This is a genomic window from Bacteroides sp. HPS0048 (assembly GCF_964240755.1).
Taxonomy (GTDB): Bacteria; Bacteroidota; Bacteroidia; order Bacteroidales; family Bacteroidaceae; genus Bacteroides; species Bacteroides nordii.
Genome location: NZ_CAXSVC010000040.1, coordinates 1 through 43,020, shown reverse-complemented (window position 1 = coordinate 43,020; position 43,020 = coordinate 1). Strand labels below are relative to the sequence as shown.

Annotated in this window: 24 protein-coding genes and 1 pseudogene; 14 read left to right on the top strand and 11 right to left on the bottom strand. The window is 38.9% G+C overall.

The genetic code is table 11. The features are described 5' to 3' along the window. The first annotated feature begins 868 nt into the window (after positions 1-868). The 5 genes from ACESQI_RS21380 to ACESQI_RS21360 are packed head-to-tail and all read left to right on the top strand — an operon-like array spanning position 869 to position 9,204. The gene (locus ACESQI_RS21380; protein WP_234130035.1) at positions 869-3,178 is read left to right on the top strand and encodes a hypothetical protein; all 2,310 of its coding nucleotides are present in this window, start codon (positions 869-871) and stop codon (positions 3,176-3,178) included. Between the two features lie 11 nt (positions 3,179-3,189). Further along, positions 3,190-4,377 (top strand): DNA/RNA non-specific endonuclease, encoded by a 1,188-nt coding sequence (locus ACESQI_RS21375; protein ID WP_234130036.1) that lies wholly within the window; start codon positions 3,190-3,192, stop codon positions 4,375-4,377. 11 nt (positions 4,378-4,388) lie between these two features. Further along, on the top strand, positions 4,389-5,423 hold the full coding sequence (locus tag ACESQI_RS21370) for an endonuclease/exonuclease/phosphatase family protein (RefSeq protein WP_007483535.1): 1,035 nt from the start codon (positions 4,389-4,391) through the stop codon (positions 5,421-5,423). A gap of 15 nt (positions 5,424-5,438) precedes the next feature. Continuing rightward, positions 5,439-8,183, top strand: a complete 2,745-nt coding sequence (locus tag ACESQI_RS21365; RefSeq protein ID WP_195348727.1) for a carboxypeptidase regulatory-like domain-containing protein — start codon at positions 5,439-5,441, stop codon at positions 8,181-8,183. A 28-nt stretch (positions 8,184-8,211) separates the two neighbouring features. Then, positions 8,212-9,204, top strand: a complete 993-nt coding sequence (locus tag ACESQI_RS21360) for a DUF5689 domain-containing protein (RefSeq protein ID WP_195349695.1) — start codon at positions 8,212-8,214, stop codon at positions 9,202-9,204. A 181-nt stretch (positions 9,205-9,385) separates the two neighbouring features. On the opposite strand, the gene ACESQI_RS21355 is transcribed toward ACESQI_RS21360, so the two are convergent. The 5 genes from ACESQI_RS21355 to prfB form a co-directional block, all read right to left on the bottom strand. Continuing rightward, positions 9,386-10,681 carry a DUF4010 domain-containing protein gene (locus ACESQI_RS21355; protein ID WP_122201093.1) on the bottom strand — a complete coding sequence of 432 codons (1,296 nt, stop codon included), beginning with the start codon at positions 10,679-10,681 and terminating at the stop codon, positions 9,386-9,388. A gap of 50 nt (positions 10,682-10,731) precedes the next feature. Then, a complete protein-coding gene (locus ACESQI_RS21350) occupies positions 10,732-11,199 on the bottom strand; it encodes a CYTH domain-containing protein (protein WP_007483526.1) in 468 nt (155 codons plus the stop codon). A gap of 334 nt (positions 11,200-11,533) precedes the next feature. Beyond that, positions 11,534-12,592 carry a porin gene (locus ACESQI_RS21345; protein WP_007483524.1) on the bottom strand — a complete coding sequence of 353 codons (1,059 nt, stop codon included), beginning with the start codon at positions 12,590-12,592 and terminating at the stop codon, positions 11,534-11,536. A 141-nt stretch (positions 12,593-12,733) separates the two neighbouring features. Beyond that, positions 12,734-12,868, bottom strand: coding sequence for a hypothetical protein (locus tag ACESQI_RS21340; protein ID WP_002558839.1), 135 nt, complete (start codon positions 12,866-12,868; stop codon positions 12,734-12,736). A 72-nt stretch (positions 12,869-12,940) separates the two neighbouring features. Beyond that, positions 12,941-14,060 (bottom strand): peptide chain release factor 2 gene (gene prfB / locus ACESQI_RS21335; RefSeq protein ID WP_157457804.1). Its coding sequence is split into 2 segments (ribosomal slippage): positions 12,941-13,996 and positions 13,998-14,060, totalling 1,119 coding nucleotides; the frame shifts between segments, so codons are not numbered across the junction. 131 nt (positions 14,061-14,191) lie between these two features. Between prfB and ACESQI_RS21330 the strand changes: the two genes are divergently transcribed. Then, positions 14,192-17,113 (top strand): pitrilysin family protein, encoded by a 2,922-nt coding sequence (locus ACESQI_RS21330; RefSeq protein WP_195349696.1) that lies wholly within the window; start codon positions 14,192-14,194, stop codon positions 17,111-17,113. An 86-nt stretch (positions 17,114-17,199) separates the two neighbouring features. On the opposite strand, the gene ACESQI_RS21325 is transcribed toward ACESQI_RS21330, so the two are convergent. Genes ACESQI_RS21325 through ACESQI_RS21305 form a run of 5 tightly spaced genes read right to left on the bottom strand, consistent with a single transcriptional unit; the run spans position 17,200 to position 26,210 of the window. Continuing rightward, a complete protein-coding gene (locus ACESQI_RS21325) occupies positions 17,200-19,242 on the bottom strand; it encodes a hypothetical protein (protein WP_373127071.1) in 2,043 nt (680 codons plus the stop codon). Between the two features lie 3 nt (positions 19,243-19,245). Further along, positions 19,246-20,526, bottom strand: coding sequence for an MFS transporter (locus ACESQI_RS21320; RefSeq protein ID WP_320935905.1), 1,281 nt, complete (start codon positions 20,524-20,526; stop codon positions 19,246-19,248). A gap of 40 nt (positions 20,527-20,566) precedes the next feature. Beyond that, positions 20,567-21,295, bottom strand: coding sequence for a DUF3823 domain-containing protein (locus ACESQI_RS21315; protein ID WP_373127069.1), 729 nt, complete (start codon positions 21,293-21,295; stop codon positions 20,567-20,569). Positions 21,296-21,328: 33 nt separating this feature from the next. Further along, complete coding sequence (locus ACESQI_RS21310; protein WP_002558833.1) at positions 21,329-23,104, bottom strand: RagB/SusD family nutrient uptake outer membrane protein; 1,776 nt, start codon at positions 23,102-23,104, stop codon at positions 21,329-21,331. A 13-nt stretch (positions 23,105-23,117) separates the two neighbouring features. Then, entirely contained in the window at positions 23,118-26,210 is a 3,093-nt protein-coding gene (locus ACESQI_RS21305) for a SusC/RagA family TonB-linked outer membrane protein (RefSeq protein ID WP_373127067.1), read from the bottom strand. Positions 26,211-26,506: 296 nt separating this feature from the next. Here ACESQI_RS21305 and ACESQI_RS21300 point away from each other — a divergent pair, with 296 nt between their 5' ends. The 6 genes from ACESQI_RS21300 to ACESQI_RS21275 all read left to right on the top strand — a co-directional run bounded on the left by ACESQI_RS21300 (position 26,507) and on the right by ACESQI_RS21275 (position 38,905). Continuing rightward, positions 26,507-27,232 (top strand): T9SS type A sorting domain-containing protein, encoded by a 726-nt coding sequence (locus ACESQI_RS21300; protein ID WP_002558831.1) that lies wholly within the window; start codon positions 26,507-26,509, stop codon positions 27,230-27,232. A gap of 129 nt (positions 27,233-27,361) precedes the next feature. Next, the gene (locus ACESQI_RS21295) at positions 27,362-30,166 is read left to right on the top strand and encodes a hypothetical protein (RefSeq protein WP_373127065.1); all 2,805 of its coding nucleotides are present in this window, start codon (positions 27,362-27,364) and stop codon (positions 30,164-30,166) included. A 28-nt stretch (positions 30,167-30,194) separates the two neighbouring features. Then, positions 30,195-32,462 carry a GH92 family glycosyl hydrolase gene (locus ACESQI_RS21290; protein WP_373127063.1) on the top strand — a complete coding sequence of 756 codons (2,268 nt, stop codon included), beginning with the start codon at positions 30,195-30,197 and terminating at the stop codon, positions 32,460-32,462. 95 nt (positions 32,463-32,557) lie between these two features. Then, positions 32,558-36,607, top strand: coding sequence for a two-component regulator propeller domain-containing protein (locus ACESQI_RS21285; protein ID WP_373127061.1), 4,050 nt, complete (start codon positions 32,558-32,560; stop codon positions 36,605-36,607). 98 nt (positions 36,608-36,705) lie between these two features. Next, positions 36,706-37,764, top strand: a complete 1,059-nt coding sequence (locus tag ACESQI_RS21280; RefSeq protein WP_007483501.1) for a glycoside hydrolase family 130 protein — start codon at positions 36,706-36,708, stop codon at positions 37,762-37,764. 1 nt (position 37,765) lies between these two features. Further along, positions 37,766-38,905, top strand: a complete 1,140-nt coding sequence (locus ACESQI_RS21275; RefSeq protein ID WP_256142205.1) for an SGNH/GDSL hydrolase family protein — start codon at positions 37,766-37,768, stop codon at positions 38,903-38,905. A gap of 65 nt (positions 38,906-38,970) precedes the next feature. Here the strand turns inward: ACESQI_RS21275 and ACESQI_RS21270 are convergent, their stop codons facing one another. Next, positions 38,971-40,776: a long-chain fatty acid--CoA ligase gene (locus tag ACESQI_RS21270; protein ID WP_002558825.1), complete on the bottom strand. Its 1,806-nt coding sequence runs from the start codon at positions 40,774-40,776 to the stop codon at positions 38,971-38,973. 89 nt (positions 40,777-40,865) lie between these two features. Here ACESQI_RS21270 and ACESQI_RS21265 point away from each other — a divergent pair, with 89 nt between their 5' ends. Next, positions 40,866-41,933, top strand: a complete 1,068-nt coding sequence (locus tag ACESQI_RS21265; protein WP_373127058.1) for a M20 family metallo-hydrolase — start codon at positions 40,866-40,868, stop codon at positions 41,931-41,933. A 182-nt stretch (positions 41,934-42,115) separates the two neighbouring features. Then, positions 42,116-42,945: pseudogene (locus ACESQI_RS21260) on the top strand (ATP-binding protein); the annotation flags it as partial. Positions 42,946-43,020: the final 75 nt, after the last annotated feature.

Below are 43,020 nucleotides of genomic sequence, written 5' to 3'. Positions count from 1 at the left end.
GGAAGGGCAGGATTAGAGTTGCTAAGAATTAAGATGGTGATGGAACATGTCTTTTTCAACTAAATTGAAGAAGAACCTCAAGATTGTACACTCTTGCCATACAAAAATGTACAATCTTATACAGTAAAACTGTACTTAAAAAAAATCGACCTCATCCAAGCAATACTTTTTAATTACACAAAAAGACAACTTTCCCCCAACCCGGAGCGAGCAATGTAAAACATTACAAACATCCGATCTGTTTGTCGTAGAGAATCGCCCCGATCTCCGTAGAGTTTCGGACCGTTCCTCGTAGAGTTTCGAGTCGTTTCTCGTAGAGAAAAATACGCAGCTTTACCACACTGATTTTCAGCCATTTAAAAGCACCAGCATTTGTCCTATTTTTTTTATCAGCAAATAATATACATTCTCATACATTAATTCTTTTTCAAATTCTCAAATAACAACAAGCATGGATCAATTTCCGTATTAACATTACTTATATATCATCAATTTAGGGTACAAATTACAACTGATTATTGTAAGTTTTTTATCAAACATATACAGAATTCTGAAAACAATAAATAAAATCAATATAGGTCAAGCAAAATTAAAGCAATAAGTATTTTTAAAGTTTTTCTAAACAATTAAAACTGTAATTTGTTATTTAATTTAAAAATGAAAGTAATTAAAAGAGGTAAACAGCTATCAATTTGACATACTCATGTAAGTTTTTCCGCGGTTAGAGGCAAAAATTTAACCAAAATGTAATATAAAATAAGATAGCTAAGCTTTGTTTATTCATCTCAATAATATATCTTTGTTTGCTTTACGGCGAAAATTTAAATTAAAAACGCCTACAATATTAACTTTTATTTATTAAACATCAATGAAGAATCTAAATTTTCTGAAGTTGTTTTTTGGAACAATGCTCTTAATTGCCACAACGGCCTTTGTGAGCTGTGTTGACGATAATGACGACACCGAGGCTCCTTATCTGGAAGTCTCTCCAACAAATCTGATTTTTACTACAGACGGTACTCCTGCCGAAGGCAGCCAATCATCTTTTGAGATTTCGACCAATCGCCATTGGACAGCAACCGTAAAAGATGACAAATCCTGGGTAACTCTTTCTGCAACTGAAGGAGATGGTTCTGCAACGATTCAAGTTAGTATCCCGGAAAATATCAATGACGAAGCAAGCATTGAAATCCAGATTTCAAATAAAGTAGGTCCATTGATGACAGAAACGGTGAAAATTAAGAGTGGAACGATCGCACCAACTACTTTTATCTATACAGAAACCTTTGGAACAACAGCGCCAAAATCAAGCCCATATCCATTCGTTGATAGTTTCAATGATTGGGCAAAATCCGGAGATGGTTCTGCAAATGTTGACTACACAGGACCAGGAGCTTCTGTTCGTCAATCAGGTAAATTAAGTGCAGGATACGAAGGTGCATCTGGAGCAGACAAATTATTCTTTGGAAGTAATGCCAGCTTTACTATTAATAAAATAGCTTTAGCTACCGGACAAACCAACCTAAGATTAACTTTTGGAGGTAGCTACTCTAAAAATACCAGCGGTGTATACGACAACGAATTCAAACAGGATAAATTCCATTTCTACTTAAGTGCCGATGGTATTACCTGGAGTGATGCCGTTTCATACACATTCAAGCAAGCTGATGAATTCTGGGTATTTGCTACAGCAGATTTCACATTGAAGAATGCTACATCTACATTGTATATCAAATTTGTGGCCGATGAAGCGTCTGTGTTCGCTATTGACGACCCGACCTTAACAACTGGCAACGGTGGACAAATTGTTGATCTTGAAGGAGGCGATACCCCTCCTACGCCGACCAACGCGATCTATACAGAAACCTTTGGAACAACAGCGCCAAAATCAAGCCCATATCCATTCGTTGACAGTTTCAATGATTGGGTAAAATCCGGAGATGGTTCTGCAAATGTTGACTACACAGGACCAGGAGCTTCCGTTCGTCAGTCAGGTAAATTAAGTGCAGGATACGAAGGTGCATCTGGAGCAGACAAATTATTCTTTGGAAGTAATGCCAGCTTTACTATTAATAAAATAGCTTTAGCTACCGGACAAACCAATTTAAGATTAACTTTTGGGGGTAGCTACTCTAAAAATACCAGCGGTGTATACGACAATGAATTCAAACAGGATAAATTCCACTTCTACTTAAGTGCCGATGGTACTACCTGGAGTAATGCTATTTCATACACATTTAAACAAGCTAATGAATACTGGATATTTGCTACTGCAGATTTCACATTGAAGAATGCTACATCTACATTATATATTAAATTTATGGCCGATGAAGCTTCTGTATTCTCTATTGACGACCCTACTTTAACAACTGGCAATGGCGGGCAAATTGTTGATCTTGAAGGAGGAGGTACAAACACTCCAACTATTGTCTCAGTATCTCCAACATCTCTAACATTCCCTTCAACAGGTGGTTCCAAAGATATTCAGGTAAATGTCAGCAATGCAGGAAATAATACTCTCTCCGTCAGCGTTCCAAGTGGTATATTATCGGCTACAGTCGATAATACCAAGGTTACAGTACACGCTGATCCAAATACTACTCAAGGTGTAATCAACCAAAAATTGACAATTACCCTCACCAATGGTAACAGCGTTGAAGTTCCCATTACTGTTTTAGCTCCGGGAGACGGCTCTACTTTCGATGTTACATTGACTTCTGACGAAATAGCAACCATGTCTAACAGTGCCTATGCACCTTTTAGCTACAGTAACAGTTTCGGAGCTTGGAGTGGCAAATGCGCTATTACAGCTTCCGGAACAGATGCTCCGTTCCTGCAGATTAACTTTAACAGCGATGAAGCCAAAACAGCTTTCAACTCACACATTCAGGTTCCGCAACAAGCCGGTATCGTACAAAAAGTGGTTATTACAACATCTGCCAAGACATTCTTCCCACGTTATATTTTACTTTGTGAAACCGGATACTCATATGCTGCCGGAACTACTCAAACAAACTTAGATGGCGCCGCAAAAGCTAAGAGTAATGTTTCAACAGATAAAGGTGGTACTTTTACACTGGAAAATCTTGAGGGACTGAATCTGTCACAATTTAGTATTTTCCCTGGTGGTGGTGCAGTATATATCAGTTCTATTACTATTACCTATAAAAGACAATAGTATACTTATCCATGCTAAAAAACAATAGAATAATAATCAATATCCTCTTATTCACAATTTTACCATTGTGGATAGGAGGATGTAGCAGCGACGACCCGGAAATAGTACAACAATCCAATGAAGCTTATTGGAAAATATCTTCAACAGTTAGCTCTACCGAAGGTTCATCGGCAATCATCATAACAGGGACAACAGGCATTGAGTGGGACGCAGAAGTTGTCGAAGGAAATACCTGGTGTGCATTCAGTAGTAAAGACTATACGAATTCTACCAAGAGCGGTGTAGTAAACAGTGGACTTAATGTACTATATGTATACTACAAAAGCAATACCGGAAAAGAGCAACGTGAAGCCAAAATCTCTTTCCGCTTTGCGGGTGGAGAAGCACAGACTTTCACCTTGCTACAACTTGCCGAATCGCAACAAAACTTACCACCATTCGGAGCTTGGGCAGAACTTCCGGCACCTAAGGAGAATGCGAATTATCAATACGTCACACATTACGGTCCACTAAGCAACGATAAAAAGGTTCGTAATTACTCTATCTGCTTCGATAAGACAAAGAAAGCTGCGTTATGGGTTGCCTATCCGATACACAATGCCTATTTGACAGGATCCGGCAGCCGCACAGACGCATGGGCTTTTGATCCCATCATTCCTATGGCTTATCAAGCAAACTGTATTGATAAATCATACAGAGGTTCCTATGATCGTGGACACCAATTACCATCGGCAGATCGTTTGGCTACTGATGAATTGAATGCTCAAACTTTCTATATGTCAAATATGACTCCACAGTTGAATCGTCTTAATCAAGACATGTGGGCAAAGCTCGAAGCCAGGGTCCGTGGAAACAAATGCTCCGATACTTTATATGTAGTAACCGGTGCCATTTTTAATTCCAATGCAACCACATTTGACGGAGCCGGCAATGTAGTATCACTTCCAACGAACTACTATAAAGTTCTGTTGCGCACCAAAAGTGGTTCGACAGGTAAGGCTATCAAGGATTGCTCGGACAGTGAACTTATCTCTATCGGATTCTGGGTGGAACAAAAATCTTATGGTAATATTGAACCTCCCCGGTCTATTTGTACATCAGTAGCAGATATTGAAGCAAAAACAGGTTTTACGTTTTTCCCACAAGTATCAGCAACTGTAAAACAACAAAACAACCCTACACAGTGGGGAATCAACTAATATTCTGACGTATGAAAAAACTATTAATTCCTTCAATTTTCTTTGTGTTACTGATCTCGTTCAGTTTCGCACAGAAGCCTTATAAAGTAGTTTTCTATAACATCGAGAATTTCTTTGACACGATCAACGATCCTGAAGTTCTGGATGACGAGTTTACTCCCGAAGGACCTAAAAAATGGAATACAACCAAATATAACAAGAAGCTCAGTAATATCGAACGGGTGCTTTTTGACATCGCTGCCATTGATAAAAATTATCCGGTTGTAATTGGTGTTTCAGAAGTAGAAACCCGTGGCGTATTAGAGGATATTATCGCTACTCCTAAACTTGCTCCGGGTAATTACCGAATCGCACACTTCGATTCTCCCGAAGCACGTGGAGTGGACGTAGCATTCCTGTATCGTCCTGACGTATTTAAAATAGAAGGACAATATCCGGTGAAAACAGTCATTCCTTCGTTGCCCAACTTCAAGACACGTGATATTCTCACCATGTGGGGAACCATCGAAGATGAACCGTTCTTCTTTATGGTAGCGCACTGGCCGTCGCGTTTGGGAGGCAAAGAAGCTTCCGAATTCAAACGGATCGCGGTAGGAGAACAGATGCGTAGCATTGCAGACTCAGTATTGAGAGCTAATCCGGCCACAAAAGTGATAGCAATGGGCGACTTTAATGATGATCCTACAGACAAGAGTATTGCACAAGGGTTGGGAGCAAAATTCAAATTAAAAGACCTCAAAGAAGGAGACCTCTATGATCCTTATGCCGATATGCTTAAAGCAGGATATGGAACACTGGCTTATGGTGATGCATGGAATATCTTCGATAATATTGTAGTAACAGAGAATCTTGCCACAGGTTCTACCGGCAAACTTAAGCTTCAAAAGGCTCCCGGTTCTAAATTCTATGGCAATATTTTCAAACAAAGTTATATGATACAAAAAGAGGGACAGTTTAAAGGATATCCATTGCGCACATATGTAGGCAATAATTTCCAGGGTGGTTATAGTGACCACTTCCCCGTATATATCTATATAGGTAAATAAAAATCTTTAATATTTATGAGAATAAAAACATTCCTAATTATGGTATTATCTTTGCTATCACTAACCGCTTATGCGCAGTATGGTGGTATCAAGGGTAAGGTCGTTTCCCGTACTACACGTGCGGCTATTGACGGTGTAAAGGTCACCTTGACACCGGGAGACGTGACGACAAAGACCGATGCTACAGGTAATTTTGAGATTGAAAATTTAGCAAAAGGTGAATACTCTCTTACCTTTGAAGCTGCAGAGTTCGAATCACTCACCATCGCTGTTCGTGTAGACAAGATGATAAGAGATATCAATAATGTGGTGATGGTTCCTGATAACGTTACTCCAATGATGGATGATGCCATCTTTACAGAGTTCGATACCGAAACACTTGAAGATGCACAATCATTGCCTTCGTCATTGTCTGCATCAAAAGATGTCTTCAACAACATTGCATCTTATAAATTCAGTGAAATGCGATTCAACGTCCGTGGTTATGACTCTCAATATTCAGACGTTTACATGAACGGAATTCAGCTCAATGATGCAATGACAGGATATACTCCATGGTCATTGTGGAGCGGTCTGAATGACGCAACACGTAACCAGGAGATAACTTCCGGACTGAATATGGGGGATATGGGAATCGGTGGTATTGCCGGTACAACTAATATCAATACCCGCCCTTCACAGATGCGTAAAGGCTTGCGCGCAAGTGTAGTAAATGGTAACTCCATGTACCGTTTTCGCGGAATGGTGACCTATTCATCCGGCCAACAGGACAATGGCTGGTCCTATGCCTTCTCCGTATCAACCCGTCAGGGAGGTAATTCTTATGTAGACGGTGTTTACTATAACGCTTTCGGATACTTTGCTTCTATTGAGAAACAATTTAATCCTCAGCATCGTCTTGGATTAACCATCTTAGGTGCTCCTACAGAACGTGGAGCACAACAAGCATCCACTCAGGAAGCCTATGACTTGGTAGGAAACAATTACTACAACCCAAACTGGGGATGGCAGGATGGTAAACGCCGCAATGCACGCGTACGTAATTATCACGAACCCATTGCAATGCTTAATTACACATTTGATATTAATGATCGTTCGCAATTAAACGTTGCCAGTTCACTGCGATTTGGCCAGAATGGTTATTCTGCATTAACCTGGTACGGCGGTCCGGACCCACGCCCCGACTACTACCGTTATCTGCCAAGCTTTTATAATGGTACGGAAATAGGTGCATGGCTCGATGAAGCATGGCGTGCCAATACAGACAATATTCGTCACATCAATTGGGACCAATTGTATGACATCAACCGCAACCAGCCGGAAAATTCATTGTATGGTTCCGGACGTCGTGCCATCAACATGATTGAAGAACGCCATACCGATCAGTTGGACTGGAATTTCTACACACAGTTTTCCCACATTCTCCGTAATAGCTCTAAAATTAATGGGGGAGTGAACTTACGCCGTAACCGTACCGAATACTACAGCGAAGTAAAAGATTTGTTAGGCGGTGATTACTGGGTAGATGTGGATAAGTTTGCAGAACGCGACATGGGTGGTCTCAATCCTATTCCTTATCAGAACGATATGGATTACTATGAGAAATATGGACATGCACGCGCTGCCAAAGAAGGTGATAAATACAGTTATGACTATTACGGAAACAACCTCACTGCACGTGCCTGGGCGATGTATGAAACGAACTTCAAAGGCCTTGGTATAAACCTCGGTGGTGAAATTGGGCATTCTACTTTGTGGCGTCATGGTTTATGGAAAAAAGGATTGTTCCCAAATGATTCACAGGGTGACTCTAAAAAGCTGAACTATCTGACTTATAAGCTGAAAGCCAACTTCAATTATAAATTTTCGGCAGCTCACTCCATTGAGGCCAGCATTATTTATATGCAGGATGCTCCGGCATTCCAGTCGGCATTCGTATCTCCCCGTACACGTAATTCAGTTACTCCGGGTATCTCGGCAGAAAAAGTATTTGGTGTAGATGCATCTTATAACTTCCGCTGGGGGGATTTTAAAGCACGTGTATCAGGTTATTATACCAAATTCATGGATCAGTCGAAGGTTATTTCCTACTATGACGATGTAGAATCTACTTTCTCCAACTTTGCCATGAGCGGTATTGATAAGCAGCACTTTGGTCTGGAAGTTGCCGCATCCATACCCCTGTATGCCGGATTGGCTCTGAACGGTGCTATAAGCTGGGGACAGTTTACTTACGACTCTAACCCCGATTATGTACAGATTCAGGATAACAGTGGAGAAATTAAAAATGAAGGTAAAGTTTACTGGAAAAATTTCCGTGTAGAAAGTACCCCTCAGACAGCAATGAATATTGGTTTGTCTTATCGTAGCCGTAATAACATTTATGCTTCCGTTGATATGAACTACTATAATAATATGTATCTGTCTATGAGTCCTCTCTACCGTACAGACGCTGTATTATCACGTAACATGTCAGCAGAAGATATCCGTGAGTTGCGCCATCAGGAGAAATTCAATTCAGCTTGTGTATTCAATGCAAGTGTAGGTAAGAACTGGTACATTAACCGTGCGTACACACTTGGATTCAGCCTGGAAGTAAAGAACCTGCTCAACAACCAAGATATTAAGACCGGTGGATACGAACAGATTCGTTTGCTCAAGAACAAAGATGAGAACTATCAGACTTATCAACCGTTCGACTCGAAATATTTCTATATGTTCGGTACGACCTATTATATGAATATTTATTTCCGCTTCTAAATGACGTAACGAATAAAAAATGAAAGCTATGAACAAAATAGTAAAAATATGTATGATTGCAGCAGTCGTGTTGAGTTTCACTGGCTGCTACAATGACTTTGACGATCCTGCTCCTGCAAAAGTATGGACGAAAGAGGATTTTTCTAATGAGAAGATTATTTCTATCAAGGATTTCAAACAACTGTTCTATGATGTATATGGTAGTGGTGAAACAAGTCTGGCCAAAACGCTTGAAATAACAGAAGATTATGTAATACATGGAAAAGTAATCTCAAGCGATCAGGCTGGTAACGTTTACAAATCAGTATATATTTACGATGAAGAATCCAAATCGGCCATCGAACTCAAACTGATGGTTAGTAACTATGTGTTCTATCATCCGGGACAAGAGATTTTTGTAAAAACCAAAGGATTGGCCATTGGTAGTTATCGCTATATGTTAAGCGTAGGAGGAATGCCTACTGCTACTGACATTGCCAAGGGTTATGCAAACCGTAACCTGGAAACACAGCTTCTGGTCAACGCACACATTTTCCCGGGAGCCTTGGGAGAATTAACTGCTGCAGACACACTGGTGGTTAATGCAACCAATTACAAAAAAGAACTTACGGATGATGCTTTAGGACGTTTAGTACGTTTTGAAGGTTTGGAGTATAAAGCCGGCACTTTTGATGGTGATACATATCCTCAGTTTCTGGAGGTTACCTATCCGGGAGGACAAACAGAGGCTGTTTATACCAATAAATTCTATGAGAGTGAAGGCTTGACACCCACTTATGCTTATAGCTACAATAATCAACGTTATTACGGTTCATCCTGGTTCTCTTTTGGAGGAACTTCGACCTCATCGGGTAACTATATTGTACGCGTAAGCGGTTATGCCAACTTCGCACTTCAACCGTTGCCCCAAAATGGTCAAAAAGGGGATATCACAGCAATCTATACAAAATATTCGGCCAAAAAGGGTAATTACATTAAATATCAGTTATTGGTTAATAGTATGAATGATATTAAATTTTGAATCGAACTCACCACAGAGTAACACCGAGTTCCACAGAGTACTATTTATCTGATTTACAATAAAAAACTCGACAAAACTCTGTGTGACTCTGTGGTGAAACCTATTCAAAGCCATCATAAAAAAAGTCCGGATGATGTTAAAAGCTTCATCCGGACTTTCTTATTATAAAAAGATCAATCGGTTACAAGAAATAGAATATTAATAATACCACCGCATTTACCGCTATCACACAACCGAATCCTCCCAATATCCAGGGACGCAGCTTACTCCCTTTCCCGGCAAAGAACAATGCGTAGCACATATTAACCATAATATTGCTCACAATAGCCTGCATACTACAAGCTGTGATCACCAACGCAGCGACAGTACCTGTACTTTGCAATAAGTTCAGAATAAAAGGAGTAATATCACTAAAACCCGAAACAAACGACAGAAGGTTTAACCCTCCCGTGCCTGCATAAATCAACGTATAGTGCGTAAGAACGGTAAACACAACAAACAGCACAGCGAAAATCAATGCTACTTTAAACTCCAGCGGATTGCTGCCGTCTTCATCCTCATCCACATTTTCAGTGACATCTGTTTTCTTCCTTCGCGAATGAATAAACCATGCAACAGCTGCCGCAGTCAATGCCATGATAAGGAGATAAGGATAAATATCCAGAAATATCTCACGACTGAAAATAAAGATCAGTATCATAAACCGCAAAAACATCATACTAACTGCCAGCAACATAGCAGCAACATATTCTGTTGCCTGACCGGAATGTATATTACGACTTTTACGCGCTAAAACAGAGATAGTGGCAGTACTACTATAAAGCCCCCCTACAATGCCGGAAACCAACACACCGGACTCACGAAACACATAACGTTTCAGCAAATAAGACAGATATGAAATGCCGGAAACAACCACAGTAGCCAGCCATATGGAATAAGGAGTCAGGTTGATATCCGGGATAATATTCTCATCAGGCAACATGGGCAAAATGATACCACTAATAGCCAGAAACTTGGCAAGGGTAATCATTTCATCGTTCTTCATACGCTGGGCGAATTCGGTGAAAGTATGCTTCAATTCCGTCAGTAATAATACGGTAACAACAACCATAACATAAAACCACGAAGGCTGCGTATCGACTATCGGAGCAATGCAATAAGTGATCAAAGCAATTATGATGGTGGTCACACCAAATACGTGGAACTGAGATTGCTTAACATAATAATTCAAACCAAGCAAGATACCCAGTATCAAACCTCCTCCCATAAACAAACGCATATCTGCCTTATCAAGAATGTAGAGTAAATATCCCAATATACCAATAAAGGTAAAGGTGCGGTCAGTACCGAAAAGAGTCGTCTCTCCTTCTCGTTTCAGACTGATTTTACGTTGGGAAAGACCGATAAGAAGAGAAAACAAAGTCACCAGAATAAAAGTGACCAGTTCACGCGGAAGATAGTTATATAATTGCTCCATACAGTGTCCTTTTAATAATAAGAACAAATATACAGATTATTTTGTTAGCGTTACCAGGTTGTGTATGGTTTCTTCATCAACTGTGAATTATAGTAACGAACATCTCCTGTTACTTCCTGTCCGATAAAAGAAGGTTTCACAAAAGCCTCATCTTCAGCATTGAGTTCCACCTCTGCAACAATAAGTCCTTCGTTTTCACCATAAAACTCATCGACTTCAAAAATATGTTCACCACTACGAACCAAATAGCGGGTTTTATCAATTACCCCCGGTTCACAAAGTTTCATTAGTTCTTCTGCCTCATGCAAAGACAGCTCTTTCTCCCATTCATAGCGGCTGGTTCCGGATTCATTAGAGGCTCCCTTGATAGTGAGATACCCTCTACCGTTACGAATTCGTACACGCACCGTCCGTCCACGGGCACTGCTTATATACCCCTGTATAATACGACTTTGCTCAAAAGCCTGTGATTTAAAATCTCCGATAACGAGAAACTTACGTTCTATCTCCTGTGCCATGCTGCAAAGATAGAAATAAAAGTTATAAGGTGATAGAGTTATAGGGTGATAAAGTGATAGAACGGTAAGGTGGTAAGGTTATAATTGTATCTAAAAGTTATTTGTCAAAATCGCAACTATCTTTTCGGTATTTTCCAATTTAAAATGGTAACAAAAGTCAGAGATATTCTTTTTTTTTAGATAAAATACTGGTTTTCAACCATTAAATCATTTATATTTTGTTGATAAAACATGCACTTTATACTGTCAGAAAATAGTATTTTAAGGGTGAGTTAAATACGTACTTATTATACACAAAAACACGTACTTTAAACAGACAAGAGTACGTACTTCTCTAAAACCGCGTCATAAATTCGATAACTAATTTATCTTGCTCCGAATCTTTAGGAATGCCACCCTTTTTATAAAAATACTTTTCATAATTCAACCGGATATCGGCAACGAAAGCCTTGGAAAAGCTAAAAGCAAGCCCACCGGTAAGACGCTTACGGGCATAATCCGTAATGGGAAGACGACGGGTTGTTTCGTCCATTCCAAGTCCGTTACTATGATCATTCATCATATCATAGCGTACGAGAAATGACATTTTATGAAAGAATTTGTGCAATGGCAGATCATAGTTTACAAAACTATTAACAGCATGTACATCATCAAAAGAACTGTGACCATACTTCTTATATAGATATTCGGCTTCAATGTGAAATTTGTCTGTTTCATAATAGATACCGATATCATACATGTTGATACGTATAGCCTCCGGTTTAATCATTTGTGTACTTAAAGTGAGATTCCAGCCTTTAGCAAACCATAATTGTCCTTTTAGGGAGTAGTTCAACGTCTTCTGCCACTCTTTTTGATTAGTAAGTCCCGAACCATTGAATAAACCTCCTTCAAGGATAAAAGGCAATGCAGCATTTTTTCGGGTATAGGCCAACGTAGCACCTACGTCACGCACATCTCCCACCTGCTTGGCAATAAAAGAACGATTTGCAAAATACTGTTGATGAGGAGAGCGATGAGCATCAATTGTAAAAGGAACGCGCATCTGTCCGATTGTAAAATCAAGGTGTTTCACCGGGAAAATACGGGTATAGGCGTCTAACATGCGGATAGTGCCCTGATCTGATAAGTCAATTTCTGCTTTGTAAGCAACAATAGGAAGTACATTGCCCGTAAGGCTGAAACGTGCATTACGCACCTGGAAACGGCTTTCATTTGTAGCTGTCTGATACTCATACTTAGCACGAACAGTACCATGGATGGCTGGCAAATAGTCATGCAGTTCCATTTTTTCTTTATTCAGCTTCTTGCCATCCACAACTTCTTCATTCACTTGTCCAAAAGCCATCGTAGCAAGTAATAAACCAGCTATGGCTGTAGTCAGTTTCCTCATTCCGGTCAAAATCTTTATTTTGCCGCAAAGATACCTGCATAGATGTACATCGTTATGACAAATGAGCTACAAAGCTGTTACAAAAAAGAATTCATCACAAATTATGCAGAAAACCATCTACATAATCTGTGATGAATAAAATCATCCTAAGAAAGAAAATCCAATTAACATGGCCAATGCCAGAATAACGAGTCCTACTGAAATTATCTTAATAACCCGTTTGGCTTGTTCTTCTTCCTTTTTTGTGTGTGTTACTTTTTTCTTATTCTTACCCATATGTTTTTAGCTTTAAAGTTCAACGCTAACAAAGCTAAGAATAATTATTCAATCCAACGAAGGATAAGGAAATTAATTTTGTTCTTCCGATGAAAACTCCATCAAATAGGCTTTGATGAAATCCTCAATCTTCCCATCCATCACACCATTTACGTCAGAAGTCTGATAATTAGTACGATGATCCTTCACACGCCGATCATCAAACACATAACTCCGTATCTGTGATCCCCATTCAATCTTCTTCTTTCCGGCTTCTACCTTCGCTTGCTCAGCCATGCGATGCTGCAACTCTTTATCATACAAGATAGAACGTAACTGACGCATCGCATTCTCTTTATTTTTAGGCTGGTCACGTGTTTCGGTGTTTTCGATAAGAATTTCTTCTTCCTCACCAGTATAAGGATCTTTAAACTGGTAACGTAGACGAACTCCCGATTCTACTTTGTTCACATTCTGACCACCGGCTCCACCCGAACGGAAAGTATCCCATGAAATACGTGCCTGCTCGATGTTAACCTCAATGCTATCATCCACAAGCGGAGTAACAAAAACGGAAGCAAACGAAGTCATACGCTTCCCCTGGGCATTGTATGGCGAAACACGCACCAGGCGATGTACTCCATTTTCACCTTTCAGATAACCGTAAGAATAATCACCTTCTATCTGAATTGTACAAGTTTTAATACCTGCCTCATCGCCTTCCTGCAAGGTAGAAATTGTTGCTTTATATCCATTCGTTTCGGCATAGCGCAGATACATACGCATCAGCATAGATGCCCAGTCCTGACTCTCTGTACCACCCGCTCCGGAATTTATTTTCAAAACACAGCTCATCTGATCGGCTTCGCCACGGAGCATATTTCTCAATTCCAGGTTCTCTAAAGCTTCCAGTGCTTTGGCATAACCCTCATCCACTTCTGCTTCGGTAACAAGTTCGTCTTTATAAAAATCGAAAGCCAGTTCCAGCTCATCGCTCAGTGTCTTGACTGTATTATAGTCTGCAATCCACTTCTGCAAGTCCTTCACCTTCTTCATTTGTGCTTCGGCACGTTTCTGATCATCCCAGAAACCCGGAGCTTGTGTTCTTAATTGTTCTTCTTCGACCTGAATTTTCTTCCCGTCGATGTCAAAGATACCTCCTCAGCGCATCAGTGCGCTCTTTCACGTCTTTAAGTTGTTCAATAGTAATCATTTGATTTACAATTTACGATTTACAATTTACGATTGAAATTACTTTATTCAATCATTTTATCTGTCTCAAGGGGACAAAGATACGCAAAAATCCGCTACCTTTGCTTTTGTAACTAAATTGTTATCATTGATATGAATAAACTACTAAAACTATCCTGCCTGTCGCTATTTCTCTTAATAGTGACAAGTGTGAGTGGAGCTACGTCCAAAGACTACCGCTATGAGACAGTGCCCAACGATCCGTTGAAAGCACGCATTTACACACTGGACAACGGGTTGAAGGTCTACATGACCGTGAACAAAGAAGAACCACGTATACAAACTTTTATTGCCGTACGTGTAGGTGGAAAGAACGATCCCGCAGAAACCACCGGACTGGCTCACTACTTCGAACACCTGATGTTTAAGGGTTCACAAAAGTTCGGTACACAAAATTATGCTGCCGAAAAACCTTTGCTCGACCAGATTGAGCAACAGTTCGAGATATATCGTAAAACAACTGATGAAGCAGAACGTACAGCCATCTATCATAAAATAGACAGCCTGTCATACGAAGCTTCCAAATTTGCCATACCTAATGAATACGACAAACTAATGGCTGCCATCGGAGCTAAAGGGACCAATGCCTACACCGGATTCGACATGACTGTCTATGTAGAAAATATCCCTGCCAACCAGATAGACAACTGGGCTAAAATACAGGCTGACCGTTTTGAAAACTGCGTCATTCGAGGCTTCCACACAGAGTTGGAAACAGTGTACGAAGAAAAAAACATGTCACTGACCAAAGATCCGCGTAAGGTATACGAAACAGTATTGTCTGCCCTCTTCCCACACCATCCTTATGGTACACAGACTGTGTTAGGTACACAGGAAGATCTGAAGAATCCTTCTATCACCAACATCAAAAACTACCACAAACAATGGTATGTACCCAACAATATGGCTATTTGCCTATCCGGTGATTTTGATCCGGACCAGATGATTACTACGATTGATAAGTACTTCGGACATTTAAGGCCTAATAATAACTTACCAAAACTTAATTTGCCGAAAGAATCATCCATCACTGCCCCTATCGTCCGTGAAGTATTGGGTCCGGACGCCGAGAGCCTGACACTGGCATGGAGATTCCCGGGAGCTGCCAGTAAGGAATACGAAATCCTACAGGTCGTTTCACAAATCCTGTACAACGGTAAAGCCGGTCTTATAGACCTTGATCTCAACCAGCAACAGAAAGTGTTACAGGCCTATGGTTACCCACTGGACATGGCAGATTACTCGGCTTTAATGCTGCAAGGCCGTCCCAAACAAGGACAGACATTGGATGATGTAAAGAACCTGTTGCTTGAAGAAATCAAAAAGCTACGTGCAGGAGATTTTGACGAAAAAATGCTGCAAGCCAATATCAATAACTTCAAACTCTACCAGGTTCAACAACTGGAAAGTAACAGGGGACGTGCAGACATGTTCGTAAACTCATTCATTAACGGCACCAACTGGGCAGATGAAGTAACCGCCATCGACCGTCTTGCCAAACTCACCAAAGAGGACATCGTAACTTTCGTCAATAAATATCTGACCGATCAGAACTATGCCGTTATTTATAAAAAGCAAGGACAAAATCCGAATGAGAAGAAAATGGCAAAACCAACCATCACTCCGATTGTGATGAACCGTGACGTTGCCAGTGACTTCCTGAAGGAGATACAAAACAGTAATGTAAAGCCCATCGAGCCTGTATTCCTCGATTTTAAGAAAGACCTCAGCCAACTGAAAGCTAAATCGGGCATTCCTGTACTATACAAACAGAACACAAGTAATGACCTGTTCCAGTTGATTTATGTATTCGACATGGGCAATAATAATGATAAAGCCCTCGGTACCGCTTTCGATTACATTGACTATCTGGGAACCTCCGATATGACACCGGAGCAAGTAAAAAGCGAATTCTATCGCCTGGCATGTAACTTCCGCGTATCTCCGGGTAACGAACGTACCTATGTTGTACTGTCGGGATTGAATGAGAATATGCCTGAAGCAATGAAATTGTTTGAGAAACTGATGGCGGATGCACAAGTAAATAAAGAAGCTTATACCAATATGGTAGCCGACATTCTGAAATCACGCAAAGATGCCAAACTGAACCAGATGCAGAACTTCCGTCGACTGATGAACTACGGTATGTATGGTCCTAAATCTCCTGCTACCAATATACTGACAGAAACCGAACTTCAAACCATGGATCCTCAGGAACTCACAGACCGTATTCATAATCAGAACAGTTACAAACACCGCATTATGTACTATGGTCCAACAAGTGAAAAGGAACTGTTGGCTATTATCAACAAAAATCACCAGGCTCCCAAAAAGTTAAAAGAGATCCCTGTTGGTAATGAATTCCCACGTCTGGAAACTCCGGTAACCAAAGTGCTTATCTCCCCTTATGAGGCAAAACAGATTTATATGACCCAGCTCTCTAATCGTGGTGAAAAATTTGATCCTATGATTGAACCCTCACGCCAAATGTACAATGAATACTTTGGGGGTGGTATGAACTCGATCGTATTCCAGGAAATGCGTGAGAGCCGCGGACTTGCATACTCCGCATGGGCCGGACTCAACCGTCCGTCTTATTCGAAGTATCCATATCTGCTCCAGACTCAGATAGCCACACAGAATGATAAAATGATTGATGCTATCAAGGTTTTCAACGATATTATCGATAACATGCCGGAGTCTGAAGCTGCTTTCCAGCTTGCCAAAGAAGCACTTATCGCCCGTCTGCGTACAGAACGTATCACTAAGAGTGACATCATATGGTCATACATTAATGCACAAGATCTGGGACAAAATGTAGACAGCCGTATTAAGCTGTATAATGATGCACAAAGCATGACACTGAAAGATGTTATCAACTTTCAGAATAAATGGGTGAAAGGACGCACCTATACATACTGTATCCTCGGTGACAAAAAAGAACTGGATATGGAAAAACTAAAGGAAGTAGGCCCAATCCAGGAACTTACACAAGAAGAGATTTTTGGATATTAAAGAATAAATCTAAAAAATAAAAATGCACCCCACAAGTTAGAAAATGAACTTTAAGGGTGCATTATTTATATTGAGGTACACATTAATTAATATATGGTTCTTATCTCATTTTCCTGTACATCAATTTCTTTTGTTTCATTGAGTAAATCACCAGTTACAATAACTGTTTCACCGTTATTATGGTGTACATTCAGCTTTTTACCCCGAATACATAAACCATCTACCCCAGATGTAGTATTGAACAAATTCACAACATGGGGTTCTCCTTTTTGATAAAAATAATTATTTTTCAATAAAACAAAATCAATAATAGAAGCCATTCCGAATATAGAAGGCCTCACTCCACTGGGTTTACCGTTCCGATAAGTTTCAGCAAAAACCGAATTGGTCAACACGATATCCCGAATATTTGCTTCTAACAAATTCCGGGCAAGAGTAACCTTATTTTTTTCTATCAATCCATATACCGTATAATTCATATCCGGATATTTTGCCGCGTCAAATCCGGCAAATGGCAGTTCAGTATCATAGTATTTATAGAAAAGCCCTAACATACTCTCATAATAATCATCCGAAAGCTCATCCAGATATAATCCGGTAGTAATCTGAACCGGAAAGGTATCTCTCCCCTTAAACTGATTAAGATGTTGGACAGGTAGTGCCTGAGGACTATCCCAAAACCAATTCAGGCATTGTGAGAACAGACTCTGATATTTATTTTCCCAATCGCCGGCATCTACTTTCTTACCAAGTACATCAGCTATTTGAACCATACATTTGATATCTATGAGTCCTGCAACGACAAACTCTATATCCTTTTCATCTTCAGGTGTCATACCCAAATAAATCCAACGAGGATTCTTTATCCTCCAGTCCAAATAACGGGATAGAGCCGGATAAACTTCTTCCAACGATCTGACATCTCCCGTCAACTGATATAAGACCCAAGCCGTTTCTGCCTTCTTGGAGGGAAGACTTTCACCACCTAACATACCTTCATCATCAACCAATGAAAGCATACCTTTCAATGCACTCCAGGAAATAGAGGGATTAATATACCCATATAACTGCATCCCGACAAAAGATTCCCATGCAGCCGAGAAAGGAGAACTCTTATGACCATGATCCCATAAAGAAGGTTTTCCTGCCACAAGCTGATAATAAGGATAAACTGCCGGATCGGGGCACAATACAGACTGTGCCAAAAACACCCATGCTTTATAGTAGGTAGCTTTTACTTGTTCCGGAGTAACTCCTTTTGCATCAATGGAACGTAATGAGAAATCCACTGGCTGAGGTACCCGCGAAAGATATGTATCCCAGTACTTTTCCTGTTTTTTATAAGCATCTAACGCCTTCTCCTTTTTCAATGGAGCCAATACACGGGTAAGCATTTTCCCGGAAGATTCCTCCGGTAAAGCAAAAGAAATACTCCAAACCATATCGGGAACGGTAGTCATTTCTATTGCCCACCATTTGGCTTTAGTAGCATCCTTCACCCTATTTTTCTTAGCTTTCAAATCATCATAACTTCCATAATAGGTAATTCCTTTAAACAGCCCATTAGAAGCTATAGCATATTTAAAATCAGGATGTTCTATAGTTAAATAAGATTTATGATAATCAACCTTACCCGGAATACTTCCTGCAAGAACAATACGGGTGTTTGAACGAAAACGAACGCTCCTCACAAGCGTGTTTTCGTCATAGAAAAAGTCAGTCCCTTCCACATATACATTTTGCGGATAAGTAGCACTAAATGGTAATGCATGAGGCATCCACTGTGTCTGGTACGTCAATGCTTCGCTGTATCCTTCGCCAGTATCGGTCAATAATAGCAACAGTTTTTTTACTTCTCTTCCAAAACGATTTCCTTTATCACTATTGTTTGTACTCAAATAAGCAACGTTTAAAGGTAAAGAAGAAGCATTACTATAAACGACAGGAGTAATTTCATCCGGATTTTTATCAAAATCATAAGGGTTAATTACAATTCTCGAACCTTCAATACTCAGATCGCGACGTTGAAGCCCCCCTTCTTCCATCAGGTCTGTACTTTTAGGAGGTTGCGCTCCTACAACCAAAAACGGAAAAAACAGAGCTATTATTAAACTAAAATTCTTTTTCATATTTTATACGACAACTGCATTACACATAGTTTTATCACAAATCGATTCTTTTTCCTTCTTCTCCATGCGAGTGAGCAAATTTCGGGCTACAAAGTAGGATACCCCTTGTAAAATAGTAACTAAAGGCAAAGTTATTTTCAAAGCAGCATCTTCCGAAATGAATTTAGCAATAAGTATAAACAACCCGCATCCGATGAGACGTCCGGCATAAAGTCCCCATTCATGATTGCAAATATAGGTATATTCATTTCTCTTTTCAATACCCGAAACAAAGTCAATTACCCGCAATTGAATAGGGAAATAAGCTATATCAAACATTGGACGGGCCACTACCAGGCATAGTAAGAATATCACTACAGAAAGCGTATTGAACAAAAGCGAATTAGTTACCGCTCCGATGATAAACAAAGCTAATGAAATAAAAAGAATATGCAAACGTTGTTCCGGCTTTGCATTCCGCCCGATAATATACATCAAAAAAGCTGTAACTAACGCGCAAACACTTTGAATTGGACCAAGTGCACCTTCTTCACCAATAAACTTGAATATCAATATAGAAGGAGCTGTTACAATAAATCCCTGAACTAATCCTTTCAATACAGCCATCAACAGCATTCTATTCCATAAATTGTCAAATTTGAAATAGAGAAATCTCGGACTATCCGGTTTTTCATATTTCCCTTTTGTAAGAATCAACACCGAAGCAATAATGGTCAATCCAATAATAAAATAAGATATGACCTGATAGGCAAATGAGCGAACATTGCTTAGCCCGACATACTTATGCGTGATATACACAATAATAGTACTAATGATAATGGGCATAACTACCCCCGCAAAAGTATTGAAAAAAGCTTCTGTTCCATAATAATAGTTCCGGTTCCCGTCAGTAGTGCTAACCAACACCAAATAATCTCTGTTAGCCCAGAAGAAGCCGAAAGACAACCCCATGATAAGTCCTGCTATACCAATGCCCCCTGTTGTCAGTTCAGGCAAAGAAGTCATATACAACATCGATATACCACCCAGTAACATACCAAAAGAATATAACCAGCCCGGGGCTATCTTTCGGAGTAAAAACCCATTGAAAATAAAAGTGATAGGAACACCTGTATAAACCATTAACTGATACAAAACAACTCTTGCCATATCAGCAGACTGCCCCATGATATATGCTGCCTGAAATATTTCTATAACCGGTAGCACAAATGCATAAATAGCCGCCGTAGCCAACAGAACTTTTGTATTCAATGGTTGTGATTTGAATAAATTAATATCCTTCATACAATCTTTCTTAAGTATTTAACAATAAGCAAGAGGAAAACTAAGGTACCGTAATTTCCGCCACTTCTGTATAATTATACGCATTACTCGGATTTTTCGTTTGAACTCCAACCCTCATATAATATTTTTTCCCGGATTCAAGTTCTACTCTAACAGTCTGTTCTACTCCCAGATCAGATTCATTTAACTTGATTCGCTTACTCAAATCATTAATAAATCCCCCTGTATTCATACCCCCGACATATTTTGTCTTATCTGAGATGAACAGACGAGTAGTAGAAAGTGCATAAAAGTTCTCATCTGTACTACCTTCCGGACGAGTTGCTTTAAATTTCACAACAAGCTCCATACCTTCCAAAGCATATTCCCAATCAATATGTATAAAAGGTATTACTTCAAAAGTAAAATTAGGATAATCACCTTTCTCCAACGAGAATTGCTGAGGCTCAGGAGTGACAAAAGCTCCCTGAACGGGTTGAACCTCATAAAGAGAACCTGCATACCCGAAGGCATACTCCCAATTGAAAGAGCCATCTGTTTTTCCCCAGAAGTACTCCGGCTGGATATTGTCCTGATACTCCCAGCTTAATTCTGTCCACTTGATTTTGAAACCATTCGGTTGTTCAGTCTGAATACCCTTATCTGTTGTTTTATCAATAACAACGCCTCTAAACTTAGCATTCGGTCCGTCATAGTTATCCACATCACATGACGTAAACAACACACACAATAACACAGTATATATACTATAAAATGATATTCTTTTCATAATCGGTCTTTTTTATTTTTATAATTAAATTCATTAGTAACCATAATTCTGGACCAACTTGGGATTCTTCTTTATTTCATCTGCCGAAATAGAATTATAATAGTATTTTTTTAAGAATAGCAAATCATTGGTTCCGACAAAATCAACTTTATATTTCCACTTATTAGTACGGGTATCAAGCATTGGGAAAAGTCCACGGGGACGGAATAATTCCCCCATCACCTGATCAAAAATCCGCCAACGGCGATAGTTCCAAAAAATTTTATTCTCAAAAACAAACTCACAGATATATTGTCTGCGCACCTCTCCGATGGTTATAGCTGAAACGGGTAACTCCTGTAAACCAGCACGGGTACGTATATCATTAATCAAAGGTTGAGCAATCTCCGGATGTCCCAGTTCTACCTGGGCCTCAGCAGCTATCAACAGAATTTCTGCATATCTGATAACGGTCCATGGTTGGTCACTGTCAAATTCAGTAAGACTATGTTTTTTAGAGTCATCAATCATTTTTTTCTGAAACATAGAAGTAGGTGTCTTATTATCTTCGCCCATACCATACTTCCCACGATATTTGGCAGAAGTCTGTTCTTTACCACTTGCGTTAATCTCACCATACTTCACATCGATCAATTCTCCCTGAAATGTAGATCCCGGTACAATCACCGACCCCAATAAACGTGCATCCCGACCAGCAAACAAATCTTCGCGATTATCAAACTCTCCCGGTATATAACTGCCGGCAGAAGTATTAAATGTACCCGGAGTACCATCCAAATATTCAAACTGTTCCACTAAATCAAGAGTCGGACAACTATTCGGATTACTTTGACCTCCCCAAGGCAAACGATCCACATCAAAACGATAAACTAAATCAGGATAAGAATATGAACGACTCATAATAACCTCTTTATTTTTATCCGGCTCCACATTCAGGAATATCTTTCTGAAGTTTTCACTTAAATCATTCGTGTCAAATGACCGTGCCAATTCATACTTTTCTGATTTAATAATTTCATTAGCCGCCTGATAAGCTATCTCATAATATCTGTCAGCTTCAGATGCAGGAATCCCGCAAACCATTTTTCCGGTATTTTCATCTTCCAATACCAAATCATTATATTTAGCGATACTTGCTGCATAAATAGCAACTTGTGCCTTCAATGCATATACTACAGCCTTATTAATTCGTCCTTGAGGATTGTTTTCCGGAATATTCAGCTCGAGTGCCTTATCCAAATCAGCCAAAATATAATCCCAAGTCTCCTGCTCACTATTACGTGGAATTTCAAGTGAAGGAATACTGGAAGGGCCTGAATATTCCAACACTTTGTCAATATAAGGAAGTCCCCCAAAACGTTTAGCCATCGCAAAATAATACCAAGCCCTGATGGCATATCCTTCTGCCTGATAACCATCCACTTTATCGGCAGTCATTCCGGCAGAGTATTTATTCAGATTCTCTATATATTTACATACATTTCTGATCACTGTATAATTCCACCAGGAATTACCTGAATTACCACTCAGATTAGCACCGTCATCTTGTTTACGATTACGTGCAAAACCAGTAATTGTCTCCAATTCTTCAAACTTATAATTAGTATTGTTGAAGCCCCCACGTTGATCAAAACGATAATCTTCAATAGGCAAATCAATGTACAACCTTGTAAGTGCTGTCTTCACACCTGACTCATTAGCATATACATCCTCATCTGTGACAATATTAGATGGTTTCAAATCCAGATAATCACTACAAGCAGTTGCACATAGCCATATCAATATACTATATAATAAAACTTTTTTCATGATTTGTTGCTTTTTAGAAAGTTAGGTTCAATCCGATATTAAAATTCTGAGAAGTTGGATAAACATATCCCCAGTTCGTATCACTACCTGTTTCAGGATTATCAACATCCCAACCGGGATATTCCGGATCCATATTCTTCAATTTAGAGAATGTCAACAGATTAAAGCCATTGGCAAAGATACGGGCATGTGACACACCTGCCTTACGAGTCAATCTTTGAGGGATAGTATAACCGATCTCCACGCTTTTCAGCCTCAAATAGCTTGCATCCATAATACGCCAGGTATCATCCCGGTAATTGAAAGAATATGAATTATCCCGATAACGGGGATAAGTGCCTGCAATCCAATTACCGGATTCATCCTGTCTCCACCGGTCGGTATGAAACTTCAAAGCTCCGGCAGATCCGTCAAATGCATAAGGTGTTTTAAGGAATTCGCTATATACTACATTCTTTTTACCTGCACCCATGAAATGTAGATTTATATCAAAATTATTCCATTCCAGATTAATTGTAAATCCATATTGAATTTTCGGATAACCCTTATGGAAGAAAGGATAAATATCTTCTCCATCCACATAACCATCACCATTCAGATCTGTATGATAAAAGTCTCCCGGTGTCAATATTGAATTCTGAAAGGTACCTTCTTCGTTGGGCAAAGTAGAAATATCCATACCGGGTGTTATAACACCTCCCCATTCCATAGCCCACCAAAGACCACTATTACGATTGTTCACATTCTCCCTCCAATTACGATAAGAGCTGGATGAAGGAGCACGCTCGGTATATATATTCTTTGTATTGGAATACATAAAATTTCCGGTAAAATCATACTTTACACTTCCGATTTTATTGCTATGGGTAAGAGTTATCTCCCAACCTGAGGTACGTGTGCTATTTAAATTCTCTTGTGGCAGATCTATGCCTGTCACACCCGGTATAGAAGCATTTCTTCGGGCAGGTATACCAGTCCTGTTTCTGACAAAAGTCTCTACAGTTCCTCCAAATAATCCATTCCACATGTCCCAGTCAAGACCAAAATTCATCAGTTTATTTTCAATCCAGGTTAATTTCGGATTAGTTGCCCCCCTGTCAGAAATAGCATTCATTTTATCGTTTCCAAAATAATAGTAGCCACTGGGGTAGGTATAACCTGACACCCATTGATAAGCAGCTACCCCATCATCAGCAGTAACTCCGTAAGAAGCTCTTAACTTCAAATTATCAATAAATGATAAAGCTTTTATAGATTTGAAGAAGGATTCTTCCGACAAACGCCAACCAACAGAGCCACCAGGAAATAATCCAAATTGCCCACTTCCTGTATACATAGAAGAACCATCGTAACGAAAAGCAAGTTCTAACAAATATCTTTCCGCAAAGTTATAATTCAAACGGCCCACATAGCCTTGCCTCCTGATAATGTCAGGAAATGAGGCACCTATCACCTGTGTCTTGTCATTATTACCAGCAGCCAGTTCGTCCAGATCAAATGTATAATAACGTTGAGCTCCCTGATATTCTGTTCTATTCTGCGACTGTTCAAAAAGTCCAAGAACATCAATAGTATGCTGTCCAAACTGTCTTTTATAATTTACAGATAGTTGTAAACCATTAGTAGTTGCCCAATGCACATCCTGCACTAATGTACTGGGTGACATATAAGTTTTAGGAATATATTGTTCATCCTTGTATGTATATAAAGTATACGCAGGATTCCATCCTTTATAAAGAGTATTATAACGACTATAGTTATACATCAACTTAGCACTTAGCCCTTTTACAAAAGGTATGTCCCAATTGAGAGAGGTCTGAATAGAAGTACGATCTGATTTATTCTTTTTATATCCGCCTCCATTTTCCGAATCAGAGTTAATTACAGGATTCAATTCAGCTCCCATATATGCCGGATAGTCAGGATTGCCATTTGCATATATACTTGTCAACGGTTCATTCGTTTCACGATTTACCGGGGGAGTAAACCACATCCATTTTATCTGGTTCCATGCATCCTGAAAAGGTGCATTCTTCTCATCTTTAATATATCCGATATTTACATTAGCCGTCAATCCATACCCTAATTTCGCAGTCAGATTTGTCCGGAAGTTAAAACGTTCGTAATCCATTGATCCGGATTTAAACATACCTTCCTCATTAAAGTAACTCCCATTAATAAAATAGTTCACTTCCTGATTTTTTCCCACACTACCGGAAACACCTATAGTATGATTGGTCTGGGGTACAAAATCTTTAATATACTGGCTATATAAATCAAAATCCGGTGTATTTCTAAATACCTCCAACTGTTCTGGCGTATAGGTTCCTTTCGGATTAGCATATCGGGCTAACCCTACTTCATTAATCATAGAAGCCCATTCAAATGCGTTCATCATTTCCGGTAAATCGGTTTGATGAGACCACCCATAGGTTCCGGAATATTCTATCTTAGCCTTCCCGGTGGTTTTCCCATTTTTAGTTGTAATCAGGAGTACGCCATTACCAGCCCGCATTCCGTATACGGCAGCAGATGCATCTTTCAATGCCGACACACTCTCTATTTCTTTGGCAGATAGTCGGTTGAAAGTTGCCATATCACTTACTACCCCATCAATAACAACCAACGGTTCTCCCATTCCACGTATATCAATATGTGATTTAAAAGCACCTGGTTCGCTTGAATTAGTTATCACTTTTACACCAGCCATTTTTCCTGCTATATTCTGTTGTAGATTGCTGTTGGTAGAAGTAATAATCTGACTGTTATTTACTGAGGAAACAGCTCCGGTTAAAGTAGCTTTCTTTTGTGTCCCATATCCTACAACCACAAGTTCATCCAATGAATGGATATCTTCTGTCATTTCTACCAGCAACTCTTTATTATCTCCGACCACAACATCACAATCACGATATCCAATATAAGAAAACCGGAGTGTAGTTTTTGCAGAGGGTACCCGCAATAGGAAATGCCCGTCCATATCAGTAACCGTACCTATATTCTTGTCACCTTTTACTGTTACTGACACTCCTATCAACAGTTCACCTTCGGGAGATGTTACTGTCCCTTTAACGGTAACAGCATTTTGAGCCTGTACTAGGGTCACACCACATAAAAAACAAAAGATAAAAAGTAATCTGAGGAAAAGAATACCTCTGATGTAGTAATTAGACTTCAGGTAATACATAATAGTAGATTTTAATTAGTAATACGATTAATTGAGGCACAAATATAAGAACCATTCAATACTTTAAAGTATGTTTATTTAGCAAACGAGTATACAGCGCAATAATATCTGAAATAAAGATTTAGCATAACAATATGAAAAAATAACAGACCTGTGCAATAACCCCAATCTCCTATATTTGCCACACATTTATTAATCATTTAAATTCAATGCGTATGAAAACTTTAAATTTACTACTTACAACCGGAGTACTTCTGGTAAGCTCGTTCATCATTAGTGTAAATGCACAGACTCAGTCTATTAGCCTGGACCCCGAAGAATGGTCGGAAGGCAAGAACATGGACATTTATGAAGAAGAAGGTAATTTAGTACTCGAAGTCTGGACCGCAGCCGAACCAGCCTGGCAAGAGACGTATATCCGTATTATAGACCTGGATCTGGAAAAATACCCTAATTTCAGTATTACGACCGAAGGGGATGAAGGCGCACAATGGAATGTTAAAATAGCAGCACCCGATCTTCCGGATCAGGCATCTCTACTTACTGGTTCTACAGCAGGTGGTGGTGACTCTTCTGAATTTGGAGAATTCAACTTCGAGGGGACCATACCTTCTATTTTAGGAGAAGACAGTGGAGAAGTTTCTTTTGAACTGTATCTATGGGTAATCGGACAAGGACAAAGATTAGTAATCAGTGATCTACATTTTTATGGAGACGGCGGAACCGGTTTAAATCAAGTATTCAATCCTACGACACTGACTAATAAACCCGGAGGATTTGTATTGAATAATGTAGAAAATAAAGCTATTACTATTTTTGGTTCGACCGGAGCTATAATAAAAAGTATAATATCAGCTAATAGCAAACAAGATATAGATCTTCCGGCAGGGCTATATCTCGTTAAAATCGGGGAAAAAACAACAAAAGTAATTGTTAATTAAAATTCAGAATATGATTATCTGTAATCACGCATATTAACCGACTAAAAACTATAAATAAGAACAGGTTATATATATATGATGCAGATAATCATAAATTTGTAAATTCTTAATCCTCATAATGAAAGTACCATGAAGAAACAAGTATTATCTTCTCTATTCATTTTATTTCTGCCATTCTGTATTTGTGCACAAATACCTGATACGGAACAACTCCGTGAATCGGATAAGAATCAAAGCAGGGACTTAAGTATCCCGGGATCACGATTAGTTCTAAATCCTTTTGCTTTTTATAATGCAACTCCCTCAACTACTCCATCTGATTTTTCAAACCATCCTTCACTCCCGCTAAACATCGGTTATCTTAGTACGGAACGTATCGGCGAACGGCGTATAGATAATGCTTTATTCCTATATCGATACAAAGGGCAATCGTCTGCTTCTACTTTAGAAACCGGCTGGCAAGCCGATCTAACCAGCACAGTAAAGTGGTATCCTGAGAATGGTTCTAAATTAGAGATTATCGAAGAAGGACTCAAGATGAGTGTAAACAGTAACGCAAATCCTTCCTATAAATCACTAACTACCACCAATCGTATTTCTATTGATCTGGATAAGACTCCAATACTCACTTTATACATGCCACAAGCTTCCGGAAAATGGTCTCTCAAAATTAGAAACACCCAAAATGAAGAAGTTACCCTTCGAACGGATGCATCCGGTACAGGAACCTTTGAATACGATTTACGCGAACTTACTACCTGGAAAGGTAATCAAAGAATCTCTTTCAACTTATGGGCTATCGGTTTAAATTCTTACTTTGTACTCGGTGACATGCGCTTCATTGGCATAAACGGTGAAGAGGCCTGTGAAGAAGCAGTCTCTTATTCAACCGAATGGTTACCCAATGAACTACCCTTTAAAGCCACTTATTCCGATGGAACCACTCTCACCGGAACCGACTTCTTCTACGATAAGAATACCATCGCCCGACAAATTAAATTTGATCCGTCAAACAACAATAGTTCTTTTATACTTGCAGGTTATTACGCAGGTAAAGATATATCAGTAACCAATGACATTCTGAAAACCAATAATGGTACATTCTCATTTGCTGTAAAATCTGATGTATTTTCTCCTTCCGAAATTATTTTCTACAAAAGTAAAATTGAATTAAAATCTCAAATAAACGGTTCATCCAATCCTGGATATGGCCCTTATTGGGCTGTAAAATTCAATATTAATTCACTTCAAAAGAATGAGTTAAGAACAGCTGTCGCCTTCTCATATAGTAACGACAAAGAAGATTCCTCTACTATAACCAATCGTATCAATGCTCCGTTTAATGGGGATAATATGCAAACTCAATATGCCGAACGTAAGATGTTTTGGAACAACTTCCTAAAAAAGGTTCCCTGCCCTTCAAACTTCTCTATCGAAACTGTAGATAATTATGGTATAACAGCCGAACAAGTCAGAAGAGATTATTACAACGCCTGGGTATTCGTAGCTCAAAATGTCCTTGAACCAGATCCGGTACACTTTCCTTATCCACAAGTAGTAACAGGTAAGGGATCTATGTGGGACGAATCGGATGATCGGGCTCCTTATAGTGCTACCTGGGAGAGTTTCTTTGGCATACAATTCTATGCTTTCATTGACCCGGAAACGGCTTGGGACGCTTTTGAAGGACTCATGTCACTCACTGACAAAGATGGGGTAATAGGGGGTGAAAGCCTTCCGTCCAGAAAAGCCCAAACAGCCTGGATACTTTATCAAACCACCCAAGACAAAGAACGTCTTGAAAAAATATATGCTCCATTAGAAAGATATCTAAACTGGCGACTGGTTTACCCACATTGGATATATAATTCATATCCGGATAAAAATAAGAAAGATGCGGAATTTGCCTTCTCTGCTATTATTGATATTGATTATATGATCAAAATTAGTGAAATAATCCGTGATGAGCAAACAGCAAATGAATGGAGAACCAAACAGAAAGATTTTTATAATCAGTGCTTACCCTGGTTCTGGCGTACACCAACAACTTTTCCTTCACAGTATTATGATCTTTCCACACAAGGCAGATCTGAAGGGCATCCATATTGGGTAACATCCGGTCTGCACATGAATTTGCTTTCAGGAGATTATCTCGAAAGTTTATATTCACTTTTTTCTTTCAATTTCAATCCGAAAAAGAATTTTGGAGGTTCGGGTATGGGATTTCCAAAATATCCAGATGTTAGCTATACATTATATGGATTACTTGAACATCAAAAAACAAAAAAAGCTGAGAATGTAATCGATGCTTGTATCCGAGATATCTGCCGCTCCGGAGGATGGTTCTCCGAACAGTATGAAACAACTGATACACCTTATCCAACAGGAGTACGCCCCTCTCTATTCGGTGCCAGTATGATAATTGACTTCGTAATGATCAAAAATGGTTTTCGATACGATATGGGAGTACCTTATATCCAGAATCTATTCCGAAAAGCAGCTACAATCAGTGGTATCCGTTATGGAAACGACGTACTTAATATAGAATGTGATACAGAAGGAAATTATTCCATCAGTGGAAGCTATATAAATACTCCCCGGATCATCCGGACAAATTATGGAGAATCAGTTCCCGTCTACAAAGACGGGAACCCAAGTCAGATAAAAGTAAACAATGTGAATGATGAAATAATGAAAATATCCAACAATTACACATCCAGTCCGTTTGTTAGCATATATGTTCCACTAAATCAAATCTACTCGCTTTACCTATATGATTTGAAAGGCAGTTTGCAAGCAATTCTCGCCAATCAAAAAGTATCTACAGAAAGCGAAAAAAAATACTATTTAAACAATTATCACCCACAACCTTACTTAATCTGCCTGCACCTTCCTGGAGAATTATATTCTAATAAAGTAATCGTTTCTCATTAAATTAGCCACCTAAAAATACCGAGACATCATGAACAAGCCAGCCCTTCTTTATATAGCTTCTTATCTTTTTACAATACTATTATCCGGTTGTTCTTCTGAAAATACTAAGACTCCGGTAGATTATGTAAACCCATACATGGGTAATATCAGTCATCTGTTAGTACCAACCTATCCGACCGTACATCTGCCCAATAGTATGCTAAGAGTATATCCTGAAAGAGCCAATTATACCTCCGAATTGATTAAAGGTCTGCCTATTGCCGTTACAAGTCATAGAGGAAGTTCCGTGTTCAACCTCAATCCATTTCAGGGGAATGAATCCGATGCCTGTTCTGAAGTCTATTACTCATACGACCAAGAAAAAATAACTCCTTACCGTTACACCGTTTTTCTTGATAAAAATAAAATCAACGTTGACTATGCACCCTCACACCGGTCAGCCATTTACACCATACAATTTGAAGAAAACCGGAAAGAAGCTAATTTTATTTTATTGAATGTAGGCAACGGAAAGCTAACATTCAATGAAGAAGGTCATATAGAAGGGTATCAGATAATTGATAATAGCCAAACCAAAATATACCTATATTTAGAGACAGAACAAAAGCCTCACTCTACCGGGTTCCTATCCGGCACATCCGTCTATTATGGAGCAAGCAGTATCAACGGTGAAAATAAATCTGCTGTTCTGAAATATAATAAAGAAACACAAACCATAAATATCAGATATGGAATCTCTTTTATTAGCAGTGAACAAGCTAAAAGTAATCTAAGAAAAGAAATCAGAACCTTTGATGTTAATCAGGTAGCCGAAAAAGGAAAGGATATCTGGAATAAGGCTTTAAGTAGTATCTCTGTAAAGGGAGGAAATGAAAACGATAAAATAGTTTTCTATACCTCCCTATATAGAGTATACGAACGAATGATCAATATCTCGGAAGAAGGAAAATATTACAGTGCATTCGACCATCAAATACATAACGATGAAGGAATTCCTTTCTATACGGACGATTGGATCTGGGATACTTATCGGGCTGCCCACCCATTACGTATTCTGATAGATCCGGAAGCAGAACAGGCAATGATTCACTCTTATCTTCGTATGGCCGAACAATCCGCAGAATTCTGGTTACCTACATTTCCGGAGATCACAGGTGATAGCCACCGGATGAATGGAAATCATGGAGTAATCGTTCTCTGGGATGCATACATTAAAGGACTTACTAATTTTGACCTGGAAACTGCCTATAAAACCAGCAAAGGGGCATTAACCGAAAAGACCCTTCTGCCTTGGCAAAAAGCACCTTACACAGAATTAGACACATTCTATAGGACAAAAGGATACTACCCGGCTTTACATCCGGACCAAGAAGAGACAGTAGCGCAAGTTTCTCCTACTGAAAAGCGACAGGCAGTAGCCGTCACTTTAGGTACCTGCTATGACGATTGGTGCCTATCACAAATAGCAAAGAAATTAAATTTTGACGATGATTATAACTACTTCTTAAATGCTTCCTACAACTATCGGAATCTATTTAATGAAGAAACTTCTTTTTTCCATCCGAAGGACAAAAATGGTAATTTCATTATGCCGTTTGATTATCGATATGCAGGAGGACAAGGAGGAAGAGAATATTATGATGAAAACAACGGATGGATTTATCGTTGGGATGTTGCTCATCGTATTTCCGACCTGATCACATTAATGGGAGGAAAAAAGCAGTTCATCCGCAATCTTGACGACTTATTCACAGAACCACTTGGAATGGAAAAATTTCTATTTTATCGTCAATTTCCGGATCATACAGGCAATGTTGGCCAATTTTCCATGGCAAATGAACCATCGCTCCACATCCCTTATCTGTATAATTATGCCGGTAAACCCTGGATGACTCAAAAGCGCATCAGACAATTGCTCAAACAATGGTTCAGAAACGACCTGATGGGAGTTCCCGGTGATGAAGATGGGGGAGGTTTATCAGCCTTTGTTGTATTTTCGTCTATGGGATTTTATCCGGTAACACCGGGAATTCCTGTTTACAATATCGGAAGTCCGTTATTTCAGTCTATAAAAATAGATTTAAAAAATGGAAAGACTTTCGAAATAGAAGCTCTCAATAATTCAGAAGAAAACAAATATATTCAATCGGCTACTTTAAACGGTAAAAAGTGGAATAAGCCCTGGTTTAGCCATGACGAAATAAAAAATGGTGGAAAATTAATTCTTATAATGGGGAACAGAGCGAACCCGGAATGGGGGAGCTCTCCTGAGTCCGTACCTCCTTCCGGCGAATAAGTCCCATTATGACTTTTTAATACCATTGCTGTTTTTTTAAGACATGGAATCAGGCCAGATCGTATAACTTTGTCCAATCAAGACAGAAAAACACCATGCAGAAAGTATTATATCTACTTACTTTGTTACTCATTACTGTATATACATATGCCGATGTCTCTCCGGTCGTCATAAACAGGTTAACCAATAATGAAGGCTTATCTAACAGTTCGGTGAATGTAATCTACCAGGATTCCAACAATTTAATGTGGTTTGGGACATGGGATGGCTTGAATTTATATAATAGCCGTGAATTCAAAACCTTCAAACCCAACCCCAATGTTCCTGGTAATATTACTAATAATATAATCAGAGATATCATTGAAACAACAAAAGGTAGACTATGGATCACTACAGATAATGGGATCAATCTATACACTCCAGAAGCTATGCGGTTTCAATCTTTCTTCTATGATAACAAAGAAAATTCCATCTTTAAAGAACGCTCTTTTTTAATCTGTAAAAACAGCCACAATAAAGTTATAGCTTCAGTATACAACACTGGATTATATTATTTTGATGAAGAACTGTCGGATTTCATCCTTATAAGAAACTTAAAAGAAACCTCCTTGAAAAAACTATTTTTTGATAAGGATGATAATTTATGGCTATTCACTGACAACAATTCATTATACAGAGTCAATCTGGACTGGAGTAAAAACAAGCCTGATATAAAAGATATAAAACCGGTCATCTTAAGCCAGTCATCCCATGATGTTTTTTACAATCTATACACAAATCAGATATGGGAACAAAATGAAAACAGACATATCAATATCTATGATGTACCAACTGAAACAAAAATAACGGAAATACCTTTCTCTAAAGTCATCTCTTCTATTATTTTTGAAAAGACCGGCTATGTCATCGGTACAGCCAATGGCTTATTTTCCATCCAGGCCCAAAACCATGAAATAACAACTCTTATAGAAGATATCCCTGTTTTTTCTATTTATAAGGGAACACAAGATATACTATGGGTAGGTACAGACGGACAAGGTGTTATTATGCTCACACCAAAGAATAATCGGTTCACATCCTATTCATTAAAAAATTCATCTATTTATGGACTCAGTCCGGTACGCTGTTTTTGGGAAAATCAAAACAAACAATTATTCATTGGTACCAAAGGCTCTGGCCTATATATCTTTCAAGATGATACTACCGAAAATCTTTTTGCACAATTTACGACTAATAATGGTCTGATCAACAACTCCGTCTATGCATTAGCAGGAAAGGAAAATGACATATGCTGGATAGGAACAGATGGTAAAGGACTAAATTATTGGGATTATAAAACAAAAAAATTATATACTCTGAAAATGAATGAGAAACTTGATATCATTTCCGTTTACGCCATTTATATTCAGAATGATCATACACTATGGATAGGTACGAATGGATTCGGACTCTATAAATTAACTATAGACCGATCAAAAACTCCCTATGAAGTCACAGAATATAAACAATTCATCTATCAGGATCATAATAAGAAAGGGCTTAGTAACAATGTTATTTTCTCTATTATTCCTGATGATCATAACGGTTTATGGATTGGTACCCGGGGAGGAGGACTCAATCATCTGGACACACATACCTATACTTTTACCACCTATCGCTTTTCAGAAAAAGAAATGTCCTCCATCAGCAACAATGATATCATTACTTTATACAAAGATCCTGACCATCAGCTATGGATAGGAACCAGCCTCGGACTTAATCTCATGCAAAAATACGAAAAGGGAACGATATCTTTCAAACATTATACCGAGAAAGATGGTATGCCCAATAATACGATACATGGCATACAAGCAGACAATGATGGTAATATATGGATCAGCACAAACAAAGGATTAGGCAAATTATCCAAAAATAACGATAAAATCATTTCTTACTATCAAAACGACGGACTACAAAACAACGAGTTTTCTGATGGTGCCTCCTATAAGTCTTCCTACACAAACAATTTGTTTTTCGGTGGTATTAATGGATACAATAAATTTGACCCCCAAAGTATTCCTGAAACCACTTTCTCTCCCCGGCTTAATTTCGATGATTTTCTTATAAACAATGAGAATGCTGACATCCGTAAATTTACTAAAAAGATCAATGGAAAAAAAATGATTGTGCTCAACCATACTGAAAATCTGATAGGGTTTAAATTTACTCCGATCGATTACATATCAGGTATGAAATGTGAAATAGAATATAAACTTGCGCCTTATGAAAAGAACTGGATACAAATGGGAACTTCACAGCTAATTGTACTCAATAAATTACCATCGGACGACTACATATTAAAAATCAGATTTAACAATGCCAATAAAATCTGGTCAGAGGATATCTACGAAATTCCGATCCGTATACTTCCACCATGGTGGCTGAGTAAATGGGCTTATCTTTTCTATTTTCTTACATCCATCAGTATTCTATTTGTTATCTATTCAGTAGTTAAAAATAGAATCCAAATGAAACATACATTAGAACTAAGCAATTTGGAGAAGACTAAAACGGAAGAAATTCATCAAGCCAAACTTAGGTTCTTCACAAATATAGCACATGAATTCAGTAACTCGTTAACTTTGATTCTCGTTCCTTCAGAGCAATTACTAAAAATAAGAAATATGGAGCCGGAGGCTAAAAGATATGTTAGAACAATACACTCTAATGCCGGACGGATGCAAAAGCTCATTCAGGAACTGATTGAATTTCGTAAAGCAGAAACTGGTTTTTTAGAGTTACAAACTGAAATTGTTGACATACATGAATTTGTAAAATACATAACTGATTATTTCACAAATACCGCAGCACAAAAAAACATACAGTTTTCAATTCAGATACAAGATGATACCAACACATGGATCACTGATCGCAGTTGTTTTGAAAAGATCGTATTTAATATTATATCCAATGCTTTTAAATACACCCCAATAAATGGATATATCCATTTATCTATCAGTCAAATTAATGAACATCTTATCCTTCAAATCAAAAATAACGGGAAAGGAATTAAGAAAGAAGATATTCATCTCATATTCAATCGATTCAAGATACTTGATCAGTTTGAAAAACAAATGGCGCAAGGAGAAAACAGGAATGGAATCGGATTGGCACTCTGCAAAGCTTTAACTGATCTTTTGAAGGGTACAATTGAAGTGGAAAGTGAACTAAATGATTATACTCAATTCACCATATCTCTTCCGGCATTAGAACTCACAAACAAACAACCGGTCTCAATGCCTCCATTGGTAACAGAAGAACCGCCCATAAATACAGAGTATACAGATATTACAGAATTGGCAGATACGGACACTAACAACATGTCTCAAACAGTAATCCTAATTGTAGAAGACGATAAAGAAATCAGTAATTTACTATATGGCTTATTGAAACATAAATATAGCTTATTGTTTGCTTCTAATGGGAAAGAAGGTGTAGAAATGGTAGAAAAGAACAGTATCCATTTAATTATCAGCGATATCATAATGCCGGAAATGAATGGAATTGAATTTGTCAATCACTTAAAGGATAAAAGTACAACTGCCAACATACCAGTAATTTTTCTCTCCTCCAGAACCTCTATTGATAATCAAATTGAAGGATTACAAACCGGAGCAGATGCTTATGTAGGAAAACCTTTTAATTCAATGCTCCTTGAAACAACCATTGACCGTCTTCTCACAAGCCGCAGAAGCTTAAAAGATTTCTATGCTTCTCCTTTATCAGCTATTGAAAAAATTGAAGGAAAAACTGTTCATAAAGAAGAAAAAGAATTTATCCTGAAACTAACCAGGATTGTTTCTGAGAATATAGACAACGAAAACCTATCAATCGAAATGCTTTCCAATGAAATGGGAATCAGCAAAATAATGCTCTACCGTAAACTGAAAGAGATAAAAGAAGAAACCCCCACTGAATTCATCCGAAAAATAAGAATGAATCAAGTAGAGAAATTATTGAAAATGACCAACAAGACAATACAGGAAATAATGTTTGATTGTGGTTTTAATAATAAAGCGTACTTTTATCACGAATTCAGCAAGCAATTTAATCTTACTCCTGGAGAATATAGAAAAAAACATGGTTCAAAAGCTATGAATGAATAAGCATCATACTCTTTTGTAATCCTACGATACCGGGTTTTCCGATAAGCGGCGTTTCTTTGTTTTGATTTTTAATTTTATCATAAAAAACATACTAAGAAATGAGAAAGACAGATTTAGCTTATCGCTCAGAACTGAATCCACTGATTAAACCACAGGATTTAGCCCCTATGATACCGGGTATGGAAATAGCTTGTATTTTCAACCCGGGAGTATTTAGATTTAATAACAAAACCTGCTTGTTACTACGTGTTGCCGAAAGGCCAATTCAAACAGACGGAGAAATATCCACTATCATCAGAAACTCCAACGGACAATTTGAAAAAATAACTTTCAGAAAAAGTGATCCGGACCTTGATGCTAAAGACCCGCGCGTAATACGTTATAAGGGCCAGGATTATCTCACCACATTGTCTTACCAACGATTATTATTCAGCGATGACAATATTCATTTCTATGAAGATATAAACTACCCTCCCATTTTTGGTGAAGGCCAACTGGAGAGTTTTGGAATCGAAGATTGCCGTGTATCATATATCGATGGTAAGTTCAATCTAACCTATTCTGCCATATCCCCGGTAGCCGTCGGTATCGGTTTAATGCAAACCACAGACTGGCAACATTTCGATCGTAAAGGTCTGATATTCCCTCCTCATAATAAAGATTGTGCTTTTTTTGAAGAAAAAATCAATGGCACACATTATGCCTTGCATCGTCCCAGTTGCCATGAATTAGGAGGAAATTATATTTGGATAGCGCAATCTCCCGACTTGGTTCATTGGGGGCAGCATAAATGTATTGCATTAACCCGCCCGGGTATGTGGGACGAAGCAAGAATTGGTGCCGGTGCATCCCCTATAAAGACTCCTGAAGGATGGTTGGTTATCTACCACGGAGCAACCTATGATAACAGATACTGTCTTGGTGCCATGCTGCTCGATCTAAACGATCCTTCTGTTGTTCTTTCACGTTCTATTCATCCAATCATGGAACCATTAGAGCCTTACGAGAAAACAGGTTTCTTCGGCGAAGTCATTTTCTCAAACGGACATTATTTGGAGAGAGATACCATACACCTTTACTACGGTGCCAGCGACGAGATCATTTGTTATGCCCGAATGTCAGTCACAGAAATCGTAAACAATCTCAAAGGTAATTAATATGAATTTCAATAAAGCACGTACACTTTACTTCCACAATCTATTGATGGTATTTTGCTTCTACCTATCCTCAGCCACCGTAACTGCTCAAAATACGGCCATCATGCGAGATGAGTGGTATCAAAGAAGTATAAAAAATACTTATACTACCGCACCGATACAAGAGATATTCAAAAGAGCTGAAGTAAACAAGAAGTTAACTGTTGGAGTAATAGGCGGATCGATAACTGCAGGAGCAAACGCATCCGATTTTCAGCAAACAGCCTATGCTCCTTTGGTTGTTCAATGGTTTCGTAAGAAGTTTCCTCAAACTGAAATACATTTTGTAAATGCAGGAATAGGAGCTACTAACTCACTTTTCGGTGTACACAGAGTCGACGGGGATTTACTTTCATACAAACCCGACATTGTTATTATAGAATTTAGTGTCAACGATCAAGGCGAGTCAAGAACAAAAGCCAGCTATGAAGGACTTATACGTAAGATTCTGAAATCAGAAAACAAACCTGCCATACTTGCATTAGGACTGATGGATATGCAAGGAAACTCATGGCAGAAATATCACTTAGAGGTCTGTAATCATTATCACATTCCGTATATCAGCTATCGTGATGCTTTATATCCTGAAATACAGAATGGTAATATGGTATGGAGCGAAATTTCTTCAGATGAAGTACACCCAAATGACAGAGGACATCAAATTATCAGTAATTTAGTCACTCATTTTTTAGAGGAGATATTCAACGAGAAAACTCTACCGGTTCCACTTACCCAGAATAGATATGAACAAGCCTGCATATATCCGTTCACTCATATCGACAACCCGGATTGGGAACTGACTTCAAGAGGATGGAGCACTACTCATAAAGGTAAACCACTGGAATTTACAGTCAAAGCCTCCATAATCACAATTATGTTTGAGAAAACAATCAATTCTCAAAAAGCGGCAAATGTATATGTTACTCTTGATAATGGTAAACGGCAAAAACTCAGTACATTCTTTAAAGATGGCTGGGGAAATTATATGTATCCGGAAATTATCTTGGACTCAAATAAGAGTGAAAGTCATATTATAAGTTTTGAATACGATGACAAAAGCGGTAAAGAATTCATTCTTCATAACATCCAAATCGTTCCATAGATAAAATAAAAATCCCACTACCGGATTTTAATCTGATAGTGGGATTCTCTTTTTATGATTGCTAATTACTCCTCGTACATCTTATCTATCATCTCTTTGTAGTTTTTGGCTACCACCGGACGTTTTAGTTTCAATGTATTTGTCAACTCACCCTTTTCCATACTGAACGGTTCAGGCAAGAGTGTAAAGCGTTTTATCTGTTCATAATTAGCAAATTGTTGCTGCAAGGTATCAATGCGGGCACGGAACAATCCTACAATCTTGGGATGCTGCAACAATTCTTCCATATCCTTATATTCAATACCTTTCTCTTTGGCGTAATCTTTCACAAAGCCATATACCGGAACAATCAATGCAGATACAAACTTACGCTGATCGGCAATAATAGCAATCTGATCGATATATCGGTCAATGACTAACTTTGTTTCAAGAGCTTGCGGAGCAATGTACTTACCATTGGATGTCTTGAACAAATCTTTGATACGCTCCGTCAGGTATAACTGCCCGTTCTTAAAGTATCCGGCATCACCCGTATGAAACCATCCATCAGCATCAATGGTAGCTGCGGTAGCTTCCGCCTTCTTATAATATCCTTTAGTGATAGTCTTTCCACGCAGCAGAATCTCATTATCTTCTCCTATCTTCACTTCTACATCCGGCATCACCTGGCCTACCGAACCAATATCATAACCAGTCTTGGAAGTACAAGAGACGGTAGCCGTAGATTCTGTCAATCCATAACCTACCAGCATATCAATACCCACAGAATGAACGAACTCACAAATTTCATCGGGTACCGCCGCACCGGCAGTCGGAAAGAAATTACCATTTTCAATACCAATTGTTTTCTTCAGCAATGAATAAATTGTTTTCTCGTAAAACTTATATTTCAAATGAAGCATTAACGGCGGAGTCTTTCCCTGACGTATATAGTCAATATTGTGTATTCTGCCAACACGGATAGCATCCATCATCAATGTTTTCTTGATACCGGTCGTCTCGGCAATCTTTTCCTGTACACCCGCATACACCTTCTCCCAAAAACGAGGAACGCTACACATTAGTGTGGGACGAATTTCCTTGATTGTCATCTGAATATCGGCAGGACGAAGGTTAACGCAAATCTGCACCCCCTTATAGATGCAAAGATAGCTCCATGCTTTCTCAAACACATGAGTCAACGGCAGGAAATTCATAGAGACGTCTTCGTCCGTCATATCCACCAGGCGAATATCATGGATCCGGAACGCTTCAAGGAAACAAGAGTGATGCAGCATTACACCTTTCGGCTCGCCCGTTGTACCGGAAGTATAGAGAATATTAGCCAAGTCATCTTCTGAAGCACGTGAAGTTCGCTCTTCCACCACCTCATTGTGGGGTAGCCCTTCACCCATTTCCAGAAACTCATCAAAATAAATAGACGACACATCACGGGGATCTTTCACCACATCACGGTCGAAAATAATAATCTGCTGTAACGACGGACAGAAGCCAAATATGCTAAAGGCAGCATCATACTGAAACTGTTCGCCCACAAACAAGAAACGTATCTGTGCATCATTAATAATGTATTGCGCCTGTGCCGGAGAACTGGTAGCGTAAAGCGGAACCGTCACTGCACGATTAGCAAATGCTGCAAAATCTACAAAAAGACATTCCGGCTTGTTTTGCGAAAAGATACCGATATTTTCTTCTTCCTCTACACTAAGTGCAACAAGAGAACTTGCAGCTTGTTTTACGGTTTCTGAAAACTGATTCCAGGAGATAGGAATCCATTGTGCAGTCTGGTAATCACGATATCGAAGAGCTGTCTTATCACCATACTTTTGAGCCTGACGATGGACCAAGACAGATAAATGATGTTCAATCATATCTATTTGTTGTTAGTAAATATAGGGCAAAGATATTAGTTTTATTTGAAACTATCGCCTTTTTCAATAATTATCAGTAAGTTTGCACCATGAAATATGACGTATCTTATCTGACAACGGAGGCCGTAAGCCTGCTTAAATCGCTTATAGCCATCCCCTCAATCAGCCGTGAAGAAACTCAGGCTGCTGACTATCTGCAAAATTACATTGAAGCAGAAGGCATGACTACCGGACGTAAAGGCAACAACATTTGGTGTCTTAGCCCGATGTTTGATTTGAAGAAACCCACTATTCTACTCAACTCGCACATTGACACAGTAAAGCCCGTAAACGGCTGGCGTAAAGCCCCTTTCACTCCACGAGAAGAAAACGGAAAACTCTATGGGTTAGGTAGCAATGATGCCGGTGCCAGTGTAGTAACGTTATTACAGGTGTTCCTGCAACTATGTAGAACGGAGCAATCATACAACCTTATTTACCTTGCTTCCTGCGAAGAAGAGGTATCTGGCAAGGATGGTATCGAGAGTGTATTGAAAGGCCTTCCCCCCATTTCATTTGCTATTGTGGGCGAACCCACCGAAATGCAACCCGCCATCGCCGAAAAAGGTCTTATGGTACTGGATGTCACTGCCACCGGGAAAGCGGGACATGCTGCCCGCAACGAAGGTGACAATGCTATTTACAAAGTACTGGATGACATTGCCTGGTTTCGCGACTACCGTTTCAAGAAAGAATCACCTTTATTAGGTCCGGTCAAGATGAGTGTTACGGTAATCAATGCCGGCACACAACACAATGTGGTTCCGGACCGCTGTACATTTGTAGTAGATGTGCGAAGCAATGAGTTATACTCTAACGAAGAACTGTTTGCCGAAATACAAAAGCATATTAGTTGTAAGGCTGAGGCACGTTCCTTCCGTCTGAACTCCTCACGCATCGAAGAGAAACATCCTTTTGTTCAAAAGGCCATCAAATTGGGGCGTTCACCTTTTGGTTCCCCTACTCTTTCAGATCAGGCACTGATGCCGTTCCCATCAGTTAAAATAGGGCCGGGACGTTCATCCCGTTCACATACAGCAGACGAATATGTGATGCTAAAGGAGATGGAAGAGGCAATAGGGCTATATTTGGAATTGCTGGACGGATTAAGTCTTTAAACATCAGTTAGATTTGGATAAAGATATACTCTTTATATATGCAAGTGATATTTACTTGAGGTGTTTTTTCATTCTTTAATTCTAATGAAAAATGAATAAAGGAAGAGAAAAGGTTGCGTATCCAAAAACTTATTACATATTTTACGTTACACATTTTGTGTAACGTAAAATATGTAATTATGATGAAACCGAATAATCCCTTTTTAGTTTACGGCTATCATAGCCCGGCATACTTTTGCGACAGAGAGACTGAAACTCAAAAGATCACATCGGCTTTGAACAATGAGCGAAACCTTACCCTCATTGCTCCCCGACGCATGGGTAAAACCGGTCTTATCAAAAATGTGTTTCACAATATGGCAGAGCAGGAAAAAAAATATTCTGCTTTCATATGGACATCTACTCTACCCGTGACTTAAAAGCATTCGTCCAATTATTGGCAAGGACAGTGCTGGGAGAGTTGGATACATTGTCACAGAGTGCACTCAGAAAGCTGATGTCTTTCTTTAAAAGTTGCCACCCGGTAATCAGCGCAGATGAGAGGACCGGAACACCAACCGTAACACTCGATTTTCTACCGGAACAATCAGAGCAAACATTAAAAGAGATATTCGACTATATAAAAGACTCCGGGAAACGTTGTTATCTTGCCATTGATGAGTTTCAGCAGATAACAGAATATCCGGAAAAGGGAGTAGAAGCACTGTTACGATCTTACATTCAGTTTACACCTAATGTACATTTCATTTTTTCCGGTAGTAAGAAGCATGTCATGGAGGAAATGTTCACTTCGGGCAAGCGACCTTTCTACCAAAGTACTCAAATGATGGTCCTGAAAGAGATTCCGAAAGAAACTTATTATCAGTTTGCTTCGAGATTCTTCGAAAAAGCAGAAAGAGAACTCCCGAAAGAGATATTTTCTTACATTTATGATCTGGAAGACGGACATACCTGGTATATACAAACAATTCTGAACAGGCTCTACGAAACAAGCTATAAAACTATTAATAATGCGAATCAGCAGTTCGATATTTGGTCTAAACCTGTACAGAATGAACTAAAGGGATTGCTGATAGTTTATCCGCAA

Coding starts and splice junctions, on each gene's coding strand:
- ACESQI_RS21380 (WP_234130035.1), top strand. CDS start 869: ATGAAGAATCTAAATTTTCTGAAGTTGTTTTTTGGAACAATGCTCTTA.
- ACESQI_RS21375 (WP_234130036.1), top strand. CDS start 3,190: ATGCTAAAAAACAATAGAATAATAATCAATATCCTCTTATTCACAATT.
- ACESQI_RS21370 (WP_007483535.1), top strand. CDS start 4,389: ATGAAAAAACTATTAATTCCTTCAATTTTCTTTGTGTTACTGATCTCG.
- ACESQI_RS21365 (WP_195348727.1), top strand. CDS start 5,439: ATGAGAATAAAAACATTCCTAATTATGGTATTATCTTTGCTATCACTA.
- ACESQI_RS21360 (WP_195349695.1), top strand. CDS start 8,212: ATGAACAAAATAGTAAAAATATGTATGATTGCAGCAGTCGTGTTGAGT.
- ACESQI_RS21355 (WP_122201093.1), bottom strand. CDS start 10,681: ATGGAGCAATTATATAACTATCTTCCGCGTGAACTGGTCACTTTTATT.
- ACESQI_RS21350 (WP_007483526.1), bottom strand. CDS start 11,199: ATGGCACAGGAGATAGAACGTAAGTTTCTCGTTATCGGAGATTTTAAA.
- ACESQI_RS21345 (WP_007483524.1), bottom strand. CDS start 12,592: ATGAGGAAACTGACTACAGCCATAGCTGGTTTATTACTTGCTACGATG.
- ACESQI_RS21340 (WP_002558839.1), bottom strand. CDS start 12,868: ATGGGTAAGAATAAGAAAAAAGTAACACACACAAAAAAGGAAGAAGAA.
- ACESQI_RS21330 (WP_195349696.1), top strand. CDS start 14,192: ATGAATAAACTACTAAAACTATCCTGCCTGTCGCTATTTCTCTTAATA.
- ACESQI_RS21325 (WP_373127071.1), bottom strand. CDS start 19,242: ATGAAAAAGAATTTTAGTTTAATAATAGCTCTGTTTTTTCCGTTTTTG.
- ACESQI_RS21320 (WP_320935905.1), bottom strand. CDS start 20,526: ATGAAGGATATTAATTTATTCAAATCACAACCATTGAATACAAAAGTT.
- ACESQI_RS21315 (WP_373127069.1), bottom strand. CDS start 21,295: ATGAAAAGAATATCATTTTATAGTATATATACTGTGTTATTGTGTGTG.
- ACESQI_RS21310 (WP_002558833.1), bottom strand. CDS start 23,104: ATGAAAAAAGTTTTATTATATAGTATATTGATATGGCTATGTGCAACT.
- ACESQI_RS21300 (WP_002558831.1), top strand. CDS start 26,507: ATGAAAACTTTAAATTTACTACTTACAACCGGAGTACTTCTGGTAAGC.
- ACESQI_RS21295 (WP_373127065.1), top strand. CDS start 27,362: ATGAAGAAACAAGTATTATCTTCTCTATTCATTTTATTTCTGCCATTC.
- ACESQI_RS21290 (WP_373127063.1), top strand. CDS start 30,195: ATGAACAAGCCAGCCCTTCTTTATATAGCTTCTTATCTTTTTACAATA.
- ACESQI_RS21285 (WP_373127061.1), top strand. CDS start 32,558: ATGCAGAAAGTATTATATCTACTTACTTTGTTACTCATTACTGTATAT.
- ACESQI_RS21280 (WP_007483501.1), top strand. CDS start 36,706: ATGAGAAAGACAGATTTAGCTTATCGCTCAGAACTGAATCCACTGATT.
- ACESQI_RS21275 (WP_256142205.1), top strand. CDS start 37,766: ATGAATTTCAATAAAGCACGTACACTTTACTTCCACAATCTATTGATG.
- ACESQI_RS21270 (WP_002558825.1), bottom strand. CDS start 40,776: ATGATTGAACATCATTTATCTGTCTTGGTCCATCGTCAGGCTCAAAAG.
- ACESQI_RS21265 (WP_373127058.1), top strand. CDS start 40,866: ATGAAATATGACGTATCTTATCTGACAACGGAGGCCGTAAGCCTGCTT.